Below are 57,671 nucleotides of genomic sequence, written 5' to 3'. Positions count from 1 at the left end.
TAATAAATCATCCTCTTTAATCTTACCTGCTTCAAGCTCATCTACCAAGGAAATACCAATAGATGCTGCTGAAGTATTTCCGTATTTATGAATCGTTTTTGACATTTTTTCTGGTGGTAGCTCTAAACGCTCACGTGCAGATTCCATAATACGTATATTTGCCTGATGAGGCACTAAGAAGTCAACGTCTTCTTTTGTTAATCCTGCTTTCTCTAATACATTAACAGCTGATTCACCCATTTGTCGAACAGCAAATTTAAACACTTCACGACCATTCATCGCAATTGTATCTTGCTTCGTTAAATAAAGATTCTTTCCGCCTGTACCGTCTGCACCAAGTTCAAAGGATAGAATACCTCTACCTTCAGAGACTTGCCCAATGATAGCTGCACTGGCACCATCGCCAAATAATACAGCTGTATTGCGATCTTCCCAATCAACGACTTTCGACAGTTTTTCAACACCTACTACTAAGACATATTTATAAGCATTTGCCTCAACAAAGTGCTTAGCTGTCACTAAGCTATATATAAATCCTGCACATGCTGCTGCTTGATCCATTGCTGCAGCATTCACTGCTCCGAGTTGTTCCTGAACCATACAAGCTACACTTGGAAAAGTTTGATCCTGTGTGACAGTTGCTACAAGAATTAAACCAATTTCCTCAGGCGTAATACCCGCATTTGCAATAGCTTCTTTTGCCGCAGCTACTGCCAAATCTGAAGTTTCCTGATCATCTGCCGCAAAATGACGTTCTTCAATGCCTGTTCGAGTACGAATCCATTCATCAGAAGTATCCATGATTTTTTCCAAATCAAAATTTGTAACGACCTTCTCAGGAACATATTTGCCTATTCCTATAATACCAGCGTTCATATAGCAACCCCTCAGCTTTCTTACTATCAATTATTAGTAACTGGTCATAATTATAACGCATATAAAAGGAATGACGCAAGATGATTTAAAATTTATGCAGCTAAGGGTATTGTTCTTTGATTATAGAAGTGAAGAAATTTATGAAATGAGGTTATTCTTATTTAGGAGCTTTATCATACTTTGTGGAGCATTTCAGAGCGCTTTGCATCATGTATGAGCGGTGTCCTTTCTTTTTGGAGCACTTTTCACTCGCTTAGGAGCGCATTCCCCTATTTCAGAGCTGTTCCTAAATACTTTACATTACCAAACATAAAATACTAAATCTCATATTTGTTGTGACAAAATCGCCATGTTTCACATAAATGGTTCATTTTTTTTTGATTTATGTTATGATATGATAATGAATATGAGTAAAACCTTATGATGAAAAAAGTTCGGTTGAGGTGAAATTAATGCAATATATCGTAACGTTCATATGGTCATTCCTACTAGTTTCTATGTTAAACTACGTAGTCAGCTCTGTACTTGGTGTACCATTTGATTTCAAAACTGGAGCAATCGTTTCTGTTGTATTCTCCATCCTTATCTTTATTATTGGAGCAATCATTCCAAACGACCCTACACCAGAAGCTGCAGACCATCATTAATTCAGCTAGAAAAAACCTGTTCAGCTTCATGCCGAACAGGTTTTTTCTGTTATTTTTCCACAACACATTGTCCCTTATGCATTTTCACATGCAACGTCTCCCCTGGTAAAACTTCTCCGCGTAAGAGTTCTCTAGCAACGGCTGTTTCGATATGTCGCTGTACAAAGCGTTTTAATGGTCTTGCTCCAAATTGGGCATCTGCCCCTTGCTCTACTACCCAATCAATGACTTCTTGCTCGACAGATAAAGTAATTTCTTGCTCTGCGACACGTTTAATCAATTGCTCCACATACTTCCAGGCAATCGCAGTAAAATGTTTAGTAGATAATGCATGGAAGAAGATGATATCATCCATTCTGTTTAAAAGCTCAGGTTTAAAATGTTGTCGTAGGGCTGTCATGACTAAGTCCTCCACAGCAGCATCATTTTCCTTTGCCTCCATTAAATAACTAGAGCCGATATTCGAAGTTAAAATGACTACTGTATTTGTAAAATTCACCATTCGTCCCTGACTATCTGTAATGCGCCCATCATCTAAAATTTGCAATAAAATGTTCGCCACATCAGGATGAGCTTTTTCAATCTCATCTAGTAGCACCACAGAATAAGGATTTCGGCGAACTGCTTCCGTTAGTTGTCCACCTTCCTCATAGCCCACATAGCCTGGGGGAGCCCCAACAAGTCGAGACACACTATGTTTCTCCATGTATTCACTCATATCAATACGAATAAAGTGATCCTCTGAATCAAATAATTGTGCAGCAAGTGCCTTGGCAAGTTCTGTTTTACCTACACCAGTTGGACCTAAAAATAAAAAGCTACCAATAGGTCGGTGTGGATCTTTGATACCTGCTCGTGCACGCCATACCGCTTCTGTCACTAATTGAACTGCTTTATCTTGTCCAACCACACGTTCATGTAATGTATCCTTTAAACGTAATAGTTTTTCACGCTCACCCTCTACTAATTTTGTTACAGGGATTCCTGTCCAACGTGAAACAATTGCAGCAATTTCATCTGCTGTTACCTCTTCACGTAAAATACGAGATTCTGCACCGTTCTCTAATTCCTTTTCAAGGACCTGAATGTCTTTTTCAAGTGTCGGAATTTTACCATGACGTAATTCAGCAGCTTTATTTAAATCATATTTACTTTCTGCCTCATCTAGATCACGACGATATTTATCCAATGTTTCACGTTTTTTCTGAATATCGTGTAGCTTTTCTTTTTCGGCTTCCCATTGTTGACGCATGCCCTCAGAGGATTCTTTTAACTTTGTTAATTCTTCACGTAATTGCTCCAGACGTTTTTTACTTGCCTCGTCCTTTTCCTTACGCAATGCCTGTTCCTCAATTTCAAGCTGCATAATACGACGTGTGACTGCGTCTAACTCCTGTGGCATTGAATCAATTTCTGTACGAATCATTGCACAAGCCTCATCAATTAAATCAATGGCCTTATCAGGTAAAAATCGTTCTGTAATATAGCGGTTGGATAGTTCTGCTGCCGCAACAATTGCTCTGTCATGAATACGTACGGCATGATGTAATTCAAAGCGTTCTTTTAAACCACGTAAAATGGATACTGTATCCTCTATAGATGGCTCACGCACTAGTACTTGCTGGAATCGACGTTCTAAGGCAGGATCCTTTTCAATGTACATACGATATTCGTCTAATGTAGTAGCACCAATACAGTGTAATTCACCACGTGCTAGCATAGGTTTTAGCATATTTCCTGCATCCATAGCGCCATCTGTTTTCCCTGCACCTACGATCGTATGAATTTCATCAATAAATAGAATGATTTGTCCTTCTGATTCTTTTACTTCTTTTAGCACACCTTTTAAGCGTTCTTCAAATTGTCCACGATAACTTGCACCAGCGATTAACGCACTCATATCTAATTCATATAATACGCATTCTTTCAAGCCTTCTGGTACATCACCTTTTACAATACGCTGCGCTAAACCTTCCACAATCGCCGTTTTACCAACTCCTGGTTCACCGATTAATACAGGATTATTTTTCGTTTTACGTGTTAAAATACGAATTACATTTCGAATTTCTTCATCACGCCCAATCACAGGGTCCATCTTGCCATTTTTTACTTCTTCAATTAAATTGCGGCCAAATTGTTCTAATGGTTTTTTATTGTCTGTTTGTTGAAATTGCATAGCTAGCACTCCTTTATTTTCATATTTCTCATTATTTATATACCCACTCTTGTTTATATGAAAAAAGTTTGACCTTTTTTGACTAACTTTATTTTACATCACTCGACAAAGCTTAGCAAAGAAATCGCCCTAAAAATTTTTCACTTATTATGGAAGTTTACGTTATAATAATGATATGTTTCTGTGTTTTAGTATCGAAATCCACTATCCTTTTGTAATAATCGCCATTTATTACAAAAAGAAAGCGATGTGTTGGAGATATGGTTTTAATGGATAATATGTTTGAAAAAATTAAAGATCTTTTTCAAAACCACGGTGTTTTTATCAAAGTGAATAAAGGAAATAAAATTTTTCTAGAGGGTGAGCGGGCAAAAGAAATTTATTACATCCAATCAGGTGTTATTTCGATTAGCCAAGAATCCGAGACGGGCAAGGAATTAACCATTCGCATTTGTGGCCCTGACAACATAATAGGAGAAGGTTCGTTATTTTGTAATCTTGTCTATAATTCGATGACTGCCAAAGTTTTAGAACCCTCTACGTTATATGTTTTGAGTCGTAAATCTTTGGAGCATTTACTAGAAGAGCAGCCGACTGTTATGGTGGAATACATGAAGTGGCTACAAACAGAAAACTTAAAGCATCAGAGTCGTTTGCGCGATTTAGTGTTAAACGGTAAAAAAGGTGCTCTATTTTCAACGCTCATTCGACTGTCCAATACGTATGGTAAACCTGTAGAAAATGACGCGATTTTTATTGATTTTCAGCTAACAAATACAGAAATTGCAAATTTGTGTGCGACAAGTCGGGAAATGATTAATCGTATGCTGAATGATTTAAAAAAACATGAGATTATCACTTTTGATAAAGGATTTATTACCATTCATGATTTACAATTTTTAAAAAATGAAATTGCCTGTGAAAATTGTCCATTACAAATATGCCGTATCGATTAGTTTCGTTACAAGCAAAAACCCTGCTTATTTTTCAATAAGCAGGGTTTTAAATAATCCATTTTAACTTAACGTACGCCCAATGCCATTTTTGCATAGCGTGACATTTTATCTTTCGACCAAGGTGGATTCCATACAATATTAACATTTGTACTTTTCACTTCTGGAAGTTCACCTAACGCCGTATTCACTTGATCCACAATGACTGGACCAAGTGGACAACCCATAGATGTTAGTGTCATCGTAACAGTTGCAACACCTTCATCATCTAATTCCACATCATATACTAAACCTAAGTTGACGATATCAATGCCAAGCTCAGGGTCAATTACGTTTTCTAAAGCACCTAACATGCTATCTTTCATATCCTGATCCATTCGTATTTCTCCTTTCATCATAGTGTTAACCTTATCATAGCAGATGCACCCTGTTATGCCAAATGCTGTGCAAGCCATGCTGTAGCTGCTAGCATACCGTCACGTGGTACAGCATGTCCAGCCCTTTTGTTCACCATGAACTTTAAATATTCAGGGTTTGCTTCATAGTATTCCCGTAATGATTCATAAAATTTATATGTTTCGTGAAAAGGAACTGTTTTATCTAATTCTCCATGCCAAAAGAATACAGGGCGACCCGCGAATTTTTCTGGCGTGAAACTGACATCATATTTAGCAAGGGCTTCATTAACTTTTTCAACGTCTTCCTCTGACATCGGCCAGTTAACTCCGCTTCTAGCAAATTGTTGCAATTGGTATTCACCCAATTTTATAAAACCAGGTGCACCCATACATATTGCAGCTGTTTGTATCCAATCATAAAGTTTCAGACAGCCTGATGTCACGATGCCACCCATTGAAGTGCCTCCTATGCCAATTTTATGACTAGCTAATAAATTTTTATTCTTTAATTCATCATATAATTGTTGTACTTCATGAATAGAATTTAAAACAATGTCCCAAAAATTTAAATTCATTTGCATTTCCGTTAGGCCTTCGCTACGCTCACCATGAAATTTTGCATCTGGCAATAGGACACGCACCCCTTTATGCACCAATTGGTATGCATAGTGTAAGTTATGTTCTTTTGCACTCATAAAGCCATGCAAAAAAATGACTACTGGGGTTTCTTCATTCATCTTGTCTGTATGTATATGTAATAAAGGAATATTTCCCCACACTTCTTTTTCTACAAACATTATTGTCACTCCCAACTATTATCTCATCTTTATGTTAGCAAACTTTTTTCACTGTGACAAAATTTTGACGAATGTAAGACAAAGAGATACTATTCAAACTATAGGAAAGGGGCAACGAGCTATGAAACCGCATTTAATCGTATTAGACTTAGATGGAACTTTATTAACAGATCAACAACAAATTTCTGCAAAAACAAAAAAAACATTATTGCAGGCTAAGGAACAAGGGCATCAAGTGATGATTGCGACGGGACGTCCATACCGTGCAAGCGATCTTTATTATCATGAACTTGGGCTCACTACACCCATTGTTAATTTTAATGGCGCATATGTACATCATCCTAAAAATGTCTCTTGGCAACATATGCACACACCAATTGATTTAAGTGTCGTACATGATGTTGTTGATTCTATTAACAGTTATGAATACGAAAATATTATCGCTGAGGTAAAAGATGATATTTATGTCCACACAGAAGACGATCGTATTTTAAATATTTTTAATATGGGGAATCCAAGAATTACACTTGGTGATTTATACACACATCTCTTGGAAAATCCCACAAGTTTGCTGATTCAGGCAAATGAAGCCAATTCGGTTATTATACGTGATCATTTACAGGCAGTGCATGCTGAAGTCATCGAGCATCGTCGCTGGGGCGCACCTCTTCATATTATTGAAATTGTGCGTCGAGGCTTAAATAAAGCTGTTGGCATAGCGCATGTGGCAAAAGATTTAGGTATCCCACGTGAGCGCATTATCGCGTTTGGCGATGAAGACAATGATTTAGAAATGATTGAATATGCTGGACTTGGTGTAGCGATGGGGAACGGTATCTCAAGTCTTAAAAACATTGCAAATGAAATAACTGCAACGAATAATGATGATGGAATTGCAAAAATACTCATCGATCGCTTGAAATTATCATAGTTAAGTAGTAAGTTCAAGTTAACATTCCATTTTTACCAGTTTAACTTTATTCAGTGGTACCCCTTCCATTTATAGCGAGTATCTACTGAAGAAAGTTAAAAAGCTTTAAAAGTAAGTTGAAATTAGGGGGACAAGAGAATGAAGATTTTTACGGATAGTGGATGTGATCTACCAAAATCTTACTATGAAGAAAATGATGTCGTGCTACTCCCTTTACGAGTGCAATTGAACAACAAAGAATATGAAGATGTGATTTCAATTGATTCCAAAGAGATCTATGATGCAATACGCCAAGGTGCTCAGCCAAAAACATCACAAGTGTCACCTGAGCTCTTTTTGAAGCATTTTGAGGAACTAGCCAAAAATGATGAAGAAGGTATTTATATCGCGTTTTCATCAGAATTATCAGGCACATATAGTACTGCTCAAATGATTCGCAATCAGGTACTTGAGCAATATCCTTCCTTAAAACTAGCCATTATCGACTCAAAATGCGCATCACTAGGACATGGCCTTGTCGTGGAAGAAGCTGTACGACTGCGAAATATAGGAGTATCCTTAGAAGATATGACCTCTAAAATAAATACCCTTGCACCTCAGGTCGAGCATTTATTTACAGTAGAAGACTTAGATTACCTTGCAAAAGGTGGTCGTGTATCAAAAGCTAGTGCATTTTTAGGCGGCCTTCTTAGTATTAAGCCTATTTTAAATGTAGAAGATGGCAAACTTGTACCGATTGAAAAGTCGCGCGGTCGAAAAAAAGCACTTAATCGGATGTTAGATTTAATGCAGGAGCGTGGTGGCAGCTTTTCAAATAAAATCGTAGGTATTAGCCATAGTGACGACGCTGCCTTTGCGAATGAAGCAAAAGCCTCTATCCAGGAGCGTTTTTCACCTCAAGCTGTGCAAATTACCATGATAGGCTCCGCGATCGGCTCACATGTCGGACCTGGGACTATTGCGATTTTCTTCACAAATAAAAGCTTTGAAGGCTAATAAAAAGCATGCTAGGATGGCTCCTGGCATGCTTTTTTGTCGTGTTATTATTATTGGACGTCTTGCTCCTGACGGCGAACTTTTCCTCGTTTAATGATGATGACAACAAAGCCAATAAAGATCACCCATACTAAGCCAAGAGCTACCATATAAGGAGTGTTTAAGCCTTCATCATTGCGAACTTGATAAATTTCAACCATTTCTCGGTCTAAAATAACAGGATAAACTTCTTTTTCATTTATGCGAACTTTTTCCTCATGTAAAATACCGTTCAGCATTTTCCCTTCACCAAGTTGTTCAGGTGTTAAGTCGACGCGTTGTGTTTTACCAGTATTATTAACCATGATTACCCACTTTTCTTCGTCAGAAGAACGTGTAAAGACAAGAAGGCCATTTTCATTTGTAATGACTTCAAAATCACCATTACGTAAAGTAGCTGATTGATTACGTAAAGATTGAACATTTTTAATATAATCAATCAGTTCTTCGTCTGTTTTAAAGTTATAAAGCTGGTGTGTATCTGGTTTTGCTTCCCCATTCATAGCAATTTCTGTCCCGTATTGTACGACAGGAATTCCTGGTAGCATAAATAAAGCACCCATCGCCATTTTTAAGCGGGTAGGTGGGAACATATTTTCATTAGCAGAGTCAAATGTAAAACGATGGGTTTCAAGTGAATCCACCATAATTTGTGTCGGTTTTTCTCCTGTGAAGGGTTCCATTAATTTTGAAGAATCCATATCCACGTTTTTAAATATATTACGATAGATATCTGCTGTTACAGGTGAGAAAGTTGCATCAAAGTCAGCATCACTTTCTTCATTTGCTATCACATAAAGTGACGTTTTTGTCTCTTTTAATGCAGTTATTACTGCATTGATAAACGCTGTATCAGCCCCTGCGATATTTGTTAAACGAATACCACCGATGTCATATGTAGAAACAAATTCAGTTACTGCTTGAATAAGTGCCTCTTGCACATCCTTATTCGACAAATCCCATTGTACTTGTCCATTATTGGTAGATGCAATCCAATCCGCTTTCGATGCATCCTTTGCCCACTCATGATTTGGACTCACATTTGTAAGTGGAAAATCCACCATAATGGACATATTTTTAGCTTTGTATGCCTCTACAATACTTTGAAATTCTTCCGTTGTTCCAAAATGACGTTCAATTGTAGTATAGCTTGTGGGCATTGATCCATCATATTTCTCTGTAGAAAAGATAGGTCCAATAGAAACAATTGTATAGCCCATCTCACCGATAAATTTCAGTTTATCCTGTAAACCTGTAAAATCGCCCCCCGCAAATTTCGAAGGGTCCTGCGTATTTGTATCAAAATCGTTTGTGCCCGAGCCATTAAAGAAACGGTCAACGAGTAAATCATAGATGCTTTCCTCTGCTATTGTTCTAGTCGCTGATTCATCCGCATGTGCTACTGGTGTACTTACGAATGAAGTTGCTAATAAAAGTGATGCAGCCGTCGCACTTATCCACTTCTTAAATTTCACTGTTATTCCCTCTCTTTCAAACCAATCAACGTCATTTTACCAAATAACTCTGTCACGTCGCTATCTTTTCCAAAGATTTTGCGCAAATGCGAAATGAATTACGACAAAAAGGTGTCAATTCCGTCTTCCGTTTTCGTTTACAAAATAAAAGCCGTGAAGCAGCTACTTCACGACTTTTAAATCATTATGCTAAGAAATCTTGACCCATTGGCAGTTTAAATCCTAGGAACAAAGTGATTAATAAGAATACTGCAAATAAAATCCAAAACATAGCTGTTGGTTTATTTTTCTTTTGGCGCACTAATACCATTTCCATCATACCAATTACAAGTATACCACCTAAGAATTTAAATCCGTAAAGCATACCTTTACCATAGTCCATTGCCTCGATAAATAATGCTCCACCTGTGATGATTATTAGTACATAAAACAGACGTAATGTCATATGTAAGCCTTTTGATTGCTTGCCCATTAGTGCCGCAATTAAAAAGATGACAATACCTACTACCCACGTAGTAATATGCAAATGCGTTTGGCTAGTTAAAAAACTCATGTTTGTCCCCCTCATTCTTTTTCTATCAAACTCTATCCTACCATGCGATGGAAAGGGTTTCAAATATTACAATAGTGTTCACACAATTTACATCATTTAAAACTTGGAATCATTGCATCTCATAGTTTTTACTTCTGTTACTATGCCTTAAAGTAGTAAAAAAATCCGCGGAGTATAGACTCTCGCGGATTGATATTATTATTCAAAATGGTTGACTAAAGTACCAATTCCTTGAATAGACACTTTTACTGTATCTCCAGCTTTTAAGAATTGTGGCGGGTTCATCCCTTTGCCAACACCTGATGGCGTACCTGTTAAAATCACATCACCTGGCTCTAATGTTACATGCTGAGATAGGATGGCTACTAACGTTTCAACAGAGAACATCATATCTTTCGTAGAGCCATTTTGACGTACTTCATCATTGACCTTTGTGACTACTGTTAAGTCTTGTGGATTTGGGATCTCATCCTTTGTCACAAGGTATGGTCCAAGAGGGCAAGTACCGTCCAAGCTTTTACCCAAGAAGAATTGTTTATGTTTCTCTTGTAAATCACGAGCTGTTACATCATTGGCAATTGTATAACCAAATACGTAATCAAACGCTAAATTTTTAGGAATGTTTTTGCCACGTTTACCAATAACGATAGCTAGCTCACCTTCATAATCCATTTTTGAAGAAAGATCTGCATGAATGGAAATTGTTTGTCCATCTGCAGCAATTGCAGTTGGTGATTTTGTGAATACCATTAAATCCGTTGGTGCTGCCTCTGCACCCATTTCCTTTGCATGTTCATCATAGTTTTTACCAATACACATAATATTTTTAGGTGTACGTGGAATTGGTGAAAGCCATTCGATCTCTGTAAATTCACGTTTAAAACTATTAGCATTATCTGATTTTTCTGCTGCTTCTACTAATTTACGAATCTGTTCCACAAAATCAAAGCCTAAAGCAATGCCATCCACGATTGAGCTTGAAAAAGAAGGGAGAACTTGAAGTTCACTTTGAATAGCGAGTACATCCCATACCGCTTCTTCTTTTTTTACTTTTGGTCCAAAGCTTACATGTCCACCTAATTTGAATGATAAAATTTTCATGATTGAAAGAGCTCCTTCTTTTTTCTACATAATACAACAATATGATAGAAATTACCTCATTTTTGCGACAACATTTTTATAAGTTGTTATATCTTCATAAAATATGCATGTGAAGAGGAATATATTAACGCACTTCTACCTTTTGCTTATATGTTAATTTACGCCATATTGTCTCTAACGGCCCTTGTTTCCACTTAGATAACCAAATTTCTGCTATGATCATTTGCACAACAATAATGCCGACAGCAATTAATACCCCTGTTTCTACACTTACTTTACCATACCAGCCAAAGCCAAATTGGTAGAATAAACAAGTACCTATAATAGATTGAAGAATATACATCGTTAATGACATGCGACCAATTTTAGCAAAAGGACTAAGTACCTTTGGCATTATTGGCACTAAGCAAAGTAACACAATGATCCCAATATAGCCCACCGATAGAACAGGCCCCCCTATGTATACCTTTAAATAATCTAGTAAATATGTTCTTGTAAACATAATAGATAAGCTTTTTATACCAATACCGATGACCAATCCAGCAATTGCAAACGACAGCCAGAGCCACTTCAGTTCTTTAGCCCGTTCTACTAATCGCCATTTAGAGGCAGCGGCACCTATTAACATATACGGTAAAATCGTGAACAGTGCGACAAACCACATCTCGATGCCTGCCTGCGTCGATAAATCTGTTAAGCGTTGCATAAAGGCATCTACCCAGTTTCCTGTCCCATAAGCCGTGATGGCCTTCTCTACTGATACGATATCTAAGTAATCATCTACTTTTGTATTAAAATTTACAATCCCTACTACAAAGAGCATAAAAGCTTGCATCAAGCCATTAATAATCAAAGCACTCGCTAATAGCCAGATGGGACTCAAACGTAGTAAAAGCACTAAGAAAACGCCACAAAATGCATACATCATTAAGATGTCGCCCCACCAAATTAGCACAGCATGGATAAAACCAAAGGCAAACAGGATGGACAGTCTACGAAGCCCCAGCGTATAAAAGTTTTGTTCACGACTTTGAGCCTTTTGCCACTGCATGGCTAGCCCATAACCAAATAGCATGGCAAAAAGCGGGTAAAAGCTGCCTTGCACATATATATCTATGTTTTTCTGCCAAACAATATCCGATGGGGTTGTAAACCATGATGCCAAATCAATATGCGGCATTGGCAAATAAAAGGTATACATATTTACAAGTAAGATACCTACTAAACTAATACCTCGTAAAATATCTAATGTTGCTATTCGTTCCTGCAACATTGTTGGTTTTAACTCCACAAAATAGCCTCCTCTTGACTAGCAGCTATGGTGAAAGCAGGGCAAGAAAAAACTTTGCCCCCCTTTGACCGTAACAAGTTTTTTATGCGTGTATGGTCTGTTCATTATCGAATAAAAATAATACTTTATCGCTCACCTTGATGTGTAAAATTGATTCAATGGCTTCGCTATAAACACGAAGCTGTACGGCATAACGACCTAGTATTTCCTTTGACAGGGCTGGCTCCTGCGCAAAATGAGATTGTATACGGTCCGTTTTATAATCCAACAAGACCCAATTACCGTATTCATCCTCAAATAGGCAGTCAATGATCCCTTGCACAATTTGAGCATCACCATCTTCATCGATTCTACTAATTGTAAACGGCATTTCTCTACGTATCTGCCTTGCGCGTTGAAAGCGTTGCCCTATTTCTGTCTCAAAAAAACGATAAATTTTCGCTTGCGGAACTACTTTGCCCTCCGCCTCTGTTAAAAGCTGTCTTGTCACTAAATCCTCCACAAAGTCCCTTACAGCATCGATATGACTAAAGCCATATTGAGGAACATGCTGCATCACTGTGTGCACAGCTGTACCAATTTCAGCACCAGTTAGCTGTTGCTCCTGTAAAAAAGCGGGGCGAGGTGCAATGGACGAAGCCTTTTGCTTGATAGGAGAGGCAAAATAAAATTCAGGTTCCTCCTGGCGCTGTAAATTTTCTAATCGCTTTATTTCACTAACAGATGTTTTGGAGCGCTTTCTTGTAGATTTTTGATAGACATACTGCGCTTGAAAGCGGGTAGTGATTTCAGCCAGCAAGTCCTCATCCTCTTGTATCGCAAGCACTTGCTGTACTTCATCACTCATCGCCTCTATCTCATATGAATAATGCTTTGTATCGATGGCTTGAACCAACCAATGTGATTGATCCTCCACTTCTTTATAAGATGTGCTTGCTACAGCTGCAAAATCTGCATGTCTTGCTACTGCTGGGCCAACCCAGTCCAAATAACTATTAGCTCTTGCACGTAAATATTCTTGAAGCGGTGCATCCATTGGTAAACTTTGTGCGTCCTGCCAGTTGTCGCGTGTTTTCTCCCAGTTCTTCACTGAGCCGACTAAAATCAAACGCTCCTTCGCTCGCGTCATTGCAACATATAAGACACGCATTTCTTCTGCACGCATCTCCAGTTCTTTTTTCTCCTTCAATGCTAAAAACGGTAACGATGTATATGTGATACGATTTTCGGGATCAATGGCCTTAACAGCTAGTCCAAAATCTTGATCAAACATATAGGGCTGATGAAAATCCATTTTATTAAACGGACGTCCCATTCCTGCAACAAAGACGACTGGATATTCTAAACCCTTGGATGAGTGTATTGTCACCAGACGTACTACATCATCCTTTTCGCCAATTGCTTTGGCAGTACCTAAATCATCGCCACGCGTACGCATACGATCAATAAAGCGTAAAAAACGGAATAGCCCACGAAATGCCGTTTTTTCATACATTAATGCACGATCATGTAATACGCGTAGATTTGCCTGACGCTGTTTGCCATTCGGCATCGCCCCAACCATTTCATAATAATGTGTATCTAAATAAATTTTCCAAATTAAATCTGATAATGATCCACGACGTGCTAAATCACGCCAATTTTCAAAGGCCAGCATAAAGCGTTGCAACTTCTCAAACGTAGTGGTTTGCACACCATGTCCTTCACTACGAATAAATTGTCGTAAAGCATCATAAAAAGGTACCTTTTGATCGGCTAAACGAATTTTCGCCAGCTCATTTTCCGTTAAACCAACAAACGGTGCGCGCAGTACAGAGGCTAAGGGAATATCCTGATAGGGATTATCGACTACCTTCAGGACATTTAACATAATCATTACTTCGAGTGCGTCAAAATAGCCTTTAGATGATTCTGCATAGAGTGGGATCCCTGCCAGCTTAAATTCCTCCACTAAGTCTGTTGACCATGTCATCGAGCGCATTAAAATCACAATATCACTATACTTTAATGGTCGCTCTGTTTTTGTTTTCGTATCGTATACGGTTGTTCCATCTTCCATCATCTGACGTATACGATCGATAATAAATCGTGCCTCATATTGTGATTTTTTTAATTCTTCTAGCTCCGTTGCCTCATTGCTTAGTTCTTCCAGTTCTTCTGTTGTTTCCTCTTCCTGTGGTGGATGCAATACGACCAGCTCAACAGGTATTTCTTTATCATCATAGGGCGCAGCAGGCTTTAGTGACGCATTGTCATCATATGAAATCTCACCAACACGCTCACCCATAATTTGTGCAAAAACATAGTTTGTAGCATTTAATACTTCTTTTCGACTTCGGAAGTTAGCGTTTAAATCTATTCGCATCCCCGTTACATCAGGTGACTCCAAGTATTCACTATATTTTCTCATAAAAAGCTTTGGCTCAGCTAATCGGAAACGGTAAATACTTTGTTTCACATCCCCAACCATAAAAAGGTTTCCATCTTGTTCTTCGCCCGTTTTGACAAGCTGTAAGATGGTTTCCTGTAGCATATTGGTATCCTGATATTCATCTACAAGTACTTCTTTAAAACGCTTTTTCATATCTAGTGCAACCGGTGATGGATGAAGCGCACCATCTCTCTCTACCGTTAAAATTTGAAGTGCATAATGCTCCAAATCTGAAAAATCAATGATTCCTCGTTCTAACTTGGATAATCGAAATTGTTCACTAAATGTAGTGGTCAATTCAACTAGCGTAGTAATGGTCGGTGCCATTAATCTTATTTCCTCAAGTAGCCGTGCAGGCGTACGAACAAAATATGTCTCTTTGATTTTATTCATCATTTTTTTGGCTGCTTCTCGTTTTTTCTTCGCCAGCTCCTGTAGCTCTACATTAACTAGTGCATCCTTCGATACCCGCTTTAAGGTAGACCATTTAACCGTTGCAAAATAATCAAATAGCTCTTGCCATGTCCCACTTTGACTAATGCGAATCCCTTCCTGAATCATAGCAAAATCTACCTCTGCCGTTTCAGCATAGGGTGCAGGTCCATCTGGTTGTAATGTAATTGCGCGCATTTCAGAAATTAACATAAACGCCTCTTCCAGGCTATGACGTACGGTTAATTTGACGTATTGAGATAGCTCTAAATCATCTATTGTCACTTCCTCAGCTAATTCATATGCTTTCGGCAGGCTCCAAAGCCATTTTTGAGGATCGGCATGGACACGAGAGGTATCATAAAGTTTACTAATCAGCGTTTCGATGGCTTGATCATCACGATCTGAGGTAAAGCTATCGACAAGACGATAGATGGCTTGGACGGAAGCCTCATCCTCAGCATCATAGGCATCTTCTAAAACTTCTGCTAAAACATCATCTCGTAATAATGCTATTTCTGCTTCATTGGCAATACGGAAGCCTGGGTCTATATCAAGTAAGTACGCATATTGCTTCACAATTGCTAAACAGAAGGAATGCAGTGTAGAAATTTGTGCTTTATTAACAAGACTAAGCTGCCGTCTTAAATGATTAGATGTTGGATTTTCTGCTATCGCCTTTTCTAATGCCTCAGACATACGATGACGCATTTCAGCGGCTGAGGCATTTGTAAAGGTCACTACCAATAGTTCATCTACATTGATCGGATTTTCAGTAGCAATGACTTTTTCAATCATACGATTGATCAGAACCGCTGTTTTCCCAGACCCTGCTGCAGCCGATACAAGCGTATCTTGACCGCTAGCATAAATGGCCTTCCACTGATCGTCTGTCCATGTGACATCTACTGGCTTAACAGGAATTGTTTGTACCATTCTATTCTATCTCCTTCCGAATTTTATCGACAATATCATTCGGCTTTGCTTGCAATAATTGACGATAGTTTTGTTTACCATCTGATGGATCAAATTGGCAAACCGCAGCAAATTGACAATAATCACATGCCGTTTTGGCTTTTAATTTATAGGGACTAATGGCCGTATCACCAGATAAGATACCATTCCCTGCCTCCTGATGTTTACGACGAACGAAATGTTGCAACTTTTTCATATCATTGACAGGAACTATACGCGATTGTGATTCAGACGGTGTTCCATCTTTTTTCATATAGACAGGAATGATTTTTGAATGTCCACTACTTTCTTCCAATTGCTCGTCCATCGATAAAATCGCTTCAGCATTTTCAGATAGCAAACCTTTCATTTTATACTGCTTTAAACGATCCTCTTCTATTTCACTGTCCGTCAAATCTTTATCCAGCTTCAGCATCGGATTATGGACATGGACATACAGTACCCCTGCTGGCTCTGCTTCACCTGATAGCCAGTAAGAACTATTTTCCATTGCCACATCTAAATACGTTAGGACCTGTAAGGATAATCCGTAATAAACCTCATTTAAATCAAGGTCACGAGCTGAGGATTTATAGTCAACAATCCGCAAATAAGAGCGGTCATCTATCGTTGCACTATCCACTCTATCAATACGTCCTCGCATAAACATTTTCTTGCCACCAGTCAAATCAATCTCTAGTGGTGGCAGCTGTTCATGTTGTCCAGGACCAAAAGACGCCTCAATTGCAATTGGTTTGAAGTGTGATACATTTGCATGCTGTGTCAGTGCTGTCATTGTACGCTCAACAATTCGAATTAGCTTACGCTGAATATAGCGATAGCGGGCACTGGATAATAGGATTTGATGGGAAAAGACTGGAACAATTTGTTCTACTGCTTGACGTGCTAATTGTTTAATTTGCTTTGTTGTTAAACGAATCCAAGATAATTGCTGACGATGTGTTTCCTCTGTAATCCACTTTAATGCCTCATGGAATAAGTCACCCATTGCAAACGTTTCTAGCCGATACTCAGCTCGTTCTTCAAGACGTAGACCATACGTAGTGAAATGAGAAAAAGGACATCTGAAGTATTTCTCAATTCGCGACACACTGGATGTTAGCTTCTGACCATATAATTCCTGTGTAATATAGGTTTCAAGTGGCTCAGCCTCATTTTTATGGGTAATTGGATAAAGTACGCGGTCGAAAATGAGTGCCCAATAAGGATCTTGTTTATAAAATCTTTGTAAAGCTAGCCATTCTGGAGCTAGTTCACGGCTATGTTCAGCTTGACGTAGCTGTACCATTAGATGTGCCAATGCAGTCCTTGGATGGCGTAAATATGGTAAAACATCTCCATCTAGTAATTCAATCGGGTCGATTACCACTCGTTCTATCGATACACCACTTAATAACCCAGCCTTTTTGTCATTTCCTATTATTTTCTTAATATAAAGTGAGGCTAGGAGTGCCTTGCCTTCCTCATCCGCCGTAGGATAGGTCATATACAATTTGTTAGATGGCGTTGTAATAGCACGATAGAACAAGAAATTTTCCTGTAATAAACGATTAGTAGAGGTAGGGGCAAGTTCATAGCCAATTTGACTAAACCATTCACGTTCGATATCTGACAACAAGCCCTCATACTCCATCCGAGTTGGATAAACACCATCATTCATTCCTATTACAAAAGCGACTTTGATATTGGATAAACGAGCTAAATCAACAGTAGCCACCATTACTTCATCAAGGGTTGGCGGAATTCTTGAAAATTCTAATGTATCAAAGCCTTCATCAAGAATTTTGGCTGCTTGCTCTACAGACATCTCCTGCTCACCAAACATATAAACGAATTGGTCAAGAACAGCAATCCATTCATTCCAAGCTTGTTCATGTTCACTTGCAGCTAATGCGTCACCTCGCTCTAGCTCACGATCTTTCATGGCTTGCAGTTTGTCATATACCTGTAATGACTCTATAAGTTCAAATAAAGCAGTCGCAATATCTCTGCCATTCTTGGCGCTATCAAGCTTGTCTTGTAATAGTTTTAGAGGTTGGCGAATTTCATCTCGAATGGCCTCGATTTCTGCCTGCATTGCACGCTCTTCATCTGTTTGTACACGCGAATGGAATTCTAGACCGCGATACTTTTTATAAAACCAACGTGCCTCCTCAAACCATCGCTCTCCATAGATGCCTTGCGCCAAGCAATAATTTTCTAATCGGTCTGCTCGCTCACGCCAAATTGTTAACTCCGCTTGTAATGGAAAAAACAAATCTGTTTTGACACCACGAAAAACTGGCTCATATTTCCAATTAGAGGTCATAACCTCCAAGGCTGAACGACTTAGCTCTATTAATGGATGATGTAGCATTGTCTTTTTTGTATTTGTAAAAATAGGAATTTCATATTGTTGGAAAATACTTGTAATAAGTGGATCATAGAGATCTGCTTGTCTATACAAAAGTACGATATCCTGATAGCGAAAATCGTCTTCTCTTGTCAGTTTTGTTATTTCCCGGGCAATCGCATGTACCTCCGCTCGACGATTTGATGCTTCAAGCACGGTTACATCTCCTGAAGTTTTTTTCGTTTTGGGCTCCAAATCAGCAAACTTTGCCTCCACATGCTGTAAATCTTTAGAATGAAATCTTTGAGTCTTATAAAAATGTATTGGTAATTCAACATCAATGCCCTCTTCTTTTGCTATATCATGAAGACGTTGATTCGTTAAGGCTGCTTCATGGAATAAAGCTTGTTCATCATAGGCTTCATCAATATGATCAAAGGGAAGGATGACCGTTACTTGCTTCGTTACCTTTAACAATTCACGAACCAGTTCTAACTCCCGCACAGTGAAAGCGGTGAAGCCATCAATATAGATGGTCGCTTGCTTCATCGTTTCGGCATACTTCAGTTGCTCCGTTAAAATCGGATAATAGCCCTCGCTGTCAACATATGTCGTACCAAGGCGTTCCTCTAATGCCTGCAAAACAACATGTAAATCATTCGCTTTCGCCTGCAATGTATTGGGTGCATCTATTGCCTTTAACGATTCCATTACCTCTGCCAAGACTGAGCTATTGACGCTATAACGACTAAATTCTCTTAAAAGGGTTTCAATTTCCTCCGTAAAACCACGTTTTCCTGCTGCTTGTCGAAATAAGGAAAACTCGCTTTTTTGTTCCTCCAAAAGTTTACGAATAAGCATTCGATAGCCATAGCCATTCACTTCTTTACGAGCAATACCTCCTGTTTCCTGTAAAACCAACCATGCTAAACGTTTAAACGTCATCACCTGTGCTCGAATCAAGCCTTGTAAACCATGCTTATTTGTCAGCTCATATTCCGTAGAATAAGACATTTGGTCAGGCACTATAATGAAAATCGGATGCCCCAATGGATCTGTCTTTAATTGCTCAACAATTTCCTGATGAATAAATGCCGATTTCCCTGTTCCCGAACGTCCTGAAACAATACGCAATGTCATTTGCTTTCCCCCTCCTCATTAACTTGCTGTTGCGGGTGTCTCTTTTGTTGAAATAAAGATTTGTACTTTTATTTGAGCGATTCTTTCACTGGATTGATTACTTCTCATCTCTCATCTATTTTGGAGCGGATTCCCCACACTATTGATCATTTCTCACCGATTTTTGAGCAGTTTCCCCATTCAATTGATCACTTCTCATCTATGGTGGAGCAGTTTTCCCAGCCTACTCAAAACAACATAAATCATCTATCTTAAATTCTATCGAAAAAACCTAGTAAATACTATCTATCAACCTTCACCTACCTATAAATAGGTTGATTTATTACACAAAAAAGCAGCCTCTTCACATAATGAAAGAGGCTACAGATTAACTGGCATGGTGGTCCTGCTTTTTCGTCAAATTTCGCGCTTGCTTTAAATCTCTTTCGACACGGGCATTCAAACGCTTCTCTATCAACTTCCCAACCCACCATAAAATAACAATGGCCACAGCTGCAATTATCAATCTCACTGGGCTTGTCAAGAGCGACTTTAAATCATAGCCTAATACACTCATACCTAAAATCATGACAAACTTTCCTGCAAGTAAAACGATTAAGTAAAATTTTTTATGGATATGTGACAATCCCGCTACAATATTGACAATCACAGATGGTGTAAAAGGGAAGCAGAGGAGGACAAAAAGAGGGCTGATGCCATTCATATCCACCCATTTAATAAGCTTCTGTACTTTTTTACTACCTGTTAAAAATTGCAGTCTTGGATGTTTGCCAAAATGACGCACAAGTAAGAAAACTGCATAGGAGCCAGCTACAGAGCCTAGCCAAGATAATAGAAATCCTAGCCATAAGCCGAATGCACTGGCATTCGCCACAACGAATACGACTAATGGTAGGAATGGTAAAAATGCCTCTAAAAATGGGAGCAGTAAACCAATGATTGGGCCAAACGTTCGATACTGTGCCGCAACCTGTTCAATATTTTCTACAGTAAACCATTCATTCAACGTCGACACCTCTATTTATACTGTAAAATTAAATGAAAAATTGTTAACCCTTCTGAAGTATTACGATATTCATGGGGTTGATGCCCTGAGAATACTAGTGTATCCCCTTCATCTAGTAATTCATGCATGTCTCCAGCAGAAATAACTGCTTGTCCTTTAATAACCATTACAGTTTCCTCTACCCCTTCTGTATGGGCTTCACTCCTACTAACTGCCCCTGGCTCCATTTCAACCTTATAAAACTCCCAGCCTCGCTCTGGATTATACGGAATAATGGAGTAGACACGATAGCGTCCCTCATCCTCATCTACATGTGGTACATCTTTACTGCTATAACGCATGTAATGAGCAGTTGGCGGCTGTAATAATGAAGAAAATGACATACGCATACCCGCTGCAATTTTCCAAATTGTTGAAACAGTCGGATTGGCCTCTCCTTTTTCGATTTGTGCAAGCTGTGCTTTACTGACACCTGTCGCTTTGGCCACATCATCGAGACTTAAATGACGTTGCTGTCTAATTTTCTTTAATTGAAATGCTAAATTTCGACTCATTTGTTCCATCTTTACTCACCAATTTCTATTGTTTATTTTATCAGACATATGTATACTTTAATAAACATCAAGAACTATCAAACAATTCCATCAATAGTATACATGGAAATTATCAAGAAAGGATGACCTATTTATGACAAGTACAACAGAGCTTCAACATGATGACACAACAAGCTCTTCCAATGACAGTTTTTTACAAGGCGTGAAAGATTGCGTGCCTACATTACTCGGTTATATTAGTATAGGACTGGCATTTGGGGTTGTAGGTTCCGCTTCAGGGTTATCTGTCCTTGAAATCGCGCTATTAACGATACTGATTTACGCAGGCTCTGCACAATTTATTTTTTGTGCACTTCTTTTAACAAGTAGCCCTGCCTCTGCTATCATTGTAACCATTTTCGTAGTGAATCTACGCCATTTATTAATGAGTTTAACATTAGCACCTCATTTTACGCGCTACTCCATGCTTAGAAATGTTGGCTTTGGTACATTATTAACGGATGAAACCTTTGGTGTAGCAGTAACAAAGCAAATGCAAACAGGTAAATTATACGGTAAATGGATGGATGGGTTAAATATAACAGCCTATATCTTCTGGATTCTTTCCTGTGTTACGGGTGCCTTTTTAGGACAGTGGGTAGCAAATCCTGAAAAATGGGGTTTAGATTTTGCCTTGGTTGCCATGTTTATTGCACTTTTAGTTTTGCAATTGATCAGTGTTGGCAAAAGTAAAATCATGCATTATATCAAGTTAATTGGCTATATGGCGGTTATTATGTACGGTCTTTCTTTTGTAGTCCCTTCACATGTAGCTGTGCTCCTGGCAACCGTGATTGTCGCAACAATTGGGGTGGTGACAGATAAATGACAACAACTTCTTATATGGTCTGGCTTATTATCGGCTGCGCACTTGTAACATGGCTACCACGTGTCATTCCATTTATTTTTGTGCGTAGTGTAACACTACCTGATGTTGTGCTAAAATGGCTTAGTTTTATTCCTGTTTGTATATTAAGTGCTCTAGTCATTGAAAATTTAATAGATACTGAAAGCGGCAAAGTAGTGACACTTGATTGGCCAGTCTTTATTACATTTGTTCCTACTCTTATTATTGCCCTTATCACAAAAAGCTTATCGATTACAGTAGTTGCAGGAGTAATCATTATGGCAGCAGTGCGATTTTTCATGTAAAAAGGTCAACTCATCCGTATACGTAATCGCTTTATTGTGCTCACAGCTTTTACATACGGATTCTTTTTTAATTCATTTTGTTAGTGGGGTGTTAAAAAGTTCTTAGTCATAGTAGTGGCTCCGAATCTTGTTTTTTTCAATTATAAACAAAAATGCCCTATAAGATGACCTTTTTCAAGTGTCTATCTTATAGGGTACAGTTTATGCCTGGACTGACCATTCTTATTTATTCATTTTACTTGCTAGCCAAAAGCCTACTGTTAATGAAAATGCATCGATAACGAAAATAATAGGTGGGGATGTATAGCCTGCATATACTGAGGCAGCAATAAGTGCAATGGCTAATAATAATGCAACATAGCGATTATAGGTAATTCTAGTGAATAGTAATACCAATAAAGCTGGTATAAATAATGCTAACATCATTTTCCCAAAAACGTCCATTATACTTCCCTCGGCTCAGCTAATAATAATCCAATGCGGTAATGATCATTGCTATAAATCACATGTTGCGTTAAACGTAATTCATTGTTTCGGTCTAAAACCTCTAGACGACAATGAGCTGCATTTAATTGCAGTGCTTCGTATAACTCATTTTCTGTAAAAATTGACACACCATTTACTTTGCGGATACATTCCCCTGCAAGTAAGCCCATTTTCTCAGCAGGTGAATCAGGAAGAACGGCTGCAATAATAGCACCCTTCGTACTTGGTGCAACTGCATAATGATCTGTTTTTTCCTGTTGTGCAAAGTAGATAGCAATTATAATACGGATAATTACACCAACAGCAAGTGTAATGAATCCAATCAATGGCTCAAAATATGCAGCCAATCCTCCTATTAAAATAAGCTGTCCTAGTAAAAAAACAGGTCGGCCAATTTTTGGATACATGTAAGCTGGTAATTCCTTTCTTGTCAGTTTAGTAAAGCCAATGACAAGTGGAAATAACACAAGTGCAAAGCTACTATGACCTATCGTAAACTGTGGCCAATATGGGAATATAGCCGAAATCGCATCGCCAGGAATAACAAAGAAAATAGGTAATACCCATACATTTTTTGACCGATAGACAATTGCCTGCATACCCCGCTTCGTTTTCTCAATACAAGGTGTTGTAACTTTCATTGCCATACGTCGAATTAATAGCCCTTCTGCAATGACACAAAGGCCCGCAAGAATGGTAATTGTCACAATTGCGCCACTCTCTAAATGGACATCCTCTACTGAAATTTTCCACCAGGAAAATGACCAATTGTAATAGGACATACCCCAAATGGCAAGTGTGGCAATCCCCATTGTCAAAATAGGTGACATTGCATTCATGACAAATAAGATAAGTGCTACTATAGAAACTGCCGTTAAAATGATTAAAAATTCCTTTGGGACAGTTAGACCTGCTCCAATACTAATGACAGAAATAATTAGTGCATAGAGCCACCCATCTTTCCATTGTCCGATTAACTCCGTCCAGCCCCAAATAATACGTCTATTAAAATATTTACGCTCCTGTTTTACTCGACGATAACCTAAAATAATAGCAAATATTATGACTATATACAGTAATGGGTTGAGTAAAAAGCGGCCAATCGCTGTTACAATTTCTATTAATATCTCACTAACCATACGAACACCCGCCATTTCTTTCTTGAATACTATGAATTTATTGTATCAAAGGACTACACGCTTGCGTAGTACAAACTCATAGAAAGCTTTGTATTATGGTATTTTTGTTCTGTCAGCAAGTTTTATTGGTCAATCGTATGCAGTAAAAAACTAGTGGCCATTTGGAATTGTTGGTCATTTTGACGATCTGCTTTAAAATCCTTTAACGTTTCGTTTAAACTATTAAAGAAAGTCGTGTCCATATAAAATTCATCTTCTGCTAGCTTTAATTTTTTCTGTTTACGATAAAGATTAACGGCCTCTGCGGTCGTTTCATCCATATAGCCATCTAAACGATCGATTTGATAGCCTAGTTTCTGCAAGGCATTTTGGGAATAGGAAATCTCTTCACTCATATCACCCACTTTAAACTTACCCGTTAGTGGATGAAGTTGAAAAGCAAATAATTCATTTTGCTCGATCATTAAACTGGCTTCAATGCCCTGCCCATGAATCCATTCACGTTTTGGTGTTAGCCATTTGTTGGTTGATAATTTAAGCTCCCCGCCATTGGAAAGCTCCCAAGATTCTTGTACAGTCCCTTTTCCAAAGCTCTTAACCCCAACAAGTGAAGCGCGTCCCCAGCCTTTTAAAGCACCGCTCAATACTTCACTTGCAGATGCACTACCTTGATTTTGCAAAACAACAATTGGAATTTTATTCATTGTTTCTATATATTTTTCATCAAAGCCTTTTGTTTGCGTTTTTAATGGTTCCATAGCACCTTCCGCATTTTGCATATATGCAAATACTTTGCCATTGTCCAATACTGTGCTCAGTAGCGCTGCGACGCTATGTAAATAACCACCTGGATTATCCCGTACATCGATCACAATTCCTTCCACATCTTTACGAAGTAATTTACTCGTTTCTGCCACCCATTCATTGGCGGTTTTTTCACCGAATAATGAGATCACTACATAGCCAATGGCTGTATCTTCTACCTTCACTACCTCACTAGTTACCGTTTTATTGGAAATTGCTGCACGCTCCATCGTCATTTTAATATGCTTATCTTCACTTGGACGATAGACAACAATGGTTACTTTCGTTCCCTTTTCTCCTTGAATTAAATGCATTAATTCACTCATCGTTTTCCCATCTATCCGTACCCCATCAACTTGTACAATTTCATCGAGTGAACGCATGCCTGCTTTCTCTGCTGGTGATGAGCGAACAGGTGACACGACGATAAACTTCCCTTTATTTTCTGTTAGTTCAATACCGATGCCTACTCGTTCCTCAGCTAGCATTTGCCGATGTTGCTCAGCCTCTTCCTTGGAGTAATACGTACTATAAGGATCTTTAATGGCATCAGCCATCCCACGAAGAGCCCCCTCCACCAATGCATCCTTTTTTGTACTGTATACTGATTTTTCTTCAATGATTGTCATAGCCTCACCAATAGTATCAACCTCCGTAACAGGCTCCTTTTTATCGCCAATATTAAACCAATCAAAGTAAATACCACTGCCTACCACCAAACTACTAAGTAGGACTCCGACACCGGCTGTTAATTTGCGCAAATCTTCCCTCCTCCGTCTCTTTTACTGTATGACTCTATTTTTTCAAACATACAAAATTACCTTTCAAATTTGTTAAGAGAGAATATTTCACTTTACACATGCATGTTGGTTGTTGATTCTAGGGAATGTACCTTGGTTCCGCGAGTATTCATCCTGGCTTCATGAAAAATAAAAAAATCTGCTCGTTTCCACTATAGAAAACGAGCAGATTTTTTATGAATCAATCTAGTGCATCTACATAATCATTTAACATATCCACGTCCATGGGTCCTCTGATGGCGCGTTGAATGAGGCCCTTGGAATCAATAAAATAAGTGGTTGGAATCGTGATGACTTGATAATTTAAGCCAGCTTCATTGTCCGGGTCCAATAAAATAGGGAACGTTAGCTCGAAGCTATCTCTAAATGTCATCACTGTGTCCACTTTGGCATCAGCAGTCACATCACGTTCGGCTTCTGTTAAATTGACCGCTATAATTTCAACGTTTTTCTCTTTTGCATACTCATCATAGAAGCTTTGCATATGCGGCATTTCCGCCTTACAAGGTGGGCACCATGTCGCCCAGAAATTTAAAACGACTTTTTTTCCACGAAGATCGCTTAACGTGATATCTTCCCCGTCTAAGCTTGTTAAGGTGAAATCAGGGGGTATATCGCCTTTGCTTAAGCCGATTTCTAGCTCTTCCATATCTTTACCTAGAGCCGATTTATCTATGGCACGTTCTTCGTCAATTTGTTGTTTTACATATGTACCAATCATCGCAACCACTAATAGCACAACGACCAGCAGTCCAATATTTTTTTTCATTTCTTACCTCCCACATTGATTCGTTCATGCTGAATAGTTAAGCCCAAACAAAGTAGTATTACACTGACAACTACAGCTGTTTGCCCTATACCAAGCGGCTGGAAGATAGCCACTATCAAATAGCTAATAGTATAGAGTATGAGAGCTTGTTTCACCGCTACTAATCTCCATAATATGACGAGCGTGACTACACTTAGCACAGCTAATGTTATAACTTCACTCGATGCGTTGTTGTCATTAAGTAGCACAGCAAGCATTTGATAAATGGATTGCGTTAGAATAATAGCCCAGCTACCAGCTATCATCTCTTGTTCCTCAAGCTGTAGACTCTGTCGCTTTCTCCATATTTGCAAAGATGCTAGGATGACACCGAGAAGAACACCCATTGTTCCGCCATTAAAATAAAGCAATGTAATTGGATTGTTTACTACCGTTTTGAAATCTGTCACAAGCAAACTTAACTTCCAAACAATAATAAAGGTGAAAATGGCATCACTATATAGCTCAGACCACTTTTTAGAAAATTGTAAGCGCAAGATAAGCCACACAATAAAAAAAGTAATAAGTAAAGCGACTGCAGTAGCTGGTAAAGTTAACGTCCGTATCGAGTACCACTCTGTATTTATCAATTCAACGAATCCTCCTCCGAAAGCATAGCATAGAACCTTTTTAAAAAAAGACTATTTCACACTGTTTTAAGAAAATCTTCAGAAATAACAACATTAAAAATACCCCGCTACGTATATATTCATCATAACATTATTTAGAATCTTATAATAGCGATGAAACTTTCAGTGGAATATTTCGCAAAATGAGAAAAGGGGAGGAGTTATACTTTCAAAGCGACTTATACTATGGATTGTTGCTATTTGTCTTAGTATTAGTGTTCTGATGCTGTACCCAGAGTATCGAACAAAGAATTTACGACAAGATTTTTTACCTAATAAAGATCTTCTAGAAATAATAAATAAGATAACCGTTTGGGAAGTTGACAATGGTACCAATAAAAGCTTTGCCATTATCAATCGTGACGATCCTCGATTAGAGGATATGCGTTTAGCCTTAAGTACTTGGGAAGTAAAAAGAACCTTATTAAATAACAAACAAGCTGATGTTGTCTATTAATTGGACATTACTTACTATGACCATACATTAAAAATATTGTTCTTCAATAATGGCTTATTGGCTGTAGATGGGCAAACCTATAAACTGGTGAATGGTGAAACATTCGATGAAATATTAAAAGCTATACACTAGAAAACACTAGTGTATAGCTTTTATGTTTACAATGGAATATATTTCAGTGGATTTACACTGCCGACTGCTTGTCCTTTCCAAGGACCAATATGCACTTCAAAGTGTAAGTGTGGGCCAGTAGAGCGACCTGTACTACCCATCGCTGCTATTTGCTGACCTTGTGTTACTTCTTGTCCTACACTAACATTAAATGCACTTAAATGTGCATAAACGGTTGTATAAATTTGTCCATCGATTGAGTGCGTCACAATGACAACATTACCATACGAACTAAGTGGTGCTGCGTAAGAAACTACGCCATCTGCTGCTGCCCATATTGGTGTTCCTGTTGCATTTGCAAGATCGACACCATAATGGAATTCAGGTCCTGCTCCAAGATTTCGCCAACCATATGGTGATGTTAAGCGACCATTCGTTGGTTTAATCCATGTTCCGTTTGATTGAGGCGCATGAACTGTACCACCAGATGATCCGCCACCATTGTTAGCTGCTGCTGCTGCGGCCGCGGCGGCTGCTTTACGTTTCGCCTCTTGCTGACGCGCAATTTCAGCCAAACGATTTTGTTCAGCAATAATTTGATCTTGCAATTCCTGACTTACTTCCAAAGCCTCCGAGTATTCTTTCTCAAGTAATACCTTTTCGGATTTCAGCTTTTCTTGCTCTTTCTCTAATTGGTCGACTAGTTTATTTTTCTCAGTTTTTTGACTGTCTAAGGATGCTTTTAATCGTTCAAGCTCAGCTTTTTTATCTTCTAGGTTTTTACGTTTCTCTTCTACACTTTGCTTTTGCTCTTCTAATTTTTGTTTATCATCTTTTTGATCTTGAATAATTTGACGATCCGCTTCCAATAATGCATTAACTGCAGAGAAACGATCAATAAAGTCTACAAAACTATTAGAGCCTAGCAATACATCTAAATAACTTACAGAGCCCCCAGCTTGAATGGCACGTGCACGTTCTTGTAACAATAAATCACGCTCTTCAATTTTATGCAAAAGCTCTTCAATAGAAGCTTCTAACTTTTTAATTTCCTCATTTGTTACCCGAATATCTGCTTGTACTTTTTTAATATTACTATTAGTTTTGTCGATTTCAGCGTTCAATGCTTGAATTTGATCTAAGATTTGTTGTTGCTTTTCTTGATTAGCTGTAATTGCATTTGATTTATTGCTGATAGATGAATTTAACTGATTCTTCTTTGTTTCAACTTGTTTCTTTTCTTCTTTTAAATCCGATAAACTTGTTGCATATGCTGATGGAGTTTGGATAAAAAGAATTAGAGCAGATGCTGCTGCAAGTGTTTTTAATGTGTTTTTCGCCTTACTTTTCACCGATTGAACTCCCCTTCGACTATTCTTTTCTTTTTCACAAATATCTGTTGTGACTAAATTTTTAAAAACTTACGTACTGACATGAAACTTCCCCAAATACCGATTAGTACACCAATGAGTAACAGAAGACCGCTTACTTGATACACAAGTGGCGAAAAATCTAGTAATTGAACAAGCTCTCCTTGTAAACGTGGTGCAATAATTTTATATATATTGTGGTAAAGGGTTGTGACAACCGCAATCGGAATAATTGAACCTAAAATTCCGAGCCACATACCTTCTAATAAGAATGGGATACGCACGAATGAATTTGTAGCCCCTACAAGTTTCATAATTTCTATTTCATCGCGACGAGCTATAATCGTTATACGAATTGTATTCGAAATTAAGAAAATTGCCGTAAATAATAACCCTAAAATAAGTACGATTCCTACATTACGACTAATATTTAAGAAGTTAAATAGTTTTTCAACTTTTCCTTCGCCATACATGACATCATATGTATACTCATATTTATCAATGGTTTTCGCAACTTTGGCTGTTTGCTGTGGATCAGCGGCTTTTACATAAATAACGTTACGTAAAGGGTTACTTTGTTCAAATAGTTTAAAATCATCACCGAAGTCTTTTACTAGCTTGGTTAACTCATCTTCCTTAGTGGAATATGTCATCTCGGAGACACCAGGCAATTTTTTGACTTTTTCGATGAGTGCTTTTTCCGCAGCTTCATCTGCTGTCTCATCAATTAGCACTTTAATTTCGACATCGTTTTCTAAATCCGTTGCTACTTTATTTAAATTCATCATAATAAGCGCAAAAACACCTACTAGAATAAGCGTAACGGTAACGGCACTGACAGAGGCAATAGTCATCCAGCTATTTCGACCAAGTGATTTGATACTTTCCCGGAAGTGGCGCTTTACTGTACTAAATTTCATAGCCGTATTCACCTCCGTGTTCATCACGGACAATTAAGCCGCCTTCAATGGCAATAACACGACGACGAATCGTATTTACAATTTCACGGTTGTGGGTCGCCATTACAATCGTTGTCCCACGTGCATTAATTTCCTCAAATAAATTCATAATTTCCCATGATGTTTCAGGGTCAAGGTTCCCTGTAGGTTCATCTGCAATCACCACTTTTGGAACATTGACGATTGAACGAGCAATCGATACACGTTGCTGCTCTCCGCCTGAAAGTTCATTTGGAAACATTCTTGCTTTATGCTTCAATCCAACTAGTTCTAGCACTTCCATAACCCGACGTCGGATTTCATCTGGCTTTTCCTCTATTACTTCAAGCGCAAACGCTACATTCTCATAGACATTTAAACGAGGTAGCAATTTGAAATCTTGGAAAACCACACCAAGTTGACGGCGCAAAAAAGGAACCTTCTTATTCTTTAAAGTTGCTAAATCAATACCATTTACAATTATTTGCCCTGATGTTGCTTTTTCTTCACGGTACATCAATTTAATAAATGTGGATTTCCCTGCCCCACTTGGGCCAACTACATACACAAATTCGCCTTGCTTTATATTAACGGAAATACCATTTGTCGCAACAACACCGTTTGGGTATTTCTTTGTCACATTTTTCATTTCTATCATGATTAAACCACCTAAAACTCTCATCTATGTAAGAGGTATTTCTTTTACTATTATAGCACTCTATTTCTGTTTTTTTATTACAGTTTCATTTCAATCCGTGGCAGTTCCTTCTATTTCATTCTTTCCTTGCCATTATCCTTAAAAATATGACAAAAATAAAAACAAGATTCGCCTCTATGTGCTAGGTCGAATCCTGTTTGAAAAGAAAAAGCATTCAAGCTTTACCTTGAATGCTTCTACTGTTAAATTTGTTGTTCATCTGTTGTTGTGTAGCGCACTAAAACAGCACCAGTTTTCGATTCACCTTCTATAAATAGGCGATTCGCATTTTCAACTTCTTTGTCGAAACGGACTACTTTGGATAAGAATTGATCTTGTGACTCCATTTTAGAAACATCCTGGATACCCACATCCACTTTACCGAAATTCGTTACGACTTTACCGCTCAATGAAATTGTTCGTGGGACATATAATTCCACTGCTCCAGCAACTGTTTGAGCTTTAATTTTAGAAGAATTTGTCGAGCATGTTGTTACGACTACATGTCCATTGACAGACTTAGCTTCAACTTCATCCAATGCACCATCCAAATAAACACGCCCATTCAATGTTTCAGCCTCTAAATCCTTACCTCGAACATTCGTTAATTCAATGGAACCATTAGAAGAATCCACTTCAGCTTTTCCAAAATTAAACTTCGTTCCTTTAATGGCACCGTTTAACGTTTTCACTTTTAATTCTTCGAATTCTGTATCCTGTAATGAAACACTACCATTCATTAGACGAACAGATAATTTTTCAAGTTTATCCTTTGGTACTAGCACCTTCACATTGACTTGAACAAGCTTTAATTGGCTCAAAATACGAAGTGATTGCTCTTCCTCTTTCACAACAAATTGCTCTAAGAAGTGATTACGAGTTTCTTCTTCACTTTCGTTCATCAAAGGTGCCTTTACCTTGCAAATCACCTGAATAGTTTCCCCTTCACTGGATTCCAATGAGAAGTTACCATTCGGTAATTCAACAATAATATTGTCCACATTGGCAGCAGCCACTTCTTCTGTATGGGTAAATTCAATTTTATCTCCAAATGGAGAAGCTACATCAAATTCCTTTACCTTTTTAACAGCCGTATTCATCATATCCATAAAAAGAGAACCGATTTGCGTTAAATCCTTACGAAAATCCTGCATTTCATCTTGGAAGTATTTCATAAAATCATCTTTTTTCTTGTCACCATCTTTTGATTCTTCTTCAAATAATGGCTCTTTTTCACTTGAAAAGGATTGCGTCTCTTTCGACACATCATTCATAACATGTTGAGTAGACTTGCCAGGTTGCTCTAATGCTTCTAATAATGTAATCGCCTCTTGTGCCGAAATTGTTCCTTTTTCTACAAGTTCTAAAATTCGTTGACGTTCATTTTGCATAAATAAATAGCCTCCCTCAGTTCGTTATACTATTTATACGATTCATCATGTGAAAAGTTTCACTGTAAAATTGAATAAATTGGGTCTTTTCATTTCAACATCGTCAGGCTTTTACCTATGAAGATTTTATTGCTCGTTTTTTAGATTAGTTGGATCACTTTTGACCTCTTTTTGAGCGGGTTCTTCCCATTTCGGATGATTTTCAATCTGGATTGAGCGACTTTCTCCAATTTCAGATCACCTTTCAATCCAGATTAATCATTTCCGTTCGAATGTAAAACCCTTAAGACTTAGAAGCTTCTGCTAGCAATGCATCCATTCTCATACGATCACGTTCCAAGATTGGTTTTAAGTATTTGCCTGTATAGGAGCCAGCTACTTCTACTACCTCTTCAGGTGTACCAGTTGCAACAATTGTACCACCTTTGTCTCCACCTTCTGGACCTAAGTCAATGATATAATCAGCTGTTTTAATCACATCTAAGTTATGCTCAATAACTAATACTGAATCACCGTTTTCAACAAGACGCTGCAACACGACAAGTAAACGAGCAATATCATCGGCATGTAATCCTGTTGTTGGTTCATCTAAGATATAGAAGGATTTCCCTGTTGAGCGTCGATGTAATTCAGAGGCTAGTTTTACACGCTGCGCCTCACCGCCCGATAAGGTTGTGGCTGGTTGTCCTAATTTCATATAGCCCAACCCCACATCAACAATCGTTTGTAGCTTACGCTGGATTTTTGGAATATTTTCAAAGAACACAACTGCATTTTCAATCGTCATATCGAGAATATCTGCAATACTCTTATCTTTATACTTCACCTCAAGTGTTTCACGGTTATACCGTTTGCCGTGACATACTTCACATGGTACATAAACATCCGGAAGGAAATGCATTTCAATTTTAATAATGCCGTCACCACGACATGCTTCACAGCGACCACCCTTGACATTAAAGCTAAAGCGTCCTTTTTTGTAGCCTCGTACCTTTGCTTCATTTGTTGCTGCGAAAACATCACGAATATCATCAAAAACACCTGTATAAGTTGCTGGATTTGAACGAGGTGTACGCCCAATTGGCGATTGGTCAATATCGATTACTTTTTCAAGCTCATCGATACCTGTCACTTCTTTATGCTCACCAGGCTTAACCTTTGAACGATTCAGCTTCTGTGCCAAAGATTTATATAAAATTTCATTAATCAGTGTAGATTTCCCTGAACCAGACACACCTGTCACTGCTACAAATATGCCTAGTGGAACATCTACTTTAACATTGCGTAAATTATTTTCCTTGGCACCTTTAATAGAGAGCTTTCGACCATTTGGTTGGCGTCTTTCTATTGGTAAAGGAATAAACTTTCTACCGCTTAAATATTGTCCAGTTAAAGATTTTTCATTATTCATAACTTCCTGCGGTGTTCCTGCTGCCACAATTTGACCGCCATGGACGCCTGCTCCAGGTCCTACATCGATGAGATAATCTGCAGCAAGCATCGTATCTTCATCATGCTCTACCACAATCAGCGTATTTCCAATGTCACGCATATTTTGTAATGTGCTAATCAGTCGATCATTATCTCGCTGATGCAAACCAATCGAAGGCTCATCTAAAATATAGAGGACTCCCGTTAATCGTGAACCAATTTGTGTAGCAAGGCGAATACGTTGTGCTTCTCCACCAGATAATGTACCTGCTGCACGACTCAATGTTAAATAGTCTAAACCAACATTCACAAGGAAGCCCAAACGTTCTTCGATTTCTCGTAAAACTAATCGAGCAATTTGCATATCCTTTTCAGTAAGATTAAGCTCTTTAAAGAATGTGTCTGCTTCCTGAATTGAATATTGTGTGACCTCACCGATATGTTTATCAGCTACTTTCACTGCGAGCGTTTCAGGCTTTAAACGATAACCTTTACATGAAGGACAAGCCTGCTGTGCCATGTATTTTTCCATCTGCTCACGAACATAATCGGATGTCGTCTCTTTAAAACGTCGCTCAACATTGCGCACAACACCCTCAAATTCAATCATTTGATCTCGCACATTGCCAAACTCATTTTCATAATGGAAGTGTATCTTGTCTTTTCCAGAGCCATATAAAACCTTGTCCATCTTTTCCTTTGGCAAATCCTTCACAGGCACGTCCATAGGAATATCGTAATGATCACATACAGCTTTTAGTAATTGTGGGTAGTACTGCGAACTTGTTGGTTCCCATGGTGCGATGGCATGCTCTAACAAGGAACGATCCCAATCAGGCACCACTAAATCTAAATCCACCTCTTGTGTTGAACCTAAGCCATCACAGCTTGGACAAGCACCAAACGGACTATTAAATGAAAACATACGAGGCTCTAACTCACCAATAGAAAAACCACATAATGGGCAGGCATGATGCTCACTAAATAGTAACTCTTCATGTTCCATCACATCGACAAGCACACGTCCATCTGCCAGACGTAAAGCCGTTTCTAAAGAATCACTCAGACGAGCAGCAATCCCTTCCTTCATAACAACACGGTCCACTACTACTTCGATGGAATGCTTTTTATTTTTATCAAGTTCGATAGCATCATCTAAATCACGCAATTCCCCATCAATTCGTACACGAACAAACCCCTGCTTTTTTAAATCTTCTAGCAGTTTAACATGGGTACCCTTACGTCCAGAAACCATTGGAGCAAGGAGCTGCATCTTAGTTCTCTCAGGATAGGTTAATAAACGATCCACCATTTGCTCAATCGTTTGGGAAGTGATTTCTATACCATGATTTGGACAGATTGGTTTACCAATGCGGGCATAAAGTAAACGTAGATAATCATAAATTTCCGTTACCGTACCAACAGTAGATCGTGGGTTACGACTTGTCGTTTTTTGGTCAATGGAAATAGCAGGGGATAAACCTTCTATCGCATCGACATCTGGCTTATCCATTTGTCCAAGAAATTGACGGGCATACGCGGAAAGGGACTCAACGTAACGACGCTGGCCCTCCGCATAAATTGTGTCAAATGCTAGAGAAGACTTTCCAGAGCCCGATAATCCTGTTAAAACGACTAATTGGTCACGCGGAATTGTGACATTAATATTTTTTAAATTATGAGCACGTGCACCTTGCACGACGATTTCAGTATTTTTCACAAGTCATTCACCCTTCTACCTTCAATTCAAATATTGTATCTCGTAACTCAGCCGCACGTTCAAAATCAAGCGCTTTTGCTGCTTCCTTCATTTCGACTTCTAGAGAAGCAACAAGCTGTTCTCTTTCCGCCTTTGTCAGCTTTTTGCCTTTTGTTGCCTTTGTTACATAGGATTCCTCTTCTTCTGCTACTTGTGTTGCACGAATCACATCTGGGATTTTCTTAATGATCGTTTGAGGTGTTATACCATGCTCCTCGTTATAAGCCATTTGTAACGCACGACGACGTTTCGTTTCATCAATCGCCTTTTTCATCGAGTCTGTTACATGGTCTGCATACATAATGACATGACCATTCGCATTACGAGCAGCACGACCAATAGTTTGAATCAAAGAACGCTCTGAACGTAAAAATCCTTCTTTATCAGCATCTAGAATCGCCACAAGGGACACCTCAGGAATATCAAGACCTTCACGCAATAAATTAATACCAATTAGCACATCATACGTTCCTTTGCGTAGCTCACGGATAATTTCAATACGCTCTAGTGTCTTAATTTCTGAATGTAGGTATTCTACTTTTAAGCCCATTTCCTTCAAGTAGGCCGATAAATCCTCGGACATTTTCTTCGTTAGCGTTGTCACTAAAACTCGCTCATCACGCGCAATTCGATCTTGTATTTCATCGATTAAATTATCGATTTGCCCTTCAATAGGACGTACATCGATTAATGGATCTAATAATCCAGTTGGTCGGATAATTTGCTCTACCATTTCTGGTGTATGCTCCAACTCATAAGGACCTGGTGTGGCTGATACATAAATTGCTTGATGTATACGATTTTCATACTCTTCAAAACGTAATGGACGGTTATCTAGAGCAGATGGCAAGCGGAAGCCGTGTTCTACGAGCACACCTTTACGCGCTTGGTCACCATTGTACATCCCACGTACCTGTGGAAGTGTTACGTGACTTTCATCAACCACAAGTAAAAAATCTTCTGGGAAGTAGTCTAGTAACGTATATGGAGTAGCACCTGCTTCACGCAATGTTAAATGACGTGAATAGTTTTCAATCCCAGAGCAAAAGCCCATTTCACGCATCATCTCTAAGTCATAACGTGTACGTTGTTCTAAACGTTGTGCCTCTAGTAATTTATCTTCTGCACGTAATAATGCAAGTCGTTCCTCTAATTCTTTTTCAATATTTTCAATCGCTTTACGCAATTTCTCTTCTCGTGTAACGAAGTGGGATGCTGGGAAAATAGCAACATGCTCTCGATCCGATAAAATCTCTCCCGTTAGTGCATCTACCTCACGAATGCGATCGATTTCATCCCCAAAAAACTCCACACGAATACAATGCTCATCACGAGAGGCTGGGAAGATTTCCACAACATCTCCACGTACCCGAAATGTTCCGCGAGTAAAACTAACATCATTTCGCTCATACTGAACGTCCACAAGCTTGCGTAATAGCTGATTACGTTCAATTTCCATACCTGTACGAATGGAAACAACCATTTCTCGATATTCTTCGGGAGAACCTAAACCATAAATGCAGGACACAGATGCAATAATAATGACATCCTCACGCTCAAACAATGCAGAGGTAGCAGAGTGACGCAGCTTATCAATTTCATCGTTAATGCTAGAGTCTTTTTCTATATAGGTATCTGTCTGCGGTACATAAGCTTCTGGTTGGTAGTAATCATAGTAGCTGACAAAATATTCAACGGCGTTATTCGGGAAGAATTCTTTGAATTCACTATACAACTGGCCAGCTAGTGTTTTATTGTGTGCCATGATTAGTGTTGGTTTTTTGACTTGCTGGATGACATTCGAAATGGTAAACGTCTTACCTGTTCCAGTAGCACCAAGCAATGTTTGATGACGTTTGCCTGCTTTCACACCCTCCACTAATTCCGCAATGGCCTGTGGCTGATCCCCGTTAGGCTGATATGGCGCTTGTAAATCAAATGTTTGCACTCATGTCCCCGTCCTTTCCTTCCAATTTGTACATATATTTTAGCATAGCAATATTAAAATTTCGAACATTTAACGAACGAATGTTTGTAAAATTTTTTTTCATCTCTAAAATTTTTATTACATAACAATACGGTCAATTTAACTTGTTACTCTTATAATAGCCGTTTTATTAGGTTTTCAAGCTTCATCAATGGATGAGATTTCCTGTTTTGCTTTATGTGCAGCTCACACTCTCTCAAGAGCGGGGCTTTGTCCATTTAGAGCGGCTCTATTCTTTTATGAGCGGGGTTACTTCCCTTTGGAGCGGCTCTTCTCCTCTTATGAGCGGGGCGCTTCCCTTTGGAGCGGCTCTCACTTTTTTTATAAACAGCGTCTCAAACTTTTTAAATGACTTTCCACATTCTATAAGCAAAACCACTTCTTCTAACCAAAACATACACTCCTCACATCCACTGCAACTATTTTCAAAAGCAAAAAAAATCCCCCTCTCCAATAGATATGGAGAGCGGGTTCGTCAATATGATTCATCTTCTGTTTGCTGTAAGGAAGTTAGTTCGGATGCGTATTGATAAAATGCGTTTTCATCTTTTTCATCGAGTGCTCTATCTATCAGAACCATGAGCTGCTCTTGCCGATGCATACGCTGGATACGATTTAAAAATAAATCTAAATAAATCTCGTTTAATAATTTCTCTGCCTCATCAACTTTTTTCGACTGACCAACGGCTTTCAGAAAATCTGTATACGAATAATATTTATCCAACGATCTCACCTCGATCCTTTTCTAAATTATATGAAAATTGAAATTAAAAAGCAATGCTTACGATTCGAAAATATCTTGGATTAGCTATTAATCAATTGATATTTAGAGCAAATTCTCTAGGCGTTTCGCGCTTTTCTGAACGATTTTCAACTATTTCATTTAATTTAAGAAAGTCATATTCTGTTTTACACTACCGTTATCACTAGAAAAAAGGAGGCACTCCCTATATGACAACTAACTTTGTAAACGGCTACTTAATGTCATTCAATACTTATTTACTGCAACCTATTCAGCATGACTCCAAAGTCTTCACGCATGTGATTGATAAGCATAATGAGCTGATTGTTACACGCAAACCGATGCATGTCCTTCGAAAATCCTGTCTCTCATTAGGATCAACTTATGAAGCCGCAAAACAATCGGCTAAACGTTTTTTCGGCAATCAACACAAGCTACCAATCGTCGTGGCCTTTGATTACGGTTATCCCTGTATTTTTCTGCCAACTTATTCACCCAGCTCCATTCACAATATATGGATAGGGCTTCATGCAATTATTAATATTACACCTAGTGAAATGGGGTGTATTGTAACGTTAAAAAATAATAAACAAATCGAACTACCTATTCGATATGCTTCCATTAGTAAACAATTTCTTAACGCTTCTATGCTGTATAAATATTACATGAATGAACGAAAACAGCTTAGCCAAGATGCACCCTACCATCCACCCTTTTAACAAAAATTCCCCAAGAGCATCTCACTCTTGGGGAATCTGTGTATTAATTTATTTTTGAACGTAAATAGGCATTAATAAATGGATCTAAATCGCCATCCATTACTGCACCCACATTACCTGTTTCTTCATTTGTACGATGATCCTTCACCATCGAGTATGGGTGGAAGACATACGAACGAATTTGGGAGCCCCAGCCTATTTCCTTTTGTTCACCGCGTATTTCATCTAATTGCGCCTGCTGTTTATCAAGTTCTAATTGATATAGCTTCCCTTTTAACATCGTCATCGCTTTTTCACGGTTTTTAATCTGTGAGCGCTCAGCTTGACATTGTACGATCGTACCAGTAGGAATATGCGTAATACGAACGGCAGAATCTGTGGTATTAATATGCTGACCACCTGCACCTGTTGCACGATACGTATCAATTTTTAAATCCTCTGTACGAATATCGATTTCAATATTGTCGTCAAACTCTGGCATAACATCACAGGAAACGAAAGATGTATGACGGCGGCCAGACGAATCGAATGGAGAAATACGTACTAGACGATGCACACCCTTTTCCGCTTGTAAATAACCGAAAGCATTGTGACCTTTAATTGACAATGTTACAGATTTAATCCCAGCTTCATCTCCTGGTAGATAGTCCACTGTTTCCACTTTAAATCCACGCTTCTCAGCCCACCGTGTATACATACGTAATAGCATTGAACCCCAGTCCTGTGACTCCGTACCACCAGCACCAGGATGCAGCTCTAAAATGGCATTGTTTTGATCGTATGGGCCACTTAGCAGTAATTGAAGCTCAAAATCAGCCATCTTTTGTTGAAATTCTGCTAGTTCTTTGCCTAGTTCTTCTTGTAATTCATCGTCTGGTTCTTCACGCAAAAGTTCCAGTGTCATATCTAAATTTTCATGTGTTTCCACTAAATCTTTATATTCATTGACTATCGCTTTTAAGCCATTTCCTTCATTGATAATCACCTGAGCACCCTGCTGATCATCCCAAAAGCCTGGCTCTAGCATCATTTCATCTAGCTCCTGAATACGTGCCTCTTTGTTCTCTAAGTCAAAGAGACCCCCTAAAGTCCGCCAATTTTTTGGCTGTAGTGTCTAATACATTGCGTACATCTGCTAATTCAATCATCGTTAAATCCTCCGAACGTTAGTCATGGAGCTAACACTTTATTCATAAAGCTCCGTATCTTTTTATTATAACGTTTTTAGAAACGAAAACATACTATCTAGCAGATGTTTTGTGGAAATAAGTCAACTATCCTGCGTCTCGTCCTCAAACATATTCTTGGCAAGACGTTGAAATACTTTCACACGGTCATACTGAACAAGTAAATATTTTGTTCGTTTCTCTAGTCTATATTTTAATAAAAAAGCTCTTTGAATCCGTGACTCTAACGCATTCACACTGACATCTACAATAAATTCCTTGCCATTCATAAAAGTAACCTTTGTCCTCTTTTTATCCACAGCTACATAGTCATCTATATGATGGACAGCGAACCAAATACAGTCAGGATGTAGAGGAGACCTACTAGGGAACCATAAAATATTACAACGTTCGTGCACGACAATAGGATTTTTATTAAGCTTGCCTAGGATCATTTTCGAACCATCGAACGCTCCTCTTAAACTAGAACCAAAATAACGCAGATTAAAGTCCAATAATTTCGTTGGTGGTAGCGTAGATATATACTCATTATTTTTCTCATACACCTGCGTACATAAATTTCCAAAGGAATCATACACAGGCATATACATCATTGTTTCACTATTCATAATATCTTTTTTATGCATCTATAGTCCCCCTTTATACATTTTATGTTGCTTCCAGTCAAAATAAAAAGGAATATACTAAATATGCGTACATTCCCGCTATTTTCAATGAGTAAGATTGCTTGAAAATTCCGATCCTCCTTAAGACTTAGTATCACAATCAAAAATTCAGGATAATAATAGGATCAATAACTTGTACTATATACCTATTATTACAGCTATTGTATACCCATATTTTTCAATTGTCTATAAATTCTGACTTTTTATACTAAAATTTCTTCATTTTTGAGTTATTTTACAAAGAAAAAATCATTTCAACACGTAGTTAAAATGATTCTTTCACCTAGATATTATTGAGCTGTGCCATGACAGTTTTTAAATTTCTTACCGCTACCACAAGGACATAAATCATTACGGCCAATGTTTTCAGCTTTACGTACTGGTTGCTTTTTCGGCGCAGTGCCACCTTCTTCTTTTGGATTAACAGCCTGCCCCTTCGCCACCTCTTCACGCTCCAGATTATTGCGGATTTCTGCTTTCATCGCATATTTCGCAACATCCTCGCGAATAGAGGCTACCATATCCTCAAACATTGCAAAGCCTTCTTGTTGATATTCACGAAGTGGATCGTTTTGACCATAAGCACGCAGATGGATACCTTGACGTAGTTGATCCATTGCATCAATATGATCTATCCATTTTGTATCGATTGAACGTAATAAAATAACCTTTTCAAACTCACGCATACGCTCTGGTGTCAGTTCTGCCTCTTTTTCATCATAACGAACATGAACAGCATCAGAGATTAACTGATTAATATCTTCAGCAGACTTGCCTTGGAAATCAGATACTTTAAGTTGACCTTCCTCTAAAAGATTAGCTGCTACAAAGTCTTCAATAGCCTTTAGGTTCCAATCCTTCTGTTCACCTTGAGTGTACAGGCTAACAACATTATCAATTGTTTCTTGAATCATAGACTCAACAAGCACACGCATATTTTCTGTTTCCAGCACATCATAACGCTCTTTATAAATAATCTCACGTTGCTGACGTAGTACATCGTCATATTGTAATAATCGTTTACGCGCATCAAAGTTATTACCTTCGACACGTTTCTGCGCTGATTCTACAGCTCTCGACACAACTTTAGATTGCAATGGCTGGGAATCATCCATACCTAAGCGCATCATCATCGACTTCATATTATCAGAGCCAAAACGACGCATTAAATCATCCTCAAGGGATAGGTAGAATTGTGTAACCCCTGGATTCCCCTGACGACCAGAACGGCCACGAAGCTGATTATCAATACGACGTGATTCATGTCGCTCTGTACCGATTACCGCTAAACCGCCAATTTCCAGTACACCTTCGCCAGGTTTAATATCTGTACCACGGCCAGCCATGTTTGTTGCTATTGTCACTGCACCCTTTGTACCAGCGTTCGCAATGATTTCAGCTTCACGTTCATGGTTTTTCGCATTTAATACATTATGAGGAATTTTATGTTTATCCAATAGTTTAGAAATAATCTCAGACGTTTCAATAGCAACTGTACCAACAAGAACAGGTTGACCAGCTCTATGACGCTCTGCGATATCAGCAGCAACTGCTTTATATTTCCCTTCCATCGTTGCAAAAATCAAGTCAGCACGGTCATCACGAGCAATCGGTTTATTCGTCGGAATAGCGACGACATTCATATTGTAAATATTACGGAATTCCTCTTCCTCTGTTTTCGCTGTACCTGTCATCCCTGCAAGCTTTTGATACATACGGAAGTAGTTTTGGAAGGTAATTGTCGCCATTGTCATCGATTCATTTTGAATCTCAACGCCTTCTTTAGCTTCAATTGCTTGGTGTAAGCCATCAGAATAACGACGACCCTTCATCAAACGACCAGTAAAGCCATCAACGATCACAATTTCGCCATCCTGCACAACATAATCCACATCATTATGCATACTCACATGCGCCTTTAATGATTGATTGATCGCATGATTTAAACGAACATGTGTCAAATCAAACAGATTATCAATGCCAAATGCTTTTTCTGCCTTTTCCACACCTGCATCTGTTAACGTAACACCTTTTGTTGACTCTTCATACGTATAGTCTGTCTCTGCATTTAACATACGCACAAACGCATTCGATTGTTTATAAAGCTGTGCTGATTTCCCAGCTTGACCCGAAATAATTAATGGCGTACGCGCTTCATCAATTAAGATCGAGTCCACCTCATCAATGACAGCATAGTGCAATGGACGTTGGACACGTTCCTCTTTGTAAAGCACCATGTTATCACGTAAGTAGTCAAAGCCTAGCTCATTGTTTGTACTATACGTAATATCAGCCTCATAAGCAGTGCGTTTTTCATCTTTTGAAAGGCTATTCAGATTAAGCCCAACAGATAAGCCTAAGAAATTATAAAGTTGTCCCATTTCAGCAGCATCACGACTCGCTAGGTATTCGTTGACTGTTACAACATGTACACCTTTACCAGTGATCGCATTTAAATAAACAGCCATTGTCGCTGTTAAAGTTTTACCTTCCCCGGTTTTCATCTCCGCGATATTCCCCTCATCAAGAGCAGCTGCCCCCATGATTTGAACGCGGAATGGGTACATCTCTAATACACGTTTTGCCGCTTCTCGACAAACAGCAAACGCTTCGGCACGAATCGACTCTAAATGCTCACCCTCAGCGTAGCGCTTTTTAAATTCATCTGTTTTCGCTTGTAGTTGATCATCTGAAAGCTGTTCCATTTGAGAAGCGAATCTCTCAACTTGGTCAGCGATTTTTTCTAATTTTTTTAGCTCACGTTTATTGAAATCAAATAATTTATTTAATAGGTTTGCCATGAATGTTTTTCACTTCCTATATAGATTCAACTTTCATTTTACCATTGTGTAACAGTTTCATGCAAACTGTCACCTCGGCTATATATGATTGTCATACCAAAAAAAGACCCTCGCCATCGCGAGAGCCTTCGTCATCATGAAGTTTTAAGTTGTTTCAATTAAGCCATATTTTCCATCTTTACGTTTATATACAATATTTGTGCCGTTCGATTCAGCATCTGTAAAGACATAGAAATCATGTCCAAGCATATTCATTTGTAGAACTGCCTCTTCTTGATCCATAGGCTTTAAATCAAATTGCTTTGTACGAACAATTGAGTATTCTTCTTCCTCTGACACAGCATCAGCGGCTGCTTGAGTAGTAGCAAAATAAAGGCCTGCTCCTTCACGCTCTCGGAATTTACGGTTTACTTTTGTTTTATGCTTGCGGATCTGACGCTCTAATTTATCAACAATTAGATCAACAGCAGCATACATATCATTATGACGCTCTTCAGCACGAAGAGTTAGGTTCTTCATTGGAATAGTGACTTCCACTTTCGTTTGTTTGTCATTGTAAACCTTTAAATTGACATTAGCGTTGGCATTAACATCTTCGTTAAAATAGCGTTCAACTTTATCGATTTTGTTCTCAACATACTCTCGAATAGCTGGAGTTACCTCAATATTTTCACCACGAATGTTAAAGTTTAACATGTAAACTCCTCCTTTATAACTGCTATACTATCTATTTCTACACAAGTGTGTGAAATTCCTCTAAAATCATTCTTTTTTTTACAAAAATTTTTATAAATTATTATTTTGTTTTTTCGCTTCAGCTGCTTCCTTTTTTCGTCGAAGCTTTAGTTCTTCAACAATCAAATCTTCCACGGGTCCTTGATTATTGAAATAGATGCCGTATTGCTTGCCATTCCCAAATGGACGACTCCAAATTACTTCTCCATAAGCGCGAACTTCTTGTGTATCAAGCACAAAATGGATATCTAATGGAGGAGGGTTTATACCTAAATCCACTTCCGTAAACATCTTCAACCCACGTGGACTAATATCCAACAAGTCAGCCATAGCCGTTTGTCCATGATTGACCTTTCCATTCTCATAAATAGCAAAAGTTATTTGAATAGGCTCCTTAAATTTAAATCGGAAACCTTCTTGACGCTTAAAGATCATATTCCCACCCCAGTACTCTTTTAAACATGTTTATTGCTTTGATTATGCCATGATGCCCAACTAACAGCCACAGGGAATAAGTAACATATTTTACCTTTGTATGGCCTAATTTATGACTATTTCGTGATCATAACGGTTTAACAAAAAAGAGACCATCTCTTTCGATGGTCTCTAATTGTGTCTAAATTTGTCCGCTGTTTCCCTGACCAAATTGCTGTTGTCGATTAATGCGAATAACTTCCTTCCACGTATCGCGAAATTCCGTCACAAATCCTTCTACTTCCTCAATAATGGCTACATCATTTTGAATGTTGGCTTCAATTAAACGACGATTTAAAAATTCGTAAAGAGGTAGCAATTGCTTGGAAACCTCAACGTCCATATTGAGTGTTGACATCAGTTCACCGATAATGGATTGTGCTTTTTGAAGGTTCGTATTTTTTTCTTGAATATTCTTTTCTTGAATAGCTAGTTTCGCCTTATGCAAGAATTTTAGGCATCCATTATAAAGCATTAATGTTAGTTCGCCAGGTGAAGCAGTAGTCACACTATTTTGTTTATATGCATTTTGTGCTGTTAAATTTGCTGCCAATAAAGGACAACTCCTTTGATAGGTTACTTATTTACTAGTTTAAACCATTTTACGAAGAAAAGCTATTTGATCAATTACGTCTCGTCGTAATTGTGTCTGGATTTTGAAGTGTGGACACAATTCCTTCGAGGTTCGATCTTCCATTCAACTGGCGATTTCCTTTATGCTGAATGAAGGAAATCTATTAATTCTTTTTGTCATAATATATCCCATCCATTACACGAATATTCGAATAAGGATTGAAATATTGCTGTTCACTTTTTTTCGTTTTTTGTAGGTTTGCCATATCTTGTTTGACTGCATCCATAACAACTGCTAACCGCTCTTTAATGCCATTATCTAGTTCCAATAGTGTACGATGAATTCTATTTTGTTCATCGAAACGAAATCCTTCCTTCATTAGGTCTTCCATAATCGTACCACGCTTGTCCAACATGCTGTTAATCGTGGCGATAAATTCGTCTCGTTCCTCACCTTTTGGAATTTCACCCAAATGCTTAAATAAATTAGCTGACGTTTGCAATAATTGATCTATGTGTTGCATAGTACACTCCTATTCTAGCTAATTAGTTGCCACCAGCAAATTGCATGAACATACCAGATTGTGAATTTGCTTTATTAATTGCTTGCTCCATAGCCGTGAATTGTTTCCAATATCGAGATTCAATATTTTCTAGTTTTAGTTTCCATGTGTCAATACGTTTATCCATATCAATTAGATTTTTACCAATAGAGTATTGACTGTCAGTCATTGTTGCACGACCAGCTTTACTTTCTATCTTTTTACCAAATTCATCCATAGCACTACGTAATCTAACAATAACTCCACGTGTATCCGTACCATCCGCTTTCTTTTCACCCGTTTGTGTTAAAGTACTCATTACACGATCTGGATCGTCTGCTAATGCTTTACGTAACTTAGTTTCGTCAATTTGTAACTTACCACCGTCATTATAGGACTTTGTTGTTGTAATACCCATTTCTGCTAAAGTATCAATGACATTATCGCCTAGACCATCAACATGTCCACCAAGAGCACTACGCATATCACTTAAACCTTGTCGTAGCATGGCATCGCTTCGTAAGAGTCCACTCTTCGCTTTTTCATCCCACATTTTTTGCTCAGTTTCAGTCATTTCTTTACGTTGCTCATCTGTTAAGGGCATGTAAGAGCGATATTTAGTTTCTTTTAACTGATCATTAATACCAGCTATAAATTCATTGTATTTATTGACAAATTCTTTAATTTTATCAACCATATGATTAATGTCGTTAGTTGATTTTACTGACACTGTATTGGCAGGATCGATTCCACCTTTATTGAATTCCCCATTTAAAGTAATTTCATATCCCGAAACATTGACCAGATTAGAAGTACTTTCCATTTCTAATCCATTGATAGTGTATTTCGCATTTTGTCCTTCTTTACCATTACCAAATTTCGTTAAATCAAATGTATCAATATCATTACCATCTTTATCCTTGGTCTTTCCACCAGGTGCAGCACTGAAACCTAGCGCATTGAGCATATTCGTAGCATCATTGTTATCGCCTTTTAATATTTGAATACTACTTGTACTTCCGCCTTTTACCTCACCAGAATTATTAGCACCTATTGTCAACTTACCATTAGAAAATAATGCTGTTACGCCAGCTCCCGATCGATTTAAACTAGTAATAAAAGAATCCAGTGTGTCGGATTTATTGAAAGAAATCTTAGTTTGTTTAGTTTCTCCATTTGCTTGAATAACATTAAGTGTTATAGAGCCGTTTTCTAACCCTAGCTCCCCTAATCTCGTGCTGCCACTTGGAGTAACTCCAAACCCTGGGCCACCATCAACAAATTGAGAATCACTAACGCCATTTGACGAAAAATTCAATACTTCAGCATTTGTTTGACTAATAACCGTGACATTATTTCCAGCCATTGAAATTTGACCAGTCGCTGCATTAAAGGAAGCATTGGATACACCTACATCCTTTAATTTTTGTACAAAATCTGATATTTTATCAGTTGGTTCAAATGTAACTGTTTTTTCTGTAGCATTTCCTTTATCATCTGTTATTTTTAATTTTAACTCACCTTGTGATGCAATACCTATCTCACTTAGTATATTATTTTCTCCTGCAATTTTACGTTGAGTGTTACTAACATTTACAACATCTGTTTTTGCATTCGACGCTAGTTGTGACACTTGCTGAATTTCTAGATTACCAGATGCTCCTGCGCCTGCTTTTACCGATACTTTATCGCTACTTCCACCACTCACAGAAGCTGTTTTCTTCATAAAATTACTAGATAGAATGATATTATCAAACGAATAGTCATTAAATGTCTTCATTTTTGTATTAATTGAACGATAGGCGTCTCGTTGCCACTCAGCAATTTGCTTTTTCTGATATAATTTATTTAATGGGGCTCTTTCTGCAGTCATTAATTTTGCAACCATACTATCTATATCCATACCAGATGCCAATCCACCAATACGTGTAACCATTTAAATTCCTCCTAAATAAGTGATTTATATTTTTTCGTCTACAATCATGCCAGCTAATTTTTGCATTTCATAAAATGCATTTAGTAAGCGTTCAGGCGGTATTTCCTTAATTACTTCCTCTGTTTCTTCATCAACTAAACGAACATAATATTTATTTAAGCCTTCATGTAATACAAATTTAGATGATTTTCTGTCTAAATGTAGAAAATCATTAATTGAATCAATTGCCTCTTTAAGCTTTTCTTTTGTTGATGACTCTTGATTAGAATCAATTGTCAAAGCTAGTTTATTTTCAGTTGATTCAATTATAGCAGTAGTATCTTCTATAGATTTATTGCTAATAGTTGATTTAGTTGTAGTTATTTGTTGGTTTTGAAATCCTTCTACATTTTGTGTTCCAATACGCATTTTTGATAACCTCCTAACTATTTTCAATCTAATTACAATTATTATCGACAAAATATACTTCTGTTTCATAGGTATTTTATAATAACTGGGTTAATAATCCACACAGAATAAAAAAAGGTAATATGTAGTTCAAGTTCTACACATCACCTTTATATATTTTTTAGAACTAACAATAAGCCACTATTATTCTATTAACCAACAAATTTTGTGAATTTCCAATCAGAAGCATTTTTGAATAATGGTTTTAATTCATTTTCAAGTAATTTTCCAACCTGTTCAAAATCTTCATTTGAAATGGCAGAATTAATTCTTTTAAATAAATCTATCGCTTGTTTTATTGGACTCTCAATTTGATAAGAATGGATTAACATCAAGTTTTCAGCTTCAATCAACCAAGAAAGACCTTCACTCAAAAATTGAAGATTAATAACTCCTGTTTGAAAATCCTTTTTAATAAAGGCATTCGAAATTACAGTACATCCATTCTCTATTTTCACAATATATTCATAATATGATTTCATCGTATCTTCTATTATTTCATTTACATTTTGTGTCATATAACTTTTCCCCTTTATAACTTTCTTAGTTTTATTATCGGTCGCAAACATGATAATCTAATTGTTAAACTTTACGTTTGATTTGTTGTTTGCACTCTACGCTGAAGCTCATCTAGTTCTTTTAATATTTTTGCATATTTTTGATCGTTTGCCTCTTGCTCTATTTCCGCTTGTGAACGAGGCTGAGGTAAAAGGGAAATAAAACGTGCTAAGGACAAAATCGTCATAAACACACCAATTAACCCTTGGAATTGTAAAATAAAAACAGCTAATACCGACCATTTCTTCTCATCAATATCCATTGTATAGGTCACCATATGCGTGAAACTACGATATACCGCAGTTGTAGCATCAACGTTTGTTAGGAAATGAAGAGTCACGTATGTACCGGCAAACCAAAAAACAATCTCAAAAAAATTATGTATTAGAGCGATTGTCATTCGACGATAGCTATGTAAAGAATAATCTGCATTATTATAAGGGTGTATTAAAATTACATTTAATTGATAAATAAAAATCTCAAATACACGGAGGCAACCATAGATGAGTAAAGCATATTTAACTGTATTTGATATGGAATCTAGTCCAGAAAAAATCACAAAAAGTAATGCTAAAATGGTATGCCCAACTAACCAACTATCTACAAAAAAATAATTACCTTTTGTATATTTAGGGAATATAAATCTTCGTATTATATAGAATAAGGAAAACTTTTCTAGTGCTGTCAATAAGCATGTCCACAGTGGAACAAGAAAAGATTTATTTCGATCCATAAAAACCTCCGGTGATCCAAAAGATAGATAATATTTAGATACTAAAATTTACTTCATTTTCTAATTTAATAACAAGATTGCAGAAAAAAATTCCATTAGGCAAAGCCTAATGGAATTTTTAAATTTGAAAATTAACCTAATAATTGAAGAACGCCTTGTGGCTGTTGGTTAGCTTGAGCTAACATAGATTGAGCAGCTTGAGTTAAGATGTTGTTCTTAGTGAACTCCATCATCTCTTTCGCCATATCTACGTCACGGATACGAGATTCAGCAGCTGTTAAGTTTTCAGAAGTAGCACCTAAGTTGTTAATTGTGTGCTCAAGACGGTTTTGAACCGCACCAAGTTGAGAACGTTGTCCAGAAACTTTAGCAATTGCTTTATCTAATGTATCTAATGCATTTTGAGCACCGGCAGAACTAGAAATATCTACACCTGTTACTCCTAAAGAAGCAGCACGCATGTCGCCAATACCAAAGTTCAATGTTTGACCTTTATTTGCACCAATTTGTAATGTCATTCCACCATTAGCAGAAGATTGAGTAGATGCTTGGCTTAGGCCTAAGTCTGCAACAGCTGTTTCTCCAGTTTTGTCTTTAAGTGACATTTCACCTGAAGGACTATTGATAACGAAGCGACCATCATCAGATATTGAGACATTCACATCTGTAATATGTCCTTCCTGTCCAGCAGTTTTACCTGTAGCCGTATTATATGCAGTAATTGCAGCATTAATTGCCGTTTCAAGTGCACCTCTAGCTGTATCCATGTCTGTACCATTTGCAACAGTTAGTGCTCCACTTTTACCGATTAATTGGTCACCAATGTAAACATCAAAATCTTTACCAGTTACAGAAGTACCATTATATTTTGAAGTACCTGTATTTGCTGTTGCAGACACAGCATCTGTTGTATCAGAAAGGAATCTAGTACCTACTGAAGTATTTGCTGCATTTGCTGTTAAAGTTACTTCAGATTTAGTACCTTTTGAACCACTTGTTAATACAAGCTTTCCTGCAGCATCAACATGGCCATTTACTGGAGCAATATTTTTTCCTGATGCTTCAATCGCTTTGTTGATAGTACTAGTTAAGATATCACCAATTTGTTTTACAGTAGTTGAGCTAGCACTCGATAAATCAGATTTTAATAGGTCTTTTTCTTCTTGTGTTAGCATTGTATCCCAGTTAACATCAATTTTTTGACCGTCAACTGTAAGCGTATCTGTACCAAAAGTTGTTGATGAATGGTCATCTTTAATTGCGTAGTTAGCTGTCATTTTTCCAGCTTCAAGTTTAGAAACTTGTGCACCAATAGTTGTATTACCTGATGAAGAAATACCTTGAGGTCCTGCTAAATTACCGTTAAGTAATTTTTGAGTGTTAAACTCAGTTGTGTTACCGATACGGTCGATTTCTTCTTTAAGTTGTTTAACTTCGTTTTGTAAAGCTTCGCGGTCTGAATCAGTGTTAGTACCGTTTGCAGATTGGTCAGCTAGCTCACGCATACGTTGTAGGATTGAGTGAGTTTCGTTTAACGCACCCTCAGCCGTTTGGATTAAAGAGATACCGTCTTGTGAGTTTTTAGTTGCCATATCAAGACCACGGATTTGAGAACGCATTTTTTCAGAGATTGAAAGACCTGCAGCATCATCGCCAGCACGGTTGATTTTGAATCCTGAAGATAATTTTTCTAGGTTTTTCGCTGATTGCGTGTTGTTGAAACCTAGGTTACGGTGCGTATTTAACGCAGCAATGTTATGTTGAATTCTCATAATAGAATTCCTCCTTGAATTGTATTTTTTACTTCACATCCGTGTGAAGTATAGTATGTAACTTTTGAATCACATTAGTGTTTCGCTGTTACATAGTTTATATCGTATAAGTTTTGGATAGTTTAATAGTTTTTTAGAGAAATTTTTATTTTTTTTCCGAAGAATTATTTTTTGTAATTCCCTGAAGAATACTTGCCTCTATCTTTAATGATGCATGATTTTCTGCCTGAATAGCCTCAAAAATTTCAGAACGATGAACTTTAACATTCTTCGGAGCCACAATTCCAATTTTTATCTGCTCACCATCAATAGATAGGATTTTAATTTCTATATCATTATTAATCATAATAGACTCATCTTTTTTTCGAGATAATACGAGCATTTATTTACACCTCATTTTTAGAAAATGGAAAGTGTAATGGATAGGTATGGTTATCGTTTAGTACTATTTGCTTCCCAAGTTTCTTTTTTATATTAATAATAATTGGTGCTAGTAAATTCATAGTTGATTTATTAAGAGAATCTTTCAATGTGACAATGGCATATGTAACAACATCTTCTTCGCTTTCAATCTGTAAATCAGCGATATCTTCCTCACTTATATCAAAAGCATAGTCAGTTTTAAATGTATATGGGTAGGCAATAACAAATCCAATACTAGCATCGTTTATTGATTGCAGAATGGCTATAGGAAGCTCAGAATCTATTGGTAATAAAACAAATCTTTTTTCAGTTGGAAAACCAGGCAATCCACGTTCAAAAGTTAAAATCTCTTTTTCATCAATTACTACTTCGCCTAATAATTTTGTTTGGATTTGCATATAAATTCTCCTTTAACTTATAACATCAATCGTTACAGATGGTCTTTGTAACATTGTACCAGTTACCTTACCAGGTGTATATTCATGGATAGGCTTGTTCACCTTAGTGTCAATTTTAGGTTCTTGACGTTTAATGTTTACATCTGTAGTACCTGGCGTATAGTCAATTTTCACAGATCCTACTGATGGCACAAATTTTATGTTATAGGGACCTGGACGTTTTGGACCTGTATTTTGCTTGGCAATACTTTGCATAACTGAACGCCCTTGTTCCTTACCTGCTCCATTCATCATTTGATACCCCTCTTGCACCCTCTTTGCAATTCCTTTGAGGTTACCTTCTCTCCCCGCTTGAGCATATTTCTCTATTGATTCTTTCGTAGTTAACATTCCAATATCACGTCTAGCTTGCGAGGAATCAATTTTCAAGTCACTTTTGGTTGTATGAATCTCCAGAATTGCAGCTGGCTGAGAAATACTTTGCTCAGCTCTTGGTTGTTGAATTCGTTGTACTGGTTCTTGTATGTTCCAATCCATTTTAATGTCTTTTGTCGTGATTTGAATTTGTGGGAACCTCATCATTTAACCCTCTCTTTCAAAAAAGCGTCTGAACATAGTGTTCAAACGCCATAAAATATTTGTTGAGTAATTGTATTTATTACAGAATATAAGCTGTAGGTTTATCGAATAAAATCTACTAGTGTTTGCTGAATAATTTTAGCCCCTACTGAGAGTGCTGCTTGATGGATAGATTCACTTGTAACTAGCTCAGTGATAGCCTTAGAATAGTCTACATCTTCGTTATTTGATAATTGTTTTGTAACACTTATCTCACGGATGGATAGACGATTCTCCATCATTTCAACTCGATTTTGGCGTGCACCTATATCTGCCTGTGCTTCAAGAACTTTATTGTGTAATGTCGTAATGTCATCGGAAGTACTAGTAGAAGAGAAACCACCTAAAGCATCACTAATTTCTTCACTAGTTGCCAACGGGCTTCTTTTAGGGTCTAATAGATTAGATAATTTCCCCATTAAAGCGTCCAAATTTCCGAATAAATCAGCACCAGGTGTATTAACCTGCATTTGTAGCCCGTCATAAACTTCTATTTTTACTTCACCATTTGGAGCGCTTACCTTTTGATCACCTGTCGCGGTTGTAGAAACAACTGTATTATCCAACAAATTAGTATAGTCAGCATTTATTGTTTTATTTCCATTTGCATCAGTTTCTGGTCCAAATAAGGGCTTTCCAGTATTTGTACCACTAAAAATGTATCTATCAGCAATTTTAGTATTCCCTACTTCTTGGAATTGTTTACGAATTTGATCGATTTCTGTTTTGATTTTTTCTCTCTCATCAATGGAATTTGTTCCGTTAGCGGCCTGAATTACTAACTCTCGAACACGCTTCATTTGTTCTCCAATTTGATTTAACGACTCATCCGAAGAATCTAGCCAATTATTCACTTCATTCATATTTCGTGTATATTGCTCAACTCTACCTAAATCGCGACGATAGCCCATCCCTTTTACAGCAATAACAGGGTCATCTGAAGGTCTAGTAATTTTTGAACCCGAATTAAGTTGATCTTGCAACTTTGACATCTTGCCGTAACTTCTATTTAAGTTTAATAACATGTTATTAGATAACATAGATTGCGTAACTCGCATTTTTATAAAAACCCCTTTCTAATAAATTTTTATAATCCTACACGGCCCATGCCATTAATAATCTTATCTAATGTTTCATCTACAACTGTAATCATACGTGCATTTGCGTTATAAGCCTGTTGGAACGTAATCATATTTGTCATTTCTTCATCCAATGACACCGAACTTACCGAATCACGATTATTAGAAAGTGTTAACAATAAGCTTTCAGACGTTTTGTTTAATCGATAAGCCTCTTCACCGTCAGTCCCTAACTTTCCTATCATGCCTTGATAGAAAGTGTTAAACGTCGCTCCCTCTAAGTGTTCTGTTGAGGGTGGAATTACTACAGTGTTTGTACCTACTGTAATCGTTAATCCACCTGCGCCAATTGATTTTGATTGGAGATTTGCAAGTTCAATAGCCCATTTACCATTTCCTTCTTCACCTTTTACAGATGACGCTGCTAATAAGGACGAATTTTTTTTCAAAACTTCATTTACTTTAATATTCGCAGCTGTAAACTTTTCTGGCGTCCCGCCATCACCAGTGAAAAATGCAACTCCAGCATCTCCATTTAAATCAAAGCCACCTTTATGTACTTCATTAAATGTATTAGCAAAGGTGCTTGCTAGTTTATTTAGGTCGGCTAATGTTTCTAGATAGTATCCTTTTTCACTAATCAAAGCACCACCTGCATCATATTCACCATAACCATATGAATTAATTAAAGATAGTAACTTTCCTTTTCCAGGTTCAAGATCATTATGCTTAATCGTTTTAACCCCTGCACCAGCTGCTGGCTTTGTTGGAGGATCATCTAAATCTGAAATTTCAATTTGCTTAAATACATTAGTCAAATCATTGCTATCAATAGGGCTAGATTTTTCACCAGTTGTATTCATTGCAACGTAGTTTTTGCCATTAACAAGTACAATCGGGTCGCCTGTTGAATATGATTTAAAAGAGATTGTTATACTTCCTTCCGCTACATTACTAGCATTACCACCTGAAGGAACACGTTCAATCGAAATAGGGATGTAACTGTTTAGTTCATCAATTAATACATCTCGTGCATCGTATAAATCATTTGGCACAAGTCCATTTGGTTCTACTTCTTGCACTTGTTTATTAATTGCAGCAATCTGTCGTAATAGAGAATTAATTCGGTCTGTAGCAACATTGATTTCATTCCCTAAATTACCTTGAATCGTTTTTAACTGTGTATCCATGTAATTAAAGGATTCTGCAAGGTGGGCAGCACGTTCGATAGCTACTCTTCGTGAAGATGCATTTTCTGGATTCGTACTAACATCCTCTAGCCCCTTCCAAAATTGCTCTAACGCTGCATTCAAACCAAATTGAGATGGCTCATCCATAATATCTTCCATTTGGGAAATGGCATTTGTACGAGATTCCCAATACCCCAACTTATTTGTTTCTTGACGATATTGACGATCAATAAATTCATCGCGAATACGTTGGATAGATGTTGCTTCGACACCCGTCCCAAGATGACCAGGATATGAAGGTGAATTTAGTCCGGCAGTTGGAAAACCTGGTGTTGCTTGCATATTTACTCGTTGACGAGAGTAGCCTAGTGTGTTGGCGTTGGAAATATTGTGACCTGTTGTATATAAAGCAGTTTGCTGTGTGAAGAGGCCACGTTTACTAGCTTCTAAGCCCATAAATGTTGAGCGCATGTTTCTTCCTCCCTTGTTATGCTTGTGAATCGAAATATGATTTTTTAGCTATATTGTTTGTGCCACGGACCTCATTGCTGGAATAGTTCATTTGCTCTGTACGAGGTCTTACTGCATCTAATGTTAGATTGACGACTTGTAAGGATTGGAAAACAAGTTTTTGATTTAGATCATTTTGTTTTCGTAGGTCATTGATAATTTGCATTAAACGTTCGCGAACTGCTGATAGTGTTGCTTTGTCAGCTTGTTGTTCAGCAGCCTCGATGACATCCGCGACAGTTGTTTTGTCAGCTGAAGCAAGTCCCTTTGCCTCAAGGTAGTCCGTTACCTGTTTCTGACGCTGTTGCTCAAGCTTATCGATGGCTGCTACGTGCGCCTGCTCATCCTTGAGCAATTGGTCTAGCGCTTCGATATCGCCAGCTTTAATAATTTCTGTTTTTTTAAAGGCTAGTTCGAGTAAGCTTTTATGCATTCTCTCTAGCATTGTTAGTGTAGAACTAATTGCTTCTACAGACATATCGTTATACACCCTTTCTGCTATTCCCTAGAAACGATAATATTTCAGCATATCCTGTGCCACTTTACGCGCATCTACTTTGTATTCCCCAGAAGCAATATCCTTTTTCAACTGTTGAACATGGTCTGCACGCTCCGAACTGTAGGTTGAAACACCTCGCATCTCTTGTGCAGCCTTTGAAATTTCAATTTTATCGGCGAAAGATGCCTTGTTTGTATTTGATTTCACATTGCGCACTTGGTTTTTATAGGCGTTTACTGCATTAACTCCATAAGATGTAATTTTCATTTCAATACCCCCCATCTCTAAATCCTATCTTACTATTATTTCGGATTGTCTCACATAATGTTAAGTTTTCACATAGAAAAAAGTGTGCTAATTTTGTTTAAAATTAACACACTTGGAGTAATTAACGTTTACGCTCTGAGTGATAGGTTACTCTCTCACGTTCCTCAACACTTTGGCGAAACTCTTTGGCAGCTTCAAATGTCCGTAAGTCTGCTTTTAATTCATCCTGACATTTCGAGCAGAGCTTTCCTGTCGTCGTTAGATGGCCACAGTTATCACATGGATAGCCTAGATTCGGGAACATTGCTGGCTGTAAACGGCCTTTACGGACCCATTTAAATAGTAAGTCTTTATCTGCTCCCGTTGCTTCTACAATACGTTCTACAGTTGCCGCACGGTTTTCACGTTTACGTAAGAAACGATAAACGATTTGATAAAGCTCCTCCTCTGATTGTGCACATTTATGACACACTTCTCGGACTCCTGTATAATTAAAAAACTCATTACATTTCGGACAATTACGAACCTCTGCCATTGGCCTTTCCTCCTCTTTCTAGCAAATTTATCTACGGATGCTGTCTCATTAACTATTATACATAATGCATTGGTATTTTCATCCTTCAATTAATGTGAAGTATTGGACATTTTTAGCACCCGCCTGCATTAAAACAGTTGTAGCATGCTGTAGAGTTGTCCCTGTAGTTTTTATATCGTCAAAAAGAAGATAATTTTTATGTTCGACTTGTGCACCCTCCTTTAATCTAAAAAGTGGAGCTGCCTGTATACGCTGCTCTCTATTTTTGGAGCTTTGGGTTTCTGTCGTTGTCTTTTCTAATAATTGCATAAAAGGAATATGCGCTGCCTTTAATAGTTCATTAGTATGCGAGAAAGTACGCTCCTGCTGCTTGAAAGGATGCATTGGAATGGGGAGAATAATCGCTTTTTCTCTATTGAGACGATCATAGAGCTCCTGACGAAATACCTTGGCAAGAGCCACATCTTGAAGAAACTTTAACTGGTGTAAGTAATCCTTCATCGCCTCATTATATTGATAAAGAGATGTAGCAGATTGAGAAGGTTCAAAACGAGCGGCACAACTTTCACATATAGTCGGCGAGAATTGCTTGGTTACAATCATTTTCCAGGAAATAGTTATTTTTAACGGCTGGGTACATATTAAACAATGAGATTCTATTTTATTCATTCAGAAAATCCCTTCTTATTATAAAATTGAATTTTTGCGCATGCCTCATCTATCTCTGCCGTGATGCCGTGATGAAAGAATAGGACGTCCCCATCAGGAAATTGAACATCTCGTCCAACTCGGCCTGCAATCTGAATGAGGGCATTGGCGGTAAAAATCAATGATTCTGCTCCAATAACAGCCACCTGTACATTGCTGATTGTAATGCCTCTTTCTAATATCGTAGTGGTTAATAAGCCGGGAACTTCTTTATTTCGTAGCTTTAACACCTTCTCCTTCCGCTCAGGGTCAGCTGCATGTACAGCTAATATGCCTTCATTTAACTCTTGAACAAGAGGTATTGCACGTTTCATTAAGTCAATTGTCGGGAAAAATAGTAAAAAGGGTTCCTTTTGGCATAAGCGCTCTTCTATCCATTTCTTCAACCTGTTGGGGATTTTACCTCGCTTGAAGCATTGATCATAGCCCCATAAAGAACGAACTTGTGGGACTGGTAAT

The 57,671-nt window shown here is 37.8% G+C and carries 54 protein-coding genes (2 of these 54 running past the window's edge); 8 read left to right on the top strand and 46 right to left on the bottom strand.

Annotated elements, in window-relative coordinates; all coding sequences use genetic code 11:
• Positions 1–876, bottom strand: the 5' portion of a protein-coding gene (locus HCH28_RS02385; protein WP_221679511.1) for a beta-ketoacyl-ACP synthase III. Its footprint begins 63 nt before the window's first position; 876 of the gene's 939 nt are visible here — the first part of the coding sequence; the start codon lies at positions 874–876; its stop codon lies beyond the left edge, outside the window.
• A gap of 452 nt (positions 877–1,328) precedes the next feature.
• On the opposite strand from HCH28_RS02385, the gene HCH28_RS02380 reads away from it, so the two are divergent.
• Positions 1,329–1,523, top strand: coding sequence for a YjzD family protein (locus tag HCH28_RS02380; protein ID WP_004227469.1), 195 nt, complete (start codon positions 1,329–1,331; stop codon positions 1,521–1,523).
• Positions 1,524–1,572: 49 nt separating this feature from the next.
• On the opposite strand, the gene HCH28_RS02375 is transcribed toward HCH28_RS02380, so the two are convergent.
• Positions 1,573–3,699, bottom strand: a complete 2,127-nt coding sequence (locus tag HCH28_RS02375) for an ATP-dependent Clp protease ATP-binding subunit (protein ID WP_221679508.1) — start codon at positions 3,697–3,699, stop codon at positions 1,573–1,575.
• A 269-nt stretch (positions 3,700–3,968) separates the two neighbouring features.
• Between HCH28_RS02375 and HCH28_RS02370 the strand changes: the two genes are divergently transcribed.
• Entirely contained in the window at positions 3,969–4,655 is a 687-nt protein-coding gene (locus HCH28_RS02370; RefSeq protein ID WP_004227475.1) for a Crp/Fnr family transcriptional regulator, read from the top strand.
• 65 nt (positions 4,656–4,720) lie between these two features.
• Here HCH28_RS02370 and HCH28_RS02365 read toward each other — a convergent pair whose 3' ends face one another.
• On the bottom strand, positions 4,721–5,029 hold the full coding sequence (locus tag HCH28_RS02365) for a metal-sulfur cluster assembly factor (protein ID WP_004227477.1): 309 nt from the start codon (positions 5,027–5,029) through the stop codon (positions 4,721–4,723).
• A 53-nt stretch (positions 5,030–5,082) separates the two neighbouring features.
• A complete protein-coding gene (locus HCH28_RS02360; protein ID WP_221679505.1) occupies positions 5,083–5,847 on the bottom strand; it encodes a prolyl oligopeptidase family serine peptidase in 765 nt (254 codons plus the stop codon).
• Positions 5,848–5,968: 121 nt separating this feature from the next.
• On the opposite strand from HCH28_RS02360, the gene HCH28_RS02355 reads away from it, so the two are divergent.
• On the top strand, positions 5,969–6,778 hold the full coding sequence (locus tag HCH28_RS02355; protein ID WP_205441354.1) for a Cof-type HAD-IIB family hydrolase: 810 nt from the start codon (positions 5,969–5,971) through the stop codon (positions 6,776–6,778).
• Between the two features lie 138 nt (positions 6,779–6,916).
• Entirely contained in the window at positions 6,917–7,774 is an 858-nt protein-coding gene (locus HCH28_RS02350) for a DegV family protein (RefSeq protein WP_221679501.1), read from the top strand.
• 50 nt (positions 7,775–7,824) lie between these two features.
• On the opposite strand, the gene HCH28_RS02345 is transcribed toward HCH28_RS02350, so the two are convergent.
• The 8 genes from HCH28_RS02345 to HCH28_RS02310 form a co-directional block, all read right to left on the bottom strand.
• Entirely contained in the window at positions 7,825–9,288 is a 1,464-nt protein-coding gene (locus HCH28_RS02345; RefSeq protein ID WP_221679498.1) for an alpha-amylase family glycosyl hydrolase, read from the bottom strand.
• Positions 9,289–9,472: 184 nt separating this feature from the next.
• Entirely contained in the window at positions 9,473–9,841 is a 369-nt protein-coding gene (locus tag HCH28_RS02340) for a YisL family protein (RefSeq protein WP_004227486.1), read from the bottom strand.
• Between the two features lie 198 nt (positions 9,842–10,039).
• Positions 10,040–10,942 (bottom strand): fumarylacetoacetate hydrolase family protein, encoded by a 903-nt coding sequence (locus tag HCH28_RS02335; protein WP_221679496.1) that lies wholly within the window; start codon positions 10,940–10,942, stop codon positions 10,040–10,042.
• A gap of 124 nt (positions 10,943–11,066) precedes the next feature.
• Positions 11,067–12,233, bottom strand: coding sequence for a DUF418 domain-containing protein (locus tag HCH28_RS02330; protein WP_221679495.1), 1,167 nt, complete (start codon positions 12,231–12,233; stop codon positions 11,067–11,069).
• Between the two features lie 82 nt (positions 12,234–12,315).
• Positions 12,316–16,032, bottom strand: coding sequence for a helicase-exonuclease AddAB subunit AddA (addA, locus tag HCH28_RS02325; RefSeq protein WP_221679493.1), 3,717 nt, complete (start codon positions 16,030–16,032; stop codon positions 12,316–12,318).
• Between the two features lies 1 nt (position 16,033).
• The gene (gene addB / locus HCH28_RS02320; RefSeq protein WP_221679491.1) at positions 16,034–19,543 is read right to left on the bottom strand and encodes a helicase-exonuclease AddAB subunit AddB; all 3,510 of its coding nucleotides are present in this window, start codon (positions 19,541–19,543) and stop codon (positions 16,034–16,036) included.
• A gap of 367 nt (positions 19,544–19,910) precedes the next feature.
• Positions 19,911–20,549 carry a TVP38/TMEM64 family protein gene (locus HCH28_RS02315; protein WP_004227497.1) on the bottom strand — a complete coding sequence of 213 codons (639 nt, stop codon included), beginning with the start codon at positions 20,547–20,549 and terminating at the stop codon, positions 19,911–19,913.
• An 11-nt stretch (positions 20,550–20,560) separates the two neighbouring features.
• Complete coding sequence (locus HCH28_RS02310) at positions 20,561–21,112, bottom strand: helix-turn-helix domain-containing protein (RefSeq protein WP_048392043.1); 552 nt, start codon at positions 21,110–21,112, stop codon at positions 20,561–20,563.
• A 124-nt stretch (positions 21,113–21,236) separates the two neighbouring features.
• On the opposite strand from HCH28_RS02310, the gene HCH28_RS02305 reads away from it, so the two are divergent.
• Both HCH28_RS02305 and HCH28_RS02300 read left to right on the top strand, forming a co-directional pair.
• A complete protein-coding gene (locus HCH28_RS02305; protein ID WP_221679489.1) occupies positions 21,237–21,971 on the top strand; it encodes an AzlC family ABC transporter permease in 735 nt (244 codons plus the stop codon).
• The gene (locus tag HCH28_RS02300; protein ID WP_221679487.1) at positions 21,968–22,294 is read left to right on the top strand and encodes an AzlD domain-containing protein; all 327 of its coding nucleotides are present in this window, start codon (positions 21,968–21,970) and stop codon (positions 22,292–22,294) included. Before HCH28_RS02305 ends, HCH28_RS02300 begins: the two co-directional genes overlap by 4 nt.
• Before the next feature lie 222 nt (positions 22,295–22,516).
• Here HCH28_RS02300 and HCH28_RS02295 read toward each other — a convergent pair whose 3' ends face one another.
• The 5 genes from HCH28_RS02295 to HCH28_RS02275 all read right to left on the bottom strand — a co-directional run bounded on the left by HCH28_RS02295 (position 22,517) and on the right by HCH28_RS02275 (position 26,921).
• Positions 22,517–22,738, bottom strand: coding sequence for a DUF2198 family protein (locus HCH28_RS02295; RefSeq protein ID WP_004227503.1), 222 nt, complete (start codon positions 22,736–22,738; stop codon positions 22,517–22,519).
• Positions 22,738–23,919, bottom strand: a complete 1,182-nt coding sequence (locus HCH28_RS02290) for a PDZ domain-containing protein (protein ID WP_221679486.1) — start codon at positions 23,917–23,919, stop codon at positions 22,738–22,740. Before HCH28_RS02290 ends, HCH28_RS02295 begins: the two co-directional genes overlap by 1 nt.
• Before the next feature lie 122 nt (positions 23,920–24,041).
• Positions 24,042–25,484, bottom strand: a complete 1,443-nt coding sequence (locus tag HCH28_RS02285) for a S41 family peptidase (protein WP_004227506.1) — start codon at positions 25,482–25,484, stop codon at positions 24,042–24,044.
• Positions 25,485–25,704: 220 nt separating this feature from the next.
• Entirely contained in the window at positions 25,705–26,292 is a 588-nt protein-coding gene (locus HCH28_RS02280; protein ID WP_221679483.1) for a redoxin domain-containing protein, read from the bottom strand.
• A complete protein-coding gene (locus tag HCH28_RS02275) occupies positions 26,289–26,921 on the bottom strand; it encodes a hypothetical protein (protein WP_221679481.1) in 633 nt (210 codons plus the stop codon). The genes HCH28_RS02280 and HCH28_RS02275 overlap by 4 nt, the downstream gene beginning before the upstream one ends.
• Positions 26,922–27,183: 262 nt before the next feature.
• Between HCH28_RS02275 and HCH28_RS24830 the strand changes: the two genes are divergently transcribed.
• Entirely contained in the window at positions 27,184–27,417 is a 234-nt protein-coding gene (locus HCH28_RS24830) for a hypothetical protein (RefSeq protein ID WP_255600421.1), read from the top strand.
• Between the two features lie 158 nt (positions 27,418–27,575).
• Here the strand turns inward: HCH28_RS24830 and HCH28_RS02265 are convergent, their stop codons facing one another.
• The 7 genes from HCH28_RS02265 to HCH28_RS02235 form a co-directional block, all read right to left on the bottom strand.
• Entirely contained in the window at positions 27,576–28,880 is a 1,305-nt protein-coding gene (locus HCH28_RS02265) for a murein hydrolase activator EnvC family protein (protein WP_221679479.1), read from the bottom strand.
• Positions 28,881–28,933: 53 nt separating this feature from the next.
• Positions 28,934–29,818 carry a permease-like cell division protein FtsX gene (ftsX, locus tag HCH28_RS02260; protein ID WP_004227513.1) on the bottom strand — a complete coding sequence of 295 codons (885 nt, stop codon included), beginning with the start codon at positions 29,816–29,818 and terminating at the stop codon, positions 28,934–28,936.
• Positions 29,808–30,494, bottom strand: a complete 687-nt coding sequence (gene ftsE, locus HCH28_RS02255) for a cell division ATP-binding protein FtsE (protein WP_016991524.1) — start codon at positions 30,492–30,494, stop codon at positions 29,808–29,810. Before ftsE ends, ftsX begins: the two co-directional genes overlap by 11 nt.
• Positions 30,495–30,736: 242 nt before the next feature.
• Positions 30,737–31,924 (bottom strand): DUF4097 family beta strand repeat-containing protein, encoded by a 1,188-nt coding sequence (locus tag HCH28_RS02250; protein ID WP_221679476.1) that lies wholly within the window; start codon positions 31,922–31,924, stop codon positions 30,737–30,739.
• 283 nt (positions 31,925–32,207) lie between these two features.
• The gene (gene uvrA, locus HCH28_RS02245) at positions 32,208–35,075 is read right to left on the bottom strand and encodes an excinuclease ABC subunit UvrA (protein ID WP_221679473.1); all 2,868 of its coding nucleotides are present in this window, start codon (positions 35,073–35,075) and stop codon (positions 32,208–32,210) included.
• A 7-nt stretch (positions 35,076–35,082) separates the two neighbouring features.
• Positions 35,083–37,062, bottom strand: coding sequence for an excinuclease ABC subunit UvrB (gene uvrB / locus HCH28_RS02240; protein ID WP_221679470.1), 1,980 nt, complete (start codon positions 37,060–37,062; stop codon positions 35,083–35,085).
• A gap of 514 nt (positions 37,063–37,576) precedes the next feature.
• Positions 37,577–37,825: an IDEAL domain-containing protein gene (locus HCH28_RS02235; protein WP_004227526.1), complete on the bottom strand. Its 249-nt coding sequence runs from the start codon at positions 37,823–37,825 to the stop codon at positions 37,577–37,579.
• A gap of 227 nt (positions 37,826–38,052) precedes the next feature.
• On the opposite strand from HCH28_RS02235, the gene HCH28_RS02230 reads away from it, so the two are divergent.
• Positions 38,053–38,562: a competence protein ComK gene (locus HCH28_RS02230; RefSeq protein WP_131522091.1), complete on the top strand. Its 510-nt coding sequence runs from the start codon at positions 38,053–38,055 to the stop codon at positions 38,560–38,562.
• A 43-nt stretch (positions 38,563–38,605) separates the two neighbouring features.
• Here HCH28_RS02230 and prfB read toward each other — a convergent pair.
• The 22 genes from prfB to HCH28_RS02120 all read right to left on the bottom strand — a co-directional run.
• Positions 38,606–39,710 (bottom strand): peptide chain release factor 2 gene (prfB, locus tag HCH28_RS02225; RefSeq protein WP_255600420.1). Its coding sequence is split into 2 segments (ribosomal slippage): positions 38,606–39,634 and positions 39,636–39,710, totalling 1,104 coding nucleotides; the frame shifts between segments, so codons are not numbered across the junction.
• 122 nt (positions 39,711–39,832) lie between these two features.
• Complete coding sequence (locus HCH28_RS02220) at positions 39,833–40,375, bottom strand: competence protein ComK (RefSeq protein WP_048392056.1); 543 nt, start codon at positions 40,373–40,375, stop codon at positions 39,833–39,835.
• Between the two features lie 329 nt (positions 40,376–40,704).
• The gene (gene secA, locus HCH28_RS02215) at positions 40,705–43,215 is read right to left on the bottom strand and encodes a preprotein translocase subunit SecA (protein WP_221679467.1); all 2,511 of its coding nucleotides are present in this window, start codon (positions 43,213–43,215) and stop codon (positions 40,705–40,707) included.
• Between the two features lie 144 nt (positions 43,216–43,359).
• Entirely contained in the window at positions 43,360–43,911 is a 552-nt protein-coding gene (hpf, locus tag HCH28_RS02210; protein WP_004227537.1) for a ribosome hibernation-promoting factor, HPF/YfiA family, read from the bottom strand.
• A gap of 90 nt (positions 43,912–44,001) precedes the next feature.
• On the bottom strand, positions 44,002–44,385 hold the full coding sequence (locus HCH28_RS02205) for a PilZ domain-containing protein (RefSeq protein ID WP_221679465.1): 384 nt from the start codon (positions 44,383–44,385) through the stop codon (positions 44,002–44,004).
• Between the two features lie 181 nt (positions 44,386–44,566).
• Positions 44,567–44,977 (bottom strand): flagellar export chaperone FliS, encoded by a 411-nt coding sequence (fliS, locus tag HCH28_RS02200; RefSeq protein ID WP_221679463.1) that lies wholly within the window; start codon positions 44,975–44,977, stop codon positions 44,567–44,569.
• Positions 44,978–45,161: 184 nt separating this feature from the next.
• Positions 45,162–45,521, bottom strand: a complete 360-nt coding sequence (gene fliT, locus HCH28_RS02195) for a flagellar protein FliT (RefSeq protein ID WP_221679462.1) — start codon at positions 45,519–45,521, stop codon at positions 45,162–45,164.
• A 22-nt stretch (positions 45,522–45,543) separates the two neighbouring features.
• The gene (gene fliD, locus HCH28_RS02190; protein ID WP_221679459.1) at positions 45,544–47,475 is read right to left on the bottom strand and encodes a flagellar filament capping protein FliD; all 1,932 of its coding nucleotides are present in this window, start codon (positions 47,473–47,475) and stop codon (positions 45,544–45,546) included.
• Positions 47,476–47,499: 24 nt separating this feature from the next.
• Positions 47,500–47,883 (bottom strand): flagellar protein FlaG, encoded by a 384-nt coding sequence (locus HCH28_RS02185; protein WP_221679457.1) that lies wholly within the window; start codon positions 47,881–47,883, stop codon positions 47,500–47,502.
• Between the two features lie 191 nt (positions 47,884–48,074).
• Positions 48,075–48,440, bottom strand: a complete 366-nt coding sequence (locus HCH28_RS02180) for a DUF8042 domain-containing protein (protein WP_221679451.1) — start codon at positions 48,438–48,440, stop codon at positions 48,075–48,077.
• Between the two features lie 71 nt (positions 48,441–48,511).
• Complete coding sequence (locus tag HCH28_RS02175) at positions 48,512–49,213, bottom strand: hypothetical protein (protein ID WP_221679449.1); 702 nt, start codon at positions 49,211–49,213, stop codon at positions 48,512–48,514.
• A gap of 131 nt (positions 49,214–49,344) precedes the next feature.
• Entirely contained in the window at positions 49,345–50,985 is a 1,641-nt protein-coding gene (locus HCH28_RS25290) for a flagellin N-terminal helical domain-containing protein (protein ID WP_221679448.1), read from the bottom strand.
• 145 nt (positions 50,986–51,130) lie between these two features.
• Positions 51,131–51,367 carry a carbon storage regulator CsrA gene (gene csrA, locus HCH28_RS02165; protein WP_221679447.1) on the bottom strand — a complete coding sequence of 79 codons (237 nt, stop codon included), beginning with the start codon at positions 51,365–51,367 and terminating at the stop codon, positions 51,131–51,133.
• Positions 51,368–51,371: 4 nt separating this feature from the next.
• A complete protein-coding gene (gene fliW, locus HCH28_RS02160) occupies positions 51,372–51,806 on the bottom strand; it encodes a flagellar assembly protein FliW (protein ID WP_221679446.1) in 435 nt (144 codons plus the stop codon).
• A gap of 12 nt (positions 51,807–51,818) precedes the next feature.
• The gene (locus HCH28_RS02155) at positions 51,819–52,385 is read right to left on the bottom strand and encodes a DUF6470 family protein (RefSeq protein ID WP_221679445.1); all 567 of its coding nucleotides are present in this window, start codon (positions 52,383–52,385) and stop codon (positions 51,819–51,821) included.
• Positions 52,386–52,486: 101 nt separating this feature from the next.
• On the bottom strand, positions 52,487–53,482 hold the full coding sequence (flgL, locus tag HCH28_RS02150) for a flagellar hook-associated protein FlgL (RefSeq protein WP_221679444.1): 996 nt from the start codon (positions 53,480–53,482) through the stop codon (positions 52,487–52,489).
• 29 nt (positions 53,483–53,511) lie between these two features.
• Positions 53,512–55,164, bottom strand: a complete 1,653-nt coding sequence (gene flgK / locus HCH28_RS02145; protein WP_221679443.1) for a flagellar hook-associated protein FlgK — start codon at positions 55,162–55,164, stop codon at positions 53,512–53,514.
• Positions 55,165–55,180: 16 nt separating this feature from the next.
• Positions 55,181–55,681, bottom strand: a complete 501-nt coding sequence (locus HCH28_RS02140; protein WP_221679442.1) for a flagellar protein FlgN — start codon at positions 55,679–55,681, stop codon at positions 55,181–55,183.
• A gap of 27 nt (positions 55,682–55,708) precedes the next feature.
• Positions 55,709–55,969 carry a flagellar biosynthesis anti-sigma factor FlgM gene (gene flgM, locus HCH28_RS02135; RefSeq protein ID WP_221679440.1) on the bottom strand — a complete coding sequence of 87 codons (261 nt, stop codon included), beginning with the start codon at positions 55,967–55,969 and terminating at the stop codon, positions 55,709–55,711.
• Between the two features lie 121 nt (positions 55,970–56,090).
• A complete protein-coding gene (locus HCH28_RS02130) occupies positions 56,091–56,504 on the bottom strand; it encodes a TIGR03826 family flagellar region protein (RefSeq protein WP_004227580.1) in 414 nt (137 codons plus the stop codon).
• Positions 56,505–56,582: 78 nt separating this feature from the next.
• The gene (locus HCH28_RS02125) at positions 56,583–57,173 is read right to left on the bottom strand and encodes a ComF family protein (protein WP_221679438.1); all 591 of its coding nucleotides are present in this window, start codon (positions 57,171–57,173) and stop codon (positions 56,583–56,585) included.
• A protein-coding gene (locus HCH28_RS02120; protein ID WP_221679437.1) for an ATP-dependent helicase ComFA crosses the window boundary here: on the bottom strand, positions 57,170–57,671 show its end. Its footprint extends 884 nt past the window's final position; 502 of the gene's 1,386 nt are visible here — the last part of the coding sequence; its start codon lies beyond the right edge, outside the window; it ends in the stop codon at positions 57,170–57,172. Before HCH28_RS02120 ends, HCH28_RS02125 begins: the two co-directional genes overlap by 4 nt.

Source organism: Lysinibacillus sp. K60 (assembly GCF_019731275.1).
Taxonomy (GTDB): Bacteria; Bacillota; Bacilli; order Bacillales_A; family Planococcaceae; genus Lysinibacillus; species Lysinibacillus capsici.
This window is presented reverse-complemented; position numbering and strand designations above follow the sequence as displayed.

Bases quoted from the DNA above. Each gene is read 5' to 3' on its own strand.
- HCH28_RS02125 (WP_221679438.1), bottom strand. From the start codon at position 57,173: ATGAATAAAATAGAATCTCATTGTTTAATATGTACCCAGCCGTTAAAA.
- HCH28_RS02305 (WP_221679489.1), top strand. From the start codon at position 21,237: ATGACAAGTACAACAGAGCTTCAACATGATGACACAACAAGCTCTTCC.
- HCH28_RS02205 (WP_221679465.1), bottom strand. From the start codon at position 44,385: ATGATCTTTAAGCGTCAAGAAGGTTTCCGATTTAAATTTAAGGAGCCT.
- HCH28_RS02140 (WP_221679442.1), bottom strand. From the start codon at position 55,681: ATGTCTGTAGAAGCAATTAGTTCTACACTAACAATGCTAGAGAGAATG.
- addA (WP_221679493.1), bottom strand. From the start codon at position 16,032: ATGGTACAAACAATTCCTGTTAAGCCAGTAGATGTCACATGGACAGAC.
- ftsX (WP_004227513.1), bottom strand. From the start codon at position 29,818: ATGAAATTTAGTACAGTAAAGCGCCACTTCCGGGAAAGTATCAAATCA.
- fliT (WP_221679462.1), bottom strand. From the start codon at position 45,521: ATGCAACACATAGATCAATTATTGCAAACGTCAGCTAATTTATTTAAG.
- flgM (WP_221679440.1), bottom strand. From the start codon at position 55,969: ATGAAAATTACATCTTATGGAGTTAATGCAGTAAACGCCTATAAAAAC.
- HCH28_RS02310 (WP_048392043.1), bottom strand. From the start codon at position 21,112: ATGGAACAAATGAGTCGAAATTTAGCATTTCAATTAAAGAAAATTAGA.
- HCH28_RS02230 (WP_131522091.1), top strand. From the start codon at position 38,053: ATGACAACTAACTTTGTAAACGGCTACTTAATGTCATTCAATACTTAT.
- HCH28_RS02220 (WP_048392056.1), bottom strand. From the start codon at position 40,375: ATGCATAAAAAAGATATTATGAATAGTGAAACAATGATGTATATGCCT.
- HCH28_RS02360 (WP_221679505.1), bottom strand. From the start codon at position 5,847: ATGTTTGTAGAAAAAGAAGTGTGGGGAAATATTCCTTTATTACATATA.
- secA (WP_221679467.1), bottom strand. From the start codon at position 43,215: ATGGCAAACCTATTAAATAAATTATTTGATTTCAATAAACGTGAGCTA.
- HCH28_RS02250 (WP_221679476.1), bottom strand. From the start codon at position 31,924: ATGCAAAATGAACGTCAACGAATTTTAGAACTTGTAGAAAAAGGAACA.
- HCH28_RS02185 (WP_221679457.1), bottom strand. From the start codon at position 47,883: ATGCGTATTGGAACACAAAATGTAGAAGGATTTCAAAACCAACAAATA.
- HCH28_RS02130 (WP_004227580.1), bottom strand. From the start codon at position 56,504: ATGGCAGAGGTTCGTAATTGTCCGAAATGTAATGAGTTTTTTAATTAT.
- addB (WP_221679491.1), bottom strand. From the start codon at position 19,543: ATGACATTGCGTATTGTTTCAGGACGTTCGGGAACAGGGAAATCGGCA.
- HCH28_RS02280 (WP_221679483.1), bottom strand. From the start codon at position 26,292: ATGAAAAAAAATATTGGACTGCTGGTCGTTGTGCTATTAGTGGTTGCG.
- HCH28_RS02290 (WP_221679486.1), bottom strand. From the start codon at position 23,919: ATGGTTAGTGAGATATTAATAGAAATTGTAACAGCGATTGGCCGCTTT.
- HCH28_RS24830 (WP_255600421.1), top strand. From the start codon at position 27,184: ATGCTGTACCCAGAGTATCGAACAAAGAATTTACGACAAGATTTTTTA.
- HCH28_RS02175 (WP_221679449.1), bottom strand. From the start codon at position 49,213: ATGGATCGAAATAAATCTTTTCTTGTTCCACTGTGGACATGCTTATTG.
- HCH28_RS02380 (WP_004227469.1), top strand. From the start codon at position 1,329: ATGCAATATATCGTAACGTTCATATGGTCATTCCTACTAGTTTCTATG.
- HCH28_RS02340 (WP_004227486.1), bottom strand. From the start codon at position 9,841: ATGAGTTTTTTAACTAGCCAAACGCATTTGCATATTACTACGTGGGTA.
- HCH28_RS02350 (WP_221679501.1), top strand. From the start codon at position 6,917: ATGAAGATTTTTACGGATAGTGGATGTGATCTACCAAAATCTTACTAT.
- HCH28_RS02295 (WP_004227503.1), bottom strand. From the start codon at position 22,738: ATGGACGTTTTTGGGAAAATGATGTTAGCATTATTTATACCAGCTTTA.
- flgL (WP_221679444.1), bottom strand. From the start codon at position 53,482: ATGCGAGTTACGCAATCTATGTTATCTAATAACATGTTATTAAACTTA.
- HCH28_RS02155 (WP_221679445.1), bottom strand. From the start codon at position 52,385: ATGAGGTTCCCACAAATTCAAATCACGACAAAAGACATTAAAATGGAT.
- HCH28_RS02365 (WP_004227477.1), bottom strand. From the start codon at position 5,029: ATGGATCAGGATATGAAAGATAGCATGTTAGGTGCTTTAGAAAACGTA.
- HCH28_RS02355 (WP_205441354.1), top strand. From the start codon at position 5,969: ATGAAACCGCATTTAATCGTATTAGACTTAGATGGAACTTTATTAACA.
- HCH28_RS02180 (WP_221679451.1), bottom strand. From the start codon at position 48,440: ATGACACAAAATGTAAATGAAATAATAGAAGATACGATGAAATCATAT.
- ftsE (WP_016991524.1), bottom strand. From the start codon at position 30,494: ATGATAGAAATGAAAAATGTGACAAAGAAATACCCAAACGGTGTTGTT.
- csrA (WP_221679447.1), bottom strand. From the start codon at position 51,367: ATGCTCGTATTATCTCGAAAAAAAGATGAGTCTATTATGATTAATAAT.
- hpf (WP_004227537.1), bottom strand. From the start codon at position 43,911: ATGTTAAACTTTAACATTCGTGGTGAAAATATTGAGGTAACTCCAGCT.
- HCH28_RS02370 (WP_004227475.1), top strand. From the start codon at position 3,969: ATGGATAATATGTTTGAAAAAATTAAAGATCTTTTTCAAAACCACGGT.
- fliW (WP_221679446.1), bottom strand. From the start codon at position 51,806: ATGCAAATCCAAACAAAATTATTAGGCGAAGTAGTAATTGATGAAAAA.
- HCH28_RS02375 (WP_221679508.1), bottom strand. From the start codon at position 3,699: ATGCAATTTCAACAAACAGACAATAAAAAACCATTAGAACAATTTGGC.
- HCH28_RS02300 (WP_221679487.1), top strand. From the start codon at position 21,968: ATGACAACAACTTCTTATATGGTCTGGCTTATTATCGGCTGCGCACTT.
- HCH28_RS02335 (WP_221679496.1), bottom strand. From the start codon at position 10,942: ATGAAAATTTTATCATTCAAATTAGGTGGACATGTAAGCTTTGGACCA.
- flgK (WP_221679443.1), bottom strand. From the start codon at position 55,164: ATGCGCTCAACATTTATGGGCTTAGAAGCTAGTAAACGTGGCCTCTTC.
- fliD (WP_221679459.1), bottom strand. From the start codon at position 47,475: ATGGTTACACGTATTGGTGGATTGGCATCTGGTATGGATATAGATAGT.
- HCH28_RS25290 (WP_221679448.1), bottom strand. From the start codon at position 50,985: ATGAGAATTCAACATAACATTGCTGCGTTAAATACGCACCGTAACCTA.